65 protein-coding genes (1 of these 65 only partly in view) are annotated in these 53,410 nt (G+C 70.9%); 53 read left to right on the plus strand and 12 right to left on the minus strand.

Annotation, left to right across the window (positions count from 1 at the left end):
* Positions 1-90: 90 nt before the first annotated feature.
* Positions 91-2,220 (minus strand): PIG-L family deacetylase, encoded by a 2,130-nt coding sequence (locus tag ABZ956_RS13585; protein ID WP_361891673.1) that lies wholly within the window; start codon positions 2,218-2,220, stop codon positions 91-93.
* A gap of 578 nt (positions 2,221-2,798) precedes the next feature.
* Between ABZ956_RS13585 and rpsJ the strand changes: the two genes are divergently transcribed.
* The 31 genes from rpsJ (at position 2,799) to truA (ending at position 19,953) form a co-directional block, all read left to right on the plus strand.
* The gene (gene rpsJ, locus ABZ956_RS13590; RefSeq protein WP_003948644.1) at positions 2,799-3,107 is read left to right on the plus strand and encodes a 30S ribosomal protein S10; all 309 of its coding nucleotides are present in this window, start codon (positions 2,799-2,801) and stop codon (positions 3,105-3,107) included.
* Between the two features lie 13 nt (positions 3,108-3,120).
* Positions 3,121-3,765 carry a 50S ribosomal protein L3 gene (gene rplC, locus ABZ956_RS13595; RefSeq protein ID WP_360909202.1) on the plus strand — a complete coding sequence of 215 codons (645 nt, stop codon included), beginning with the start codon at positions 3,121-3,123 and terminating at the stop codon, positions 3,763-3,765.
* Positions 3,766-3,772: 7 nt separating this feature from the next.
* The gene (gene rplD, locus ABZ956_RS13600; RefSeq protein ID WP_361891675.1) at positions 3,773-4,423 is read left to right on the plus strand and encodes a 50S ribosomal protein L4; all 651 of its coding nucleotides are present in this window, start codon (positions 3,773-3,775) and stop codon (positions 4,421-4,423) included.
* Positions 4,423-4,746 (plus strand): 50S ribosomal protein L23, encoded by a 324-nt coding sequence (gene rplW / locus ABZ956_RS13605; protein ID WP_361891678.1) that lies wholly within the window; start codon positions 4,423-4,425, stop codon positions 4,744-4,746. Before rplD ends, rplW begins: the two co-directional genes overlap by 1 nt.
* A 41-nt stretch (positions 4,747-4,787) precedes the next feature.
* A complete protein-coding gene (rplB, locus tag ABZ956_RS13610; RefSeq protein WP_184350341.1) occupies positions 4,788-5,624 on the plus strand; it encodes a 50S ribosomal protein L2 in 837 nt (278 codons plus the stop codon).
* Positions 5,625-5,636: 12 nt separating this feature from the next.
* Complete coding sequence (gene rpsS, locus ABZ956_RS13615) at positions 5,637-5,918, plus strand: 30S ribosomal protein S19 (protein WP_004950443.1); 282 nt, start codon at positions 5,637-5,639, stop codon at positions 5,916-5,918.
* Between the two features lie 43 nt (positions 5,919-5,961).
* Positions 5,962-6,309 carry a 50S ribosomal protein L22 gene (rplV, locus tag ABZ956_RS13620; RefSeq protein WP_031012097.1) on the plus strand — a complete coding sequence of 116 codons (348 nt, stop codon included), beginning with the start codon at positions 5,962-5,964 and terminating at the stop codon, positions 6,307-6,309.
* On the plus strand, positions 6,309-7,127 hold the full coding sequence (gene rpsC, locus ABZ956_RS13625; RefSeq protein WP_361891682.1) for a 30S ribosomal protein S3: 819 nt from the start codon (positions 6,309-6,311) through the stop codon (positions 7,125-7,127). The genes rplV and rpsC overlap by 1 nt, the downstream gene beginning before the upstream one ends.
* A 5-nt stretch (positions 7,128-7,132) precedes the next feature.
* Positions 7,133-7,552, plus strand: a complete 420-nt coding sequence (gene rplP / locus ABZ956_RS13630; protein ID WP_030368409.1) for a 50S ribosomal protein L16 — start codon at positions 7,133-7,135, stop codon at positions 7,550-7,552.
* A complete protein-coding gene (rpmC, locus tag ABZ956_RS13635) occupies positions 7,552-7,776 on the plus strand; it encodes a 50S ribosomal protein L29 (RefSeq protein WP_030368408.1) in 225 nt (74 codons plus the stop codon). The genes rplP and rpmC overlap by 1 nt, the downstream gene beginning before the upstream one ends.
* Positions 7,776-8,057, plus strand: a complete 282-nt coding sequence (gene rpsQ, locus ABZ956_RS13640; protein WP_019888756.1) for a 30S ribosomal protein S17 — start codon at positions 7,776-7,778, stop codon at positions 8,055-8,057. Before rpmC ends, rpsQ begins: the two co-directional genes overlap by 1 nt.
* A 101-nt stretch (positions 8,058-8,158) precedes the next feature.
* Entirely contained in the window at positions 8,159-8,527 is a 369-nt protein-coding gene (gene rplN / locus ABZ956_RS13645) for a 50S ribosomal protein L14 (RefSeq protein WP_087927567.1), read from the plus strand.
* A gap of 3 nt (positions 8,528-8,530) precedes the next feature.
* Positions 8,531-8,854, plus strand: a complete 324-nt coding sequence (gene rplX, locus ABZ956_RS13650) for a 50S ribosomal protein L24 (protein WP_030368405.1) — start codon at positions 8,531-8,533, stop codon at positions 8,852-8,854.
* Positions 8,854-9,414: a 50S ribosomal protein L5 gene (gene rplE, locus ABZ956_RS13655; protein WP_086567288.1), complete on the plus strand. Its 561-nt coding sequence runs from the start codon at positions 8,854-8,856 to the stop codon at positions 9,412-9,414. Before rplX ends, rplE begins: the two co-directional genes overlap by 1 nt.
* 5 nt (positions 9,415-9,419) lie before the next feature.
* Positions 9,420-9,605: a type Z 30S ribosomal protein S14 gene (locus tag ABZ956_RS13660; protein WP_071964550.1), complete on the plus strand. Its 186-nt coding sequence runs from the start codon at positions 9,420-9,422 to the stop codon at positions 9,603-9,605.
* Between the two features lie 209 nt (positions 9,606-9,814).
* Positions 9,815-10,213 (plus strand): 30S ribosomal protein S8, encoded by a 399-nt coding sequence (rpsH, locus tag ABZ956_RS13665; protein WP_071964540.1) that lies wholly within the window; start codon positions 9,815-9,817, stop codon positions 10,211-10,213.
* Positions 10,214-10,234: 21 nt separating this feature from the next.
* Positions 10,235-10,774 (plus strand): 50S ribosomal protein L6, encoded by a 540-nt coding sequence (gene rplF, locus ABZ956_RS13670; RefSeq protein WP_361891690.1) that lies wholly within the window; start codon positions 10,235-10,237, stop codon positions 10,772-10,774.
* Between the two features lie 3 nt (positions 10,775-10,777).
* Positions 10,778-11,161: a 50S ribosomal protein L18 gene (rplR, locus tag ABZ956_RS13675; protein ID WP_361891693.1), complete on the plus strand. Its 384-nt coding sequence runs from the start codon at positions 10,778-10,780 to the stop codon at positions 11,159-11,161.
* Positions 11,162-11,207: 46 nt separating this feature from the next.
* On the plus strand, positions 11,208-11,810 hold the full coding sequence (gene rpsE, locus ABZ956_RS13680; protein WP_361891695.1) for a 30S ribosomal protein S5: 603 nt from the start codon (positions 11,208-11,210) through the stop codon (positions 11,808-11,810).
* The gene (rpmD, locus tag ABZ956_RS13685) at positions 11,810-11,992 is read left to right on the plus strand and encodes a 50S ribosomal protein L30 (protein ID WP_361891697.1); all 183 of its coding nucleotides are present in this window, start codon (positions 11,810-11,812) and stop codon (positions 11,990-11,992) included. Before rpsE ends, rpmD begins: the two co-directional genes overlap by 1 nt.
* A 1-nt stretch (position 11,993) precedes the next feature.
* Positions 11,994-12,449, plus strand: a complete 456-nt coding sequence (gene rplO / locus ABZ956_RS13690; RefSeq protein WP_071964536.1) for a 50S ribosomal protein L15 — start codon at positions 11,994-11,996, stop codon at positions 12,447-12,449.
* 214 nt (positions 12,450-12,663) lie between these two features.
* The gene (secY, locus tag ABZ956_RS13695; protein ID WP_361891700.1) at positions 12,664-13,977 is read left to right on the plus strand and encodes a preprotein translocase subunit SecY; all 1,314 of its coding nucleotides are present in this window, start codon (positions 12,664-12,666) and stop codon (positions 13,975-13,977) included.
* Positions 13,977-14,627, plus strand: coding sequence for an adenylate kinase (locus ABZ956_RS13700; RefSeq protein WP_361891702.1), 651 nt, complete (start codon positions 13,977-13,979; stop codon positions 14,625-14,627). Before secY ends, ABZ956_RS13700 begins: the two co-directional genes overlap by 1 nt.
* Before the next feature lie 220 nt (positions 14,628-14,847).
* Positions 14,848-15,684 carry a type I methionyl aminopeptidase gene (gene map, locus ABZ956_RS13705; protein ID WP_361891705.1) on the plus strand — a complete coding sequence of 279 codons (837 nt, stop codon included), beginning with the start codon at positions 14,848-14,850 and terminating at the stop codon, positions 15,682-15,684.
* Between the two features lie 140 nt (positions 15,685-15,824).
* Positions 15,825-16,046 (plus strand): translation initiation factor IF-1, encoded by a 222-nt coding sequence (infA, locus tag ABZ956_RS13710; RefSeq protein WP_003956442.1) that lies wholly within the window; start codon positions 15,825-15,827, stop codon positions 16,044-16,046.
* Between the two features lie 59 nt (positions 16,047-16,105).
* Complete coding sequence (rpmJ, locus tag ABZ956_RS13715) at positions 16,106-16,219, plus strand: 50S ribosomal protein L36 (RefSeq protein WP_003956441.1); 114 nt, start codon at positions 16,106-16,108, stop codon at positions 16,217-16,219.
* Between the two features lie 192 nt (positions 16,220-16,411).
* Entirely contained in the window at positions 16,412-16,792 is a 381-nt protein-coding gene (gene rpsM, locus ABZ956_RS13720) for a 30S ribosomal protein S13 (RefSeq protein ID WP_030368393.1), read from the plus strand.
* Positions 16,793-16,860: 68 nt separating this feature from the next.
* Positions 16,861-17,265 carry a 30S ribosomal protein S11 gene (rpsK, locus tag ABZ956_RS13725; RefSeq protein WP_003948617.1) on the plus strand — a complete coding sequence of 135 codons (405 nt, stop codon included), beginning with the start codon at positions 16,861-16,863 and terminating at the stop codon, positions 17,263-17,265.
* A gap of 123 nt (positions 17,266-17,388) precedes the next feature.
* Positions 17,389-18,411 (plus strand): DNA-directed RNA polymerase subunit alpha, encoded by a 1,023-nt coding sequence (locus ABZ956_RS13730; RefSeq protein WP_004946635.1) that lies wholly within the window; start codon positions 17,389-17,391, stop codon positions 18,409-18,411.
* 144 nt (positions 18,412-18,555) lie between these two features.
* Positions 18,556-19,020: a 50S ribosomal protein L17 gene (rplQ, locus tag ABZ956_RS13735; protein ID WP_030368392.1), complete on the plus strand. Its 465-nt coding sequence runs from the start codon at positions 18,556-18,558 to the stop codon at positions 19,018-19,020.
* A gap of 78 nt (positions 19,021-19,098) precedes the next feature.
* Complete coding sequence (truA, locus tag ABZ956_RS13740) at positions 19,099-19,953, plus strand: tRNA pseudouridine(38-40) synthase TruA (RefSeq protein WP_361891709.1); 855 nt, start codon at positions 19,099-19,101, stop codon at positions 19,951-19,953.
* 58 nt (positions 19,954-20,011) lie between these two features.
* On the opposite strand, the gene ABZ956_RS13745 is transcribed toward truA, so the two are convergent.
* Entirely contained in the window at positions 20,012-22,126 is a 2,115-nt protein-coding gene (locus tag ABZ956_RS13745; protein WP_361891711.1) for a glycosyltransferase family 4 protein, read from the minus strand.
* Positions 22,127-22,354: 228 nt separating this feature from the next.
* Between ABZ956_RS13745 and ABZ956_RS13750 the strand changes: the two genes are divergently transcribed.
* Positions 22,355-23,209, plus strand: a complete 855-nt coding sequence (locus ABZ956_RS13750; RefSeq protein ID WP_361891714.1) for a hypothetical protein — start codon at positions 22,355-22,357, stop codon at positions 23,207-23,209.
* 25 nt (positions 23,210-23,234) lie between these two features.
* Here the strand turns inward: ABZ956_RS13750 and ABZ956_RS13755 are convergent, their stop codons facing one another.
* Entirely contained in the window at positions 23,235-24,146 is a 912-nt protein-coding gene (locus tag ABZ956_RS13755; protein WP_361891717.1) for a hypothetical protein, read from the minus strand.
* 182 nt (positions 24,147-24,328) lie between these two features.
* Here ABZ956_RS13755 and ABZ956_RS13760 point away from each other — a divergent pair, with 182 nt between their 5' ends.
* The 4 genes from ABZ956_RS13760 (at position 24,329) to glmM (ending at position 28,677) form a co-directional block, all read left to right on the plus strand.
* Positions 24,329-25,948 carry an ATP-binding cassette domain-containing protein gene (locus ABZ956_RS13760; RefSeq protein WP_361891720.1) on the plus strand — a complete coding sequence of 540 codons (1,620 nt, stop codon included), beginning with the start codon at positions 24,329-24,331 and terminating at the stop codon, positions 25,946-25,948.
* A gap of 237 nt (positions 25,949-26,185) precedes the next feature.
* Positions 26,186-26,632: a 50S ribosomal protein L13 gene (rplM, locus tag ABZ956_RS13765; protein ID WP_071964527.1), complete on the plus strand. Its 447-nt coding sequence runs from the start codon at positions 26,186-26,188 to the stop codon at positions 26,630-26,632.
* 39 nt (positions 26,633-26,671) lie between these two features.
* On the plus strand, positions 26,672-27,178 hold the full coding sequence (rpsI, locus tag ABZ956_RS13770; RefSeq protein ID WP_361891723.1) for a 30S ribosomal protein S9: 507 nt from the start codon (positions 26,672-26,674) through the stop codon (positions 27,176-27,178).
* A 140-nt stretch (positions 27,179-27,318) separates the two neighbouring features.
* Positions 27,319-28,677, plus strand: coding sequence for a phosphoglucosamine mutase (gene glmM, locus ABZ956_RS13775; RefSeq protein WP_361891726.1), 1,359 nt, complete (start codon positions 27,319-27,321; stop codon positions 28,675-28,677).
* Here the strand turns inward: glmM and ABZ956_RS13780 are convergent.
* Positions 28,674-29,621 carry a DUF389 domain-containing protein gene (locus tag ABZ956_RS13780; protein WP_361891729.1) on the minus strand — a complete coding sequence of 316 codons (948 nt, stop codon included), beginning with the start codon at positions 29,619-29,621 and terminating at the stop codon, positions 28,674-28,676. The two genes, glmM and ABZ956_RS13780, sit on opposite strands and share 4 nt — an antisense overlap.
* Before the next feature lie 14 nt (positions 29,622-29,635).
* Entirely contained in the window at positions 29,636-30,628 is a 993-nt protein-coding gene (gene coaA, locus ABZ956_RS13785; protein WP_361891732.1) for a type I pantothenate kinase, read from the minus strand.
* Between the two features lie 175 nt (positions 30,629-30,803).
* Between coaA and ABZ956_RS13790 the strand changes: the two genes are divergently transcribed.
* The 5 genes from ABZ956_RS13790 (at position 30,804) to ABZ956_RS13810 (ending at position 37,309) form a co-directional block, all read left to right on the plus strand.
* The gene (locus ABZ956_RS13790; protein ID WP_361891735.1) at positions 30,804-31,082 is read left to right on the plus strand and encodes a hypothetical protein; all 279 of its coding nucleotides are present in this window, start codon (positions 30,804-30,806) and stop codon (positions 31,080-31,082) included.
* Between the two features lie 24 nt (positions 31,083-31,106).
* A complete protein-coding gene (gene glmS / locus ABZ956_RS13795; RefSeq protein WP_361891738.1) occupies positions 31,107-32,960 on the plus strand; it encodes a glutamine--fructose-6-phosphate transaminase (isomerizing) in 1,854 nt (617 codons plus the stop codon).
* On the plus strand, positions 32,957-33,325 hold the full coding sequence (locus ABZ956_RS13800; protein ID WP_361891741.1) for a holo-ACP synthase: 369 nt from the start codon (positions 32,957-32,959) through the stop codon (positions 33,323-33,325). The genes glmS and ABZ956_RS13800 overlap by 4 nt, the downstream gene beginning before the upstream one ends.
* Positions 33,326-33,403: 78 nt before the next feature.
* Positions 33,404-34,624: a pyridoxal-phosphate dependent enzyme gene (locus ABZ956_RS13805; RefSeq protein ID WP_361891744.1), complete on the plus strand. Its 1,221-nt coding sequence runs from the start codon at positions 33,404-33,406 to the stop codon at positions 34,622-34,624.
* 141 nt (positions 34,625-34,765) lie between these two features.
* The gene (locus ABZ956_RS13810) at positions 34,766-37,309 is read left to right on the plus strand and encodes an NACHT domain-containing protein (RefSeq protein WP_361891747.1); all 2,544 of its coding nucleotides are present in this window, start codon (positions 34,766-34,768) and stop codon (positions 37,307-37,309) included.
* Between the two features lie 15 nt (positions 37,310-37,324).
* Here the strand turns inward: ABZ956_RS13810 and ABZ956_RS13815 are convergent, their stop codons facing one another.
* A complete protein-coding gene (locus ABZ956_RS13815) occupies positions 37,325-38,767 on the minus strand; it encodes an NAD(P)H-hydrate dehydratase (RefSeq protein ID WP_361891750.1) in 1,443 nt (480 codons plus the stop codon).
* A 90-nt stretch (positions 38,768-38,857) separates the two neighbouring features.
* Between ABZ956_RS13815 and alr the strand changes: the two genes are divergently transcribed.
* From alr to ABZ956_RS13835, 4 genes are all read left to right on the plus strand, one after another.
* Entirely contained in the window at positions 38,858-40,033 is a 1,176-nt protein-coding gene (gene alr / locus ABZ956_RS13820; protein WP_361891753.1) for an alanine racemase, read from the plus strand.
* Position 40,034: 1 nt separating this feature from the next.
* Complete coding sequence (locus tag ABZ956_RS13825) at positions 40,035-41,306, plus strand: alpha/beta hydrolase (RefSeq protein WP_361891756.1); 1,272 nt, start codon at positions 40,035-40,037, stop codon at positions 41,304-41,306.
* Between the two features lie 43 nt (positions 41,307-41,349).
* The gene (gene tsaE / locus ABZ956_RS13830) at positions 41,350-41,883 is read left to right on the plus strand and encodes a tRNA (adenosine(37)-N6)-threonylcarbamoyltransferase complex ATPase subunit type 1 TsaE (protein ID WP_361891759.1); all 534 of its coding nucleotides are present in this window, start codon (positions 41,350-41,352) and stop codon (positions 41,881-41,883) included.
* A 170-nt stretch (positions 41,884-42,053) separates the two neighbouring features.
* Positions 42,054-42,260: a hypothetical protein gene (locus ABZ956_RS13835; protein WP_361891762.1), complete on the plus strand. Its 207-nt coding sequence runs from the start codon at positions 42,054-42,056 to the stop codon at positions 42,258-42,260.
* An 84-nt stretch (positions 42,261-42,344) separates the two neighbouring features.
* Here ABZ956_RS13835 and ABZ956_RS13840 read toward each other — a convergent pair whose 3' ends face one another.
* On the minus strand, positions 42,345-42,941 hold the full coding sequence (locus ABZ956_RS13840; protein ID WP_361891765.1) for a hypothetical protein: 597 nt from the start codon (positions 42,939-42,941) through the stop codon (positions 42,345-42,347).
* Positions 42,942-43,183: 242 nt separating this feature from the next.
* On the opposite strand from ABZ956_RS13840, the gene tsaB reads away from it, so the two are divergent.
* The 4 genes from tsaB to ABZ956_RS13860 all read left to right on the plus strand — a co-directional run bounded on the left by tsaB (position 43,184) and on the right by ABZ956_RS13860 (position 45,808).
* Positions 43,184-43,852, plus strand: coding sequence for a tRNA (adenosine(37)-N6)-threonylcarbamoyltransferase complex dimerization subunit type 1 TsaB (gene tsaB / locus ABZ956_RS13845; protein WP_361891767.1), 669 nt, complete (start codon positions 43,184-43,186; stop codon positions 43,850-43,852).
* 32 nt (positions 43,853-43,884) lie between these two features.
* Positions 43,885-44,382, plus strand: coding sequence for a ribosomal protein S18-alanine N-acetyltransferase (gene rimI, locus ABZ956_RS13850; RefSeq protein ID WP_361892444.1), 498 nt, complete (start codon positions 43,885-43,887; stop codon positions 44,380-44,382).
* Entirely contained in the window at positions 44,366-45,496 is a 1,131-nt protein-coding gene (tsaD, locus tag ABZ956_RS13855) for a tRNA (adenosine(37)-N6)-threonylcarbamoyltransferase complex transferase subunit TsaD (protein WP_361891770.1), read from the plus strand. Before rimI ends, tsaD begins: the two co-directional genes overlap by 17 nt.
* A gap of 96 nt (positions 45,497-45,592) precedes the next feature.
* Positions 45,593-45,808, plus strand: a complete 216-nt coding sequence (locus tag ABZ956_RS13860) for a hypothetical protein (RefSeq protein WP_361891773.1) — start codon at positions 45,593-45,595, stop codon at positions 45,806-45,808.
* Here the strand turns inward: ABZ956_RS13860 and ABZ956_RS13865 are convergent.
* Positions 45,797-46,429, minus strand: a complete 633-nt coding sequence (locus tag ABZ956_RS13865; RefSeq protein WP_361891776.1) for a Uma2 family endonuclease — start codon at positions 46,427-46,429, stop codon at positions 45,797-45,799. The genes ABZ956_RS13860 and ABZ956_RS13865 overlap by 12 nt on opposite strands.
* Before the next feature lie 251 nt (positions 46,430-46,680).
* On the opposite strand from ABZ956_RS13865, the gene ABZ956_RS13870 reads away from it, so the two are divergent.
* Positions 46,681-46,869 carry a DUF397 domain-containing protein gene (locus tag ABZ956_RS13870; RefSeq protein ID WP_361891779.1) on the plus strand — a complete coding sequence of 63 codons (189 nt, stop codon included), beginning with the start codon at positions 46,681-46,683 and terminating at the stop codon, positions 46,867-46,869.
* 215 nt (positions 46,870-47,084) lie between these two features.
* Positions 47,085-47,951 (plus strand): hypothetical protein, encoded by an 867-nt coding sequence (locus tag ABZ956_RS13875; protein WP_361891782.1) that lies wholly within the window; start codon positions 47,085-47,087, stop codon positions 47,949-47,951.
* Between the two features lie 10 nt (positions 47,952-47,961).
* On the opposite strand, the gene ABZ956_RS13880 is transcribed toward ABZ956_RS13875, so the two are convergent.
* Genes ABZ956_RS13880 through ABZ956_RS13890 form a run of 3 tightly spaced genes read right to left on the minus strand, consistent with a single transcriptional unit; the run spans position 47,962 to position 50,267 of the window.
* Positions 47,962-48,405, minus strand: a complete 444-nt coding sequence (locus ABZ956_RS13880) for a hypothetical protein (protein ID WP_361891785.1) — start codon at positions 48,403-48,405, stop codon at positions 47,962-47,964.
* A gap of 17 nt (positions 48,406-48,422) precedes the next feature.
* Positions 48,423-49,979 carry an AarF/UbiB family protein gene (locus ABZ956_RS13885; protein ID WP_361891787.1) on the minus strand — a complete coding sequence of 519 codons (1,557 nt, stop codon included), beginning with the start codon at positions 49,977-49,979 and terminating at the stop codon, positions 48,423-48,425.
* Positions 49,980-49,991: 12 nt separating this feature from the next.
* Positions 49,992-50,267 (minus strand): hypothetical protein, encoded by a 276-nt coding sequence (locus ABZ956_RS13890; protein WP_361891790.1) that lies wholly within the window; start codon positions 50,265-50,267, stop codon positions 49,992-49,994.
* A 200-nt stretch (positions 50,268-50,467) separates the two neighbouring features.
* On the opposite strand from ABZ956_RS13890, the gene ABZ956_RS13895 reads away from it, so the two are divergent.
* Positions 50,468-51,685, plus strand: coding sequence for a polyprenyl synthetase family protein (locus ABZ956_RS13895; RefSeq protein WP_361891793.1), 1,218 nt, complete (start codon positions 50,468-50,470; stop codon positions 51,683-51,685).
* Between the two features lie 130 nt (positions 51,686-51,815).
* Positions 51,816-52,313, plus strand: coding sequence for a hypothetical protein (locus ABZ956_RS13900; RefSeq protein WP_361891796.1), 498 nt, complete (start codon positions 51,816-51,818; stop codon positions 52,311-52,313).
* Between the two features lie 82 nt (positions 52,314-52,395).
* Here ABZ956_RS13900 and ABZ956_RS13905 read toward each other — a convergent pair whose 3' ends face one another.
* A protein-coding gene (locus tag ABZ956_RS13905) for a methyltransferase domain-containing protein (RefSeq protein WP_361891799.1) crosses the window boundary here: on the minus strand, positions 52,396-53,410 show its 3' portion. 188 nt of this gene lie beyond the right edge of the window; only the last 1,015 of its 1,203 coding nucleotides appear in the window; its start codon lies beyond the right edge, outside the window; the stop codon is at positions 52,396-52,398.

Here is a 53,410-nt window from a genome sequence, read left to right on the forward strand (position 1 = left end):
GGAGCGGGCCGCCAGACCCACGGCGTCGCGTCCGGGCTCAGGCTCCCGAGCCGGGAGCGGGCCGCCAGACCCACGGCGTCGCGTCCGGGCTCAGGCTCCCGAGCCGGGAGCGGGCCGCCAGACCCACGGCGTCGCGTCCGGGCTCAGGCCCACGGCGCACAGCCGGTGGCTCGCGTCCGTGACCAGCGTCGAGGTGCCCACCGTCGCGATGTCGCGGGGCGGGCGGACGGGGGAGTCGCCGGACTCGGCGTCGATCAGCTGTATCGCGCCGTTCATGCCGCGGCCCAGCACCATCAGCGAGTCCCTGCCGCCGCGCCGGGGCAGGGTGGCGGCGGCGAGCGCGCCGTAGCCGGGGAAGCCGCGCAGGCCGGAGCCGGCGGTCTGCTCGGCGCCCGCGCCGTCCTGCGCCAGCCGGTAGGCGGTCGGCTCGGCGGTGGCCGGGGTGCGGTAGACGACGGTCAGCGCCCCGTCCTGGCCCAGGGCCGCGCCGACCTGGTCGCCGCCGGGGCCCGGCAGGCCCCTGAGCGGCATGTGGCGCACCGGCCCGCCGGGGGCCTCCTGGCTCCAGTGGTGCACGGTGTCGCGGCCGGCGCCGAAGACGTGGACGCGCTGCTGCCTGTCCAGGGCGACGGTGAGGCCCTCCTGGATCTCCTGGCCGTGCAGGCTCTGCCACTTCCCCCAGGTGCCGTCGGCCTCCCGCACCCGGCTGGAGAGGCCCTTGCCGGCGTTGCGGACGAAGAGGTGGACGCGGCCGTCGGGGGTGGCGACGGCGGCGGGCATGCCCACGCGGCGGCCCCGCTCGGTCTTGCGCTCGGGGTTGCCCAGGCCCGCCCAGCCCTTGAAGGGGCCGCCGGGGGCGCGCTGCTCCAGGACGACGATCTCGCGGCTGTTGGCGCGGCCCTGGCCCTCCAGCGCGGAGAAGCGCAGCGCGAACAGCAGCCTGCGGCCCTTGGCGTCCCTGACGGCCGCCAGGGAGGGCGCCAGGGGGCCGCCGCCCAGGTTCTGCGGCGGGCCCCAGCGGCCGCTGCCGGCGGACGTCTCCTGCCAGCGCACGGCCTGCAGGCCGAGCACGCCGTAGGCCTCCAGGCGGCCCGCGCGGTCGCTGTCGGCGACGGGCAGGGCGCCGGGGTAGCGGTAGTGGGTGGAGCGGATCCAGCCCTTGCGGTTCTTCAGGGGGCGCTCGCCGCCCTGCCCGTAGTCGCCGCAGCCGGTGGTGTTGCCGCAGTTCCAGGCGGGGTCGCCGCCGTAGGCCGAGACGAGGCGGTGCTTGTCCTCGACGACCTTGGAGGGGAGGTTGTGCGGCCAGCGCTGGTTGTAGTAGCCGCGGAAGGCGTTCACGGCGAAGCGCGGCGGGTGGCCCTCGCGCCGGGTGGCGTCCGCGACCCACTGGGCGAGCGCCTTCCAGGTGAACAGCGCGGTGGGGGTGTGGTCGCGGTGGTCCGAGCACGCCCCGTAGTCGTTGTCCTTGGGGTGCGTGGCGTCGTGGACCTGGTAGTCGGGGTCGGGGTCCATGGTGTGCACCACGGTCGGCCGGAACTTCGCCATGATCGTGGCCAGGACGTCGACCACGGTCTTGTGCCGGTAGGTGCTCACGGCCGTGCAGGGGGAGTCCGCGGCGACCAGGCTCTGCATCATCGCGTAGGGGCGCTCCCACAGCTGGGGCAGCCGGGTGTTGCCCGCCGTGGAGAGCATGGCGATGTTGAGGAAGATCAGCCGGGCCCGGCGCCGGCCGTTGGTGAGCTCGTTGGTCTCGGCCTGGACTCCACCCGGAAGGTCCATGACCGACTTCTTCCATGGGGTGAACTTGTCGCGGCCGATCATCTCGGCGTAGGCCTGGCGCAGGCCCTGGTGGCGGGCGGAGGAGTAGGCCGCCTTGTCGGGCCTGGGCGGGGGCATGCCCGGGATCCAGTTCTGCCCCACCGCCTCGCCGGCGGTGACGTAGACGGAGACGACGGGGACGCCGGAGGAGACCAGGTGCTGGGCGTCGGGGTTCATGAAGAACAGGTCGTCGTCGGGGTGCGCCATGATCTGCAGCAGCAGGGGGTTGCCGGCGGTGGTGAAGGACTGCGCGGCGCCGGGGTCGACGGAGCTTATGGCCTCGGGGGATGATGTGACCCGGCCCGAGCCGCCGCTGCATCCGGTGGCGGTGACCGCCGTGGTGGCGGCGATACCGGCGAGTACCGCCCGGCGTGACATGCCCCTGCGCTGTGAGATGTTCAACTAAGAGACTCCTCCCGTCGTGCAGCGCGCAGTCCCCGGCTGCCCCAGCGTGATAAGGGACGGCTGGGGCTCCTCGGGGGTTGCCCTAGCCCTGACAAAGCATGCTGGGGAGTGATACGGCCGTGACGCCAGGCCGTTCGCGACCATAGTGTCCCGTATGTCGGCGGGGTGGTTTGACAAGTGGGCCGGTCGGGGTACCGTCTTCGGCCGCGATTGGCGCCTCTTCGGGACCGTATGGCACACTGTTCAGGTTGCTCGGTTGAGTGCCGATGCTGCGCGCCTCCCGCCGGGAGGACTGGAAGCGAGTCCCGCAGTACTCGTCGTCCCTCATCAGGGGCGGAAGTACGGGAATCTTCCGGGAAGTGTCAGCGGGGCCCCAGCCAGGCGCTCGGTGGGTGTCTTTCCCCCACGAACCCCTTGAGCAGGGAATTTCCTTGGGAAATTTTGCTGGAAGGGGCGCGACACGCCCGACCGCGTGGGTCGGAGGTGGAGCGGAGAACGGCAGTGTTCCGGGAAGTTTCCGGTACGCGGCTCACCGAGTCCCAGAGCGTTACGAGAGACAGGACTACGAAGTAGCCATGGCGGGACAGAAGATCCGCATCCGGCTCAAGGCCTACGACCACGAGGTCATCGACTCCTCGGCGAAGAAGATCGTCGAGACGGTGACGCGCACTGGTGCGTCGGTCGCGGGCCCGGTGCCGCTGCCCACTGAGAAGAACGTGTACTGCGTCATCAAGTCGCCGCACAAGTACAAGGACTCGCGCGAGCACTTCGAGATGCGCACGCACAAGCGCCTCATCGACATCCTCGACCCCACGCCGAAGACGGTTGACTCGCTCATGCGTCTCGACCTGCCGGCTGGCGTCGACATCGAGATCAAGCTCTGAGGTGACGCGCGAGATGGCTAAGAACATTAAGGGCGTCCTGGGCGAGAAGCTCGGCATGACCCAGGTCTGGGACGAGAACAACCGGGTTGTCCCGGTGACCGTCGTCAAGGCCGGGCCCTGCGTCGTCACCCAGGTCCGCACCAACGACATCGACGGCTACGAGTCGGTCCAGATCGCCTTCGGCGAGATCGACCCGCGCAAGGTGAACAAGCCCCTCAAGGGCCACTTCGCCAAGGCCGACGTCACCCCGCGCCGCCACCTGGTGGAGCTGCGTACCGCTGACGCCAGCGAGTACACGCTCGGCCAGGAGATCACCGCTGCCGTGTTCGAGTCGGGCGTCAAGGTTGACGTCACCGGCAAGAGCAAGGGCAAGGGCTTCGCCGGTGTCATGAAGCGTCACAACTTCCGTGGCCTCGGCGCCGGGCACGGCACCCAGCGCAAGCACCGCTCCCCCGGTTCCATCGGTGGCTGCGCCACCCCGGGCCGTGTGTTCAAGGGCCTCCGCATGGCGGGCCGCATGGGCAACGAGCGGGTCACCACCCAGAACCTGACCGTCCACGCCGTTGACGCGGAGAAGGGCCTGCTCCTGATCAAGGGCGCGGTTCCTGGTCCGAACGGCGGCCTCGTCCTGGTCCGTACCGCGGCCAAGGGGGCCTGAGGTAACGATGAGCACCATTGACATCCTTTCGCCGGCAGGCGACAAGGCCGGGACCGTCGAGCTCCCCTCGGAGATCTTCGACGCGAAGGTCAGCATTCCGCTGATCCACCAGGTCGTCGTCGCCCAGCTGGCCGCTGCCCGTCAGGGCACGCACAAGACCAAGACCCGTGGCGAGGTCCGCGGCGGTGGCAAGAAGCCTTACCGCCAGAAGGGCACCGGTCGCGCCCGTCAGGGTTCGACCCGCGCGCCGCAGTTCGCCGGTGGTGGCGTCGTGCACGGTCCCGTGCCGCGTGACTACTCGCAGCGGACCCCGAAGAAGATGAAGGTCGCCGCTCTGCGTGGCGCCCTCTCCGACCGGGCCCGCCACAGCCGTATCCACGTCGTCTCCGGCGTGGTCGACGGCGCGGTGTCCACCAAGGCCGCCAAGAACCTGCTCGGCAAGATCTCGGAGCGCAAGAACGTGCTCCTGGTCGCCGACCGGTCCGACGAGGCCGCGTGGCTGTCCGCCCGTAACCTGCCCCAGGTGCACATCCTGGAGCCGGGCCAGCTGAACACGTACGACGTGCTCGTCTCGGACGACGTGGTCTTCACCCAGGCCGCCTTCGAGTCCTTCGTGTCTGGCCCCAAGGCCATTGAGACCGAAGGGAGCGAGGCCTGATGACTGAGGCTGTCGTCACCAGCAAGACCTTCACGGACCCGCGCGACCTTCTGGTCAAGCCGGTTGTCTCGGAGAAGAGCTACGCGCTGCTGGACGAGAACAAGTACACGTTCATCGTCGACCCGCGCGCCAACAAGACCCAGATCAAGCAGGCCGTCGAGGCGGTCTTCTCGGTCAAGGTCACCGGGGTCAACACGATCAACCGTCAGGGCAAGCGCAAGCGCACCCGCACCGGTTTCGGCAAGCGCGCCAACACCAAGCGCGCCATCGTGACCCTCGCCGAGGGCGACCGTATCGACATCTTCGGCGGCCCGGTCTCCTAACCAGGAGTCCGAGTCGTCCGGAATCGGACGAGGACTGAGAAATGGGTATCCGCAAGTACAAGCCGACGACCCCGGGCCGTCGTGGCTCCAGCGTCGCCGACTTCGTCGAGATCACGCGGTCCACGCCGGAGAAGTCGCTGGTCCGCCCGCTGCACAGCAAGGGTGGCCGTAACAACACCGGTCGCGTGACCGTCCGCCACCAGGGTGGCGGCCACAAGCGCGCCTACCGCGTGATCGACTTCCGTCGTCACGACAAGGACGGCGTGCCGGCCAAGGTCGCTCACATCGAGTACGACCCGAACCGCACCGCGCGCATCGCGCTCCTGCACTACGCAGACGGCGAGAAGCGCTACATCATCGCCCCGGCGAAGCTGGGCCAGGGCGACCTGGTCGAGAACGGCCCCACGGCCGACATCAAGCCGGGCAACAACCTCCCGCTGCGCAACATCCCGGTCGGTACCACGATCCACGCGATCGAGCTCCGTCCCGGTGGTGGCGCCAAGTTCGCCCGCTCCGCCGGTTCGTCCGTGCAGCTGCTGGCGAAGGAGGGCGCTTACGCCCACCTGCGCATGCCGTCCGGCGAGGTCCGCCTGGTCGACGTCCGCTGCCGCGCCACCGTTGGCGAGGTCGGCAACGCCGAGCAGTCGAACATCAACTGGGGCAAGGCCGGCCGTATGCGCTGGAAGGGCGTTCGCCCGACCGTCCGCGGTGTCGCGATGAACCCGGTTGACCACCCGCACGGTGGTGGTGAGGGCAAGACCTCCGGTGGTCGCCACCCGGTCTCCCCGTGGGGTCAGAAGGAGGGTCGTACTCGTTCTCCCAAGAAGGCGAGCAACAAGTACATCGTCCGCCGCCGCAAGACGAACAAGAAGCGCTAGGAGCGGGTTTAGATGCCGCGTAGTCTCAAGAAGGGACCCTTCGTCGACGGACACCTCATCAAGAAGGTGGACGCTCAGAACGAGGCTGGTACCAAGAACGTCATCAAGACCTGGTCCCGTCGCTCCATGATCGTGCCGGCCATGCTCGGCCACACGCTCGCGGTGCACAACGGCAAGACGCACGTCCCGGTGTTCGTCACCGAGTCGATGGTCGGCCACAAGCTCGGCGAGTTCTCGCCGACCCGCACCTTCCGCGGCCACGTCAAGGACGACCGCAAGTCGAAGCGCCGCTAAAGGCGGGGTGTGAACGACTATGACTGACACCGAAGGGACAACCATGGAAGCCAGGGCCCAGGCGCGGTACATCCGCGTCACGCCCATGAAGGCCCGCCGCGTGGTGGACCTCATCCGTGGCATGGATGCCACGGAGGCTCAGGCGGTCCTGCGTTTCGCCCCGCAGGCCGCGAGCGTGCCGGTGGGCAAGGTGCTGGACAGCGCCATTGCCAACGCCGCGCACAACTACGACCACACGGACGCTTCGTCGCTGTACATCAGCGAGGCGTTCGTGGACGAGGGCCCGACCCTGAAGCGGTTCCGTCCGCGTGCCCAGGGCCGTGCCTACCGGATCCGCAAGCGGACCAGCCACATCACCGTGGTCGTCAGCAGCAAGGAAGGAACCCGGTAATGGGCCAGAAGGTTAACCCGCACGGGTTCCGGCTCGGCATCACCACCGACTTCAAGTCGCGTTGGTACGCCGACAAGCTGTACAAGGACTACGTCAAGGAAGACGTCGCCATTCGTCGCATGATGACGAAGGGCATGGAGCGCGCCGGTATCTCGAAGGTTGAGATCGAGCGCACCCGCGACCGCGTCCGCGTTGACATCCACACCGCCCGCCCGGGCATCGTCATCGGTCGCCGTGGCGCCGAGGCCGACCGCATCCGTGGCGAGCTGGAGAAGCTGACCGGCAAGCAGGTCCAGCTGAACATCCTCGAGGTCAAGAACCCCGAGGTCGACGCTCAGCTGGTGGCCCAGGCCGTCGCCGAGCAGCTGTCCTCCCGCGTCTCCTTCCGTCGCGCCATGCGTAAGAGCATGCAGTCGACGATGAAGGCCGGCGCCAAGGGCATCAAGATCCAGTGTGGTGGCCGTCTCGGCGGCGCCGAGATGTCCCGCTCGGAGTTCTACCGCGAGGGCCGTGTGCCCCTGCACACGCTCCGCGCGAACGTCGACTACGGCTTCTTCGAGGCCAAGACCACCTTCGGCCGCATCGGCGTGAAGGTCTGGATCTACAAGGGCGACGTCAAGAACATCGCCGAGGTCCGCGCCGAGAACGCCGCGGCGCGTGCGGGCAACCGCCCGTCCCGTGGCGCCGGCGACCGCCCGGCCCGTGGTGGCCGTGGTGGCGAGCGTGGCGGCCGCGGCCGCAAGCCGCAGCAGGCTGCCGAGGCCCCCAAGGCCGAGGCCACCACTGCTCCGGCTGAGTCCACCGGAACGGAGGCCTGACCGACATGCTGATCCCTCGCAGGGTCAAGCACCGCAAGCAGCACCACCCCAAGCGGAACGGCATGGCCAAGGGTGGCACTGAGCTCGCCTTCGGTGAGTACGGCATCCAGGCCCTGACCCCGGCCTACGTGACGAACCGGCAGATCGAGTCCGCTCGTATCGCCATGACCCGTCACATCAAGCGTGGCGGCAAGGTGTGGATCAACATCTACCCGGACCGTCCGCTGACGAAGAAGCCGGCCGAGACCCGCATGGGTTCCGGTAAGGGTTCTCCGGAGTGGTGGATCGCGAACGTCAAGCCCGGTCGGGTGATGTTCGAGCTGTCCTTCCCGAACGAAAAGGTCGCTAAGGAGGCGCTCACCCGCGCCGCCCACAAGCTTCCGATGAAGTGCCGCATTGTTCGGCGCGAGGCAGGTGAGTCGTGATGGCCGCTGGTATCAAGGCGACCGAGCTGCGTGAGCTGAACGACGAGGACCTCGTCGCGAAGCTCCGTGAGGCCAAGGAAGAGCTGTTCAACCTCCGCTTCCAGGCGGCGACCGGGCAGCTCGAGAACCACGGTCGGCTCAAGTCCGTCCGTAAGGACATCGCCCGGATCTACACCCTGATGCGCGAGCGTGAGCTGGGCATCGAGACGGTGGAGAGCGCCTGATGAGCGAGAAGAATGTGACTGAGACGAACGAGCGCGGCTTCCGCAAGACCCGTGAGGGTCTCGTCGTCAGCGACAAGATGGACAAGACCGTCGTCGTCGCTGTCGAGGACCGCGTCAAGCACGCGCTGTACGGCAAGGTCATCCGCCGTACCAACAAGCTCAAGGCGCACGACGAGCAGAACGCTGCCGGTGTCGGCGACCGCGTCCTCCTGATGGAGACCCGGCCGCTGTCCGCCACCAAGCGCTGGCGCGTCGTCGAGATCCTCGAGAAGGCCAAGTAATTCCTGAGGGCAGTTAGCCCTTAGGCAAGTTCCGCCAGGCTCGGTGAGGGGCTTCGCAAGGAGCCCCTCACCGGGAACCGGCAGACGATCAGGAGATAGACGTGATCCAGCAGGAGTCGCGACTTCGCGTCGCCGACAACACTGGTGCCAAGGAGATCCTTTGCATCCGTGTTCTCGGTGGCTCGGGTCGCCGCTACGCGGGCATCGGTGACGTCATCGTCGCCACCGTCAAGGACGCGATCCCCGGTGGCAACGTGAAGAAGGGTGACGTCGTCAAGGCGGTCATCGTTCGCACCGTCAAGGAGCGCCGCCGTCCGGACGGCTCGTACATCCGCTTCGACGAGAACGCGGCCGTCATCCTCAAGAACGACGGTGACCCCCGCGGCACCCGTATCTTCGGCCCCGTGGGCCGAGAGCTGCGCGAGAAGAAGTTCATGAAGATCGTCTCGCTCGCGCCGGAGGTGCTGTAACCGATGAAGATCAAGAAGGGCGACCTGGTTCAGGTCATCACCGGTAAGGACAAGGGCAAGCAGGGCAAGGTCATCGTGGCCATGCCCAGCGAGAACCGCGTCCTCGTCGAGGGTGTCAACCGGGTCAAGAAGCACACCAAGGCCGGCCAGACCGCTCGTGGTTCGCAGACCGGCGGCATCGTCACGACCGAGGCCCCCATCCACGTGAGCAACGTTCAGCTCGTCGTGGAGAAGGACGGCAAGAAGGTCGTCACGCGTGTCGGTTACCGCTTCGACGAGAACGGCAACAAGATCCGCGTTGCCAAGCGCACCGGTGAGGACATCTGATGACTGCCACCACCAACGCGCCGCGTCTCAAGCTGCGCTACCGCGAAGAGATCGTCGGCAAGCTGCGTGAGGAGTTCTCCTACGAGAACATCATGCAGGTTCCCGGCCTGACCAAGATCGTGGTCAACATGGGTGTGGGCGACGCCGCCCGCGACTCCAAGCTGATCGAGGGCGCCATCCGCGACCTCACCACGATCACCGGCCAGAAGCCCGCCGTCACCAAGGCTCGCAAGTCCATCGCGCAGTTCAAGCTGCGTGAGGGCCAGCCGATCGGCGCCCACGTCACCCTCCGTGGTGACCGCATGTGGGAGTTCCTGGACCGCACCCTGTCGCTCGCGCTCCCGCGCATCCGCGACTTCCGTGGTCTGTCCCCGAAGCAGTTCGACGGTCGGGGCAACTACACCTTCGGTCTCACGGAGCAGGTCATGTTCCACGAGATCGACCAGGACAAGATCGACCGCGTCCGGGGTATGGACATCACCGTGGTCACCACGGCGACCAACGACGACGAGGGCCGCGCCCTCCTCCGTCACCTCGGCTTCCCCTTCAAGGAGGCGTGACCGAGATGGCGAAGAAGTCTCTGATCGCGAAGGCCGCGCGCAAGCCCAAGTTCGCGGTTCGTGCGTACACCCGTTGCAACCGCTGCGGCCGTCCGCACTCCGTGTACCGCAAGTTCGGCCTCTGCCGCGTGTGCCTTCGTGAGATGGCTCACCGTGGCGAGCTGCCGGGCGTGACCAAGAGCTCCTGGTAACAACCCACTTGGGTTGACCAGGACTCTCGGTAAGCATCAAGGACGGTGGGGCCCGGTCCTTCACTCGCGTAGAGTTGAAGGGTTGGGCGCCCGCCGCCCATGACCGTCTTACTACGCCGTAGGTCCCCGCGCCGCACCCGCTCCGACTCAGTTCGGGGAGAGGGATGGCGCAGATAGGAAACCCCGGCGAGAGAGGCCGAAGGCCAAACATGACCATGACCGATCCGATCGCAGACATGCTGACCCGTCTGCGGAACGCGAACTCGGCTTACCACGACTCCGTGGCGATGCCCCACAGCAAGATCAAGGCGCACATCGCCGAGATCCTGCAGCAGGAGGGCTACATCGCCGGCTGGAAGGTCGAGGACGCCGAGGTCGGCAAGAAGCTCGTCGTCGACCTCAAGTTCGGCCCGAACCGTGAGCGCTCCATCGCGGGCATCAAGCGGATCTCGAAGCCGGGCCTCCGGGTCTACGCAAAGTCCACCAACCTGCCGAAGGTCCTCGGCGGCCTGGGCGTGGCGATCATCTCCACGTCCCACGGTCTCCTGACCGGCCAGCAGGCCAGCAAGAAGGGCGTGGGTGGGGAAGTCCTCGCCTACGTCTGGTAATCGGGAACGGAGGAAAAGCTAATGTCGCGTATTGGCAAGCTGCCCATCCAGGTTCCCGCTGGTGTGGACGTCACCATCGATGGCCGCACGGTTTCGGTGAAGGGTCCCAAGGGCACCCTGAGCCACACCGTTGCCGCTCCCATCGAGATCGCCAAGGGCGAGGACGGCGTTCTGAACGTCACCCGTCCCAACGACGAGCGTCAGAACAAGGCCCTGCACGGCCTGTCCCGCACGCTGGTGGCGAACATGATCACCGGCGTGACCCAGGGCTACAGCAAGGCTCTTGAGATCAGCGGTGTCGGTTACCGCGTCCAGGCGAAGGGCTCCAACCTGGAGTTCGCCCTGGGCTACAGCCACCCGATCCTGATCGAGGCCCCCGAGGGCATCACCTTCAAGGTCGAGTCGCCCACCAAGCTCAGCGTCGAGGGCATCGACAAGCAGAAGGTCGGCGAGGTTGCCGCCAACATCCGCAAGCTTCGCAAGCCCGACCCCTACAAGGCCAAGGGCGTGAAGTACGCGGGTGAGGTCATCCGCCGCAAGGTCGGAAAGGCTGGTAAGTAAGCCATGGCATACGGTGTGAAGATCGCCAAGGGTGACGCCTACAAGCGCGCCGCCAAGCAGCGCCGCCACATCCGCATCCGCAAGAACATGTCGGGTACGGCCGAGCGCCCGCGTCTCGTCGTGACGCGCTCCAACCGTGGCATCACCGCTCAGGTCATCGACGACCTCAAGGGTCACACCCTGGCGTCGGCGTCGCACCTGGACGCGTCCATCCGCGGTGCCGAGGGCGACAAGAGCGCCCAGGCCACGAAGGTGGGCGCCCTGGTCGCCGAGCGTGCCAAGGCCGCCGGCGTCGAGGCCGTCGTGTTCGACCGCGGTGGCAACCAGTACGCCGGGCGCATCGCCGCTCTGGCGGACGCCGCCCGCGAAGCCGGGCTGAAGTTCTAAGCCCCGGTTCCGGAGCTAGCGGACGTAACAGAGAGAGGTAAATCCAATGGCTGGACCCCAGCGCCGCGGAAGCGGTGCCGGTGGCGGCGAGCGGCGGGACCGGAAGGGCCGTGACGGTGGCGCTGCCGCCGAGAAGACCGCGTACGTTGAGCGCGTAGTCGCGATCAACCGCGTCGCCAAGGTTGTCAAGGGTGGTCGCCGCTTCAGCTTCACCGCGCTGGTCGTGGTGGGCGACGGTGACGGCACGGTCGGTGTCGGTTACGGCAAGGCCAAGGAAGTTCCGGCTGCCATCGCCAAGGGCGTGGAAGAGGCCAAGAAGAACTTCTTCAAGGTCCCCCGTATCCAGGGCACCATCCCCCACCCGATCCAGGGCGAGAAGGCGGCCGGTGTCGTCCTGCTCAAGCCCGCCACCCCCGGTACCGGTGTTATCGCCGGTGGCCCGGTGCGTGCGGTGCTCGAGTGCGCCGGCGTCCACGACATCCTGTCGAAGTCGCTCGGTTCGTCGAACCCGATCAACATCGTGCACGCCACGGTGACCGCGCTTCAGGGCCTTCAGCGCCCCGAGGAGATCGCGGCCCGTCGTGGCCTGCCGCTCGAGGACGTTGCTCCCGCCGCTCTGCTGCGGGCGCGTGCAGGGGCGGGTGCGTAATGGCTCGCCTCAAGGTCACGCAGGTCAAGTCCTACATCGGCAGCAAGCAGAACCACCGCGACACCCTGCGTTCGCTTGGTCTCAAGCGCATGAACGACACGGTTGTCAAGGAGGACCGTCCCGAGATCCGCGGCATGGTGCACACCGTCCGCCACCTCGTGACGGTTGAGGAGGTCGACTGACATGGCGGAGAACAACCCGCTGAAGGTCCACAACCTCCGTCCTGCCCCCGGCGCCAAGACCGCCAAGACCCGTGTGGGTCGTGGTGAGGCGTCCAAGGGTAAGACCGCAGGTCGTGGTACCAAGGGCACCAAGGCCCGTTACCAGGTTCCGGAGCGCTTCGAGGGTGGGCAGATGCCCCTCCACATGCGTCTCCCGAAGCTCAAGGGCTTCAAGAACCCCGCCCACAAGCAGTTCCAGGTCGTGAACCTGGACAAGCTGGCCGCGCTCTACCCGCAGGGTGGCGAGGTCACGGTGGCCGACCTGGTCGCCAAGGGTGCCGTTCGCAAGAACGAGCTCGTCAAGGTCCTTGGCCAGGGCGAGATCTCCGTGGCGCTGCAGGTGACGGTCGACGCCGTCTCCAGCTCCGCCCAGGAGAAGATTGCCGCCGCCGGCGGCACCGTCACCGAGCTCATCTGAGTTCGTTGATCTGACAACCGGGGATGTCCCAAAAGGGGCATCCCCGGTTGGTCGTTCCAAGGGGGGCACGGTCGCCGGTAAGGTGGCGTGCACTGTTAACCTCCGCACGGCCCCTGTCCGTGCGGATTTTGACTGATACGTAACTCGTAAGGTTCTGTCGATCCTTCAAGACCGTCACCTCTCACGCAGCCACGTGGGAGGCGCAGGAGGCACCGTGCTCACCGCGTTCGCCCGGGCGTTCAAAACGCCCGACCTGCGCAAGAAGCTGCTGTTCACGCTGGGCATCATGGTCCTCTTCCGGCTCGGGGCGCATGTGCCCGTGCCGGGCGTCGACTATCAGAACGTCCAGACGTGCATGGACCAGGCCAAGAGCGGGATGGGCCTTTTCGGCCTCGTGAACATGTTCAGCGGTGGTGCGCTGCTGCAGATCACGATCTTCGCGCTGGGGATCATGCCGTACATCACGGCGAGCATCATCCTCCAGCTGCTCACCGTCGTCATTCCGCGACTTGAGGCCCTCAAGAAGGAGGGCCAGTCCGGACAGACCAAGATCACGCAGTACACGCGCTATCTGACCGTCGCCCTCGCGGTGCTCCAGGGCACCGGTCTCGTGGCCACCGCGCGCAGCGGTGCGCTCTTCGGGAACTGCACGGTCGGAAACCAGATCGTTCCCAACCAGTCGATCTTCACCACGGTCGTCATGGTCATCACCATGACCGCGGGTACCGCGCTGATCATGTGGCTCGGTGAGCTCATCACCGACCGCGGCATCGGCAACGGCATGTCGATCCTGATGTTCACCTCCATCGCCGCCGGCTTCCCGAGCGCCCTGTGGGCGATCAAGATGCAGGGCAAGCTGATGGACGGCTGGCTCGAGTTCGGCCTGGTGATCCTCTGCGGTCTGGCCATGGTCGCGCTGGTCGTCTTCGTGGAGCAGGCCCAGCGCCGCATTCCCGTGCAGTACGCGAAGCGCATGATCGGCCGTCGTTCCTACGGCGGCACGTCCACGTACATCCCGCTGAAGGTGAACCAGGCCGGTGTGATCCCGGTCATCTTCGCCTCGTCGCTGCTCTACATCCCGGCGCTGCTCGTGCAGTTCACCGGCTCCAAGGCGGACTGGGCGAACTGGGTCCAGGCCAATCTGGTCAAGGGCGACCACCCGATCTACATGGTCACGTACTTCCTGCTGATCGTTTTCTTCGCCTTCTTCTACGTCGCCATCTCCTTCAACCCCGAAGAAGTTGCCGACAACATGAAGAAGTATGGTGGGTTCATTCCGGGCATCCGGGCCGGTCGTCCCACCGCGGAGTACCTGAGCTACGTGCTGAACCGCATCACGTGGCCTGGCTCGCTCTACCTGGGCCTGATCGCCCTGGTGCCCACCGTGGCACTGGTCACACTCAACGCAAACCAGAACTTCCCGTTCGGGGGAACCAGCATCCTGATCATCGTGGGTGTCGGTCTGGAGACTGTGAAGCAGATCGAGAGCCAGCTTCAGCAGCGCAACTACGAAGGGTTCCTCCGCTGATGCGAATCGTCCTCGTCGGCCCTCCCGGCGCCGGCAAGGGTACGCAGGCCGCGTACCTCGCCAAGAACCTCGGGATCCCGCACATCTCGACGGGTGACCTTTTCCGGGCGAACATCAGCCAGGGCACGCCGCTCGGCCAGAAGGCCCAGGAGTACATGCGCGCCGGCCAGCTGGTGCCGGACGAGGTCACCATCGGGATGGCCAAGGACCGCATGCAGGCGCCGGACGCCGCCGGCGGCTTCCTGCTCGACGGGTTCCCGCGCAACCTGGCCCAGGCCGAGGCCCTCGACGAGATCCTCAAGGGCGACGGCCTGACGCTGGACGCCGTCCTGGACCTCGAGGTGCCCGAGGACGAGGTCGTCAAGCGGATCGCCGGTCGCCGGATCTGCCGCAAGGACAGCAGCCACGTCTTCCACGCGATCTACAACCCGCCGGCCGCGGAGGGTGTCTGCGACACCTGCGGCGGCGAGCTGTACCAGCGCGAGGACGACAGCGAGGAGACCGTCCGCAAGCGGCTCGAGGTCTACCACAGCGAGACCGAGCCGATCATCGACTACTACAAGGCCCAGGGCCTCGTGGTGACGATCTCCGCCCTCGGCAAGGTCGCCGAGGTCACCCAGCGGGCCATGGCCGCGCTGGAGCGCGACTGAGACCCCTCGTACGGGTCGGATACGGCCGCGATGCCCTCCCGGGCGTCGCGGCCGTATTGTGTATGGGGCTGCCGCGCCCTCGCGCTGTGTGACGCTCCGGCTCCGCCGGGCGTCGCCGTCGTCCCGGACGTGCGGCACGCCCAGGCGGCCCCGGCCGCCGAAAGCCGCGGCCGAGCCGCGGAGAAGCCCAGTCGTCGGTTCAGGAAAGGCGTCAGCCGCAATGGTCGAGATCAAGACCCCGGAGCAGATCGCGAAGATGCGCGAGGCGGGGCTTGTCGTCGCCGCCATCCACGCGGCCACCCGGGAAGCCGCGGTGCCGGGCGCCACGACCAAGGACCTGGACATGGTCGCCCGCAAGGTCCTGGCCGAGCACGGGGCCAAGTCGAACTTCCTCGGGTACGGCGGTTTCCCCGCCACGATCTGCACCTCGGTGAACGAGGTCGTCGTCCACGGCATCCCGGACACCCGGACCGTCCTCAAGGACGGCGACATCATCTCCATCGACGCCGGCGCCATCGTCGACGGCTGGCACGGTGACGCGGCCTTCACGGCCTTCGTGGGCACCGGTCACGCTCCGGAGCTCGTGGAGCTCTCCCGGGTGACCGAGGAGTCCATGTGGGCCGGCATCGCGGCCGTGAAGAACGGCAACCGCCTGGTGGACATCTCCAAGGCCATCGAGGGCTACATCCGCCGCCAGCCCCGCCCGGCGAGCGGCAAGTACGGGATCATCGAGGACTACGGCGGCCACGGCATCGGCTCCGAGATGCACATGGACCCGCACCTGCTGAACTACGTCTCGCGCAAGCGCGGCAAGGGCCCCAAGCTGGTGCCGGGCTTCTGCATCGCGATCGAGCCCATGGTGAGCCTGGGCACCGCGAAGACGCACGTCCTGGAGGACGACTGGACGGTCCTCACGGACGACAAGAGCTGGTCCTCCCACTGGGAGCACTCCGTCGCCCTGACGGAGCAGGGCCCGCTGGTGCTCACCGCGGTCGACGGAGGCCGCGCCAAGCTGGCGGAGTACGGCGTCACGGCGGCGCCCGACCCGCTGGCGTAAGGATCTTCTCGGCAGGGCAAGCACCCTGGATTAGGCTTTCCGGTTGCCCTGACGTAGACTGATGCGTCGGCTCTCGTGTATCCGCATGCCTGCGTGCATATGGGGGAGTCGATCAAGGTAGCCGATTCGAAAGGCGAAGCGTGGCCAAGAAGCAAGGTGCCATCGAGATCGAGGGCACCGTGATCGAGTCTCTGCCGAACGCGATGTTCAAGGTGGAGCTCCAGAACGGTCACAAGGTCCTCGCGCACATCAGCGGCAAGATGCGCATGCACTACATCCGCATCCTTCCTGATGACCGGGTCGTCGTGGAGCTGTCTCCGTACGACCTGACGCGTGGCCGGATCGTCTACCGCTACAAGTAGATCTTGTCGACGCCCCACGCACGTGGGGCGGCGGCACTGACCCGGAGAACCTCACACCCATGAAGGTCAAGCCGAGCGTCAAGAAGATCTGCGACAAGTGCAAGGTGATCCGCCGCCACGGCCGGGTCATGGTCATCTGCGACAACCTGCGCCACAAGCAGCGCCAGGGCTGACGCAGAACCTGCACTCCGCAGTTTCTTCGCGCGACGCATAGCAATACGTACATACGCAGGGCCCGTCCAGCCCAGGCTGGCGACACCTCCGGCGGGGGCCGGGGACCCGGACGTACCGCTCTTCCAACAGGAAGCGCCGGCGGTCGGGAGTGGCACTGCGGAAGACCCCCGAGAATCAACTGGAGCCATTGAATGGCACGCGTTTCCGGTGTTGACATCCCGCGCGACAAGCGCGTGGAGGTTGCACTCACCTACGTCTTCGGTATCGGCCGCACCCAGTCGCAGGCGACTCTCGCCGCCACCGGTGTGAACCCGAACACCCGCGTTCGTGACCTTCCCGAAGAGGACCTGGTCAAGATCCGCGAGTACGTGGACGCCAACCTCAAGACCGAGGGTGACCTCCGTCGCGAGATCCAGGCCGACATCCGCCGCAAGGTCGAGATCGGCTGCTACCAGGGTCTGCGTCACCGTCGTGGCCTGCCCGTCCACGGTCAGCGCACCAGCACGAACGCCCGTACCCGCAAGGGCCCGCGTCGCGCCATCGCCGGCAAGAAGAAGCCGGGCAAGAAGTAGTCCGCAGCGGACGCTCACCAGCGGTCTTCGCTGTAGGACCGACCACCTCCCTCCATCAGGAGTAAGACATGCCCCCCAAGGGTCGTCAGGGCGCTGCCAAGAAGGTGCGCCGCAAGGAAAAGAAGAACGTCGCTCACGGCCACGCGCACATCAAGAGCACGTTCAACAACACCATCGTTTCGATCACCGACCCCACGGGCAACGTGATCTCCTGGGCCTCCGCCGGCCACGTCGGCTTCAAGGGCTCGCGCAAGTCCACCCCCTTCGCCGCGCAGATGGCCGCCGAGTCGGCCGCCCGCCGCGCGCAGGAGCACGGCATGCGCAAGGTTGACGTCTTCGTCAAGGGTCCGGGTTCCGGTCGTGAGACCGCGATCCGTTCGCTGCAGGCGACCGGCCTCGAGGTCGGCTCCATCCAGGACGTCACCCCCACCCCGCACAACGGCTGCCGTCCGCCGAAGCGCCGCCGCGTCTGACGCACGGCCGCTGCCTTGAGAGTGTGGGCGGTACGGCTTCCCTCGCGGGGGCCGTGCCGCCCGTACCCTTGTAGTACCTCAGGACATCAAATAGTGGGTGTCCATGACTGAAGGATTCATCGCATGCTGATCGCTCAGCGCCCCTCGCTGACCGAAGAGGTCGTCGACGAGTTCCGCTCGCGGTTCGTGATCGAGCCGCTCGAGCCGGGCTTCGGCTACACCCTCGGCAACTCCCTGCGTCGTACGCTCCTCTCCTCGATCCCGGGTGCGGCGGTCACGTCCATCCGCATCGACGGTGTCCTGCACGAGTTCACCACCGTGCCGGGCGTCAAGGAGGACGTCACCGACCTCATCCTCAACATCAAGCAGCTGGTCGTCTCCTCGGAGCACGACGAGCCGGTCGTGATGTACCTGCGCAAGCAGGGTCCGGGTCTGGTCACCGCCGCCGACATCGCCCCGCCGGCCGGCGTCGAGGTGCACAACCCCGACCTGGTCCTGGCGACCCTGAACGCCAAGGGCAAGCTGGAGATGGAGCTGACCGTCGAGCGCGGTCGCGGCTACGTCTCCGCCGTGCAGAACAAGCAGGTGGGCCAGGAGATCGGCCGTATCCCGGTCGACTCCATCTACTCGCCGGTTCTCAAGGTCACCTACAAGGTCGAGGCGACCCGAGTCGAGCAGCGCACCGACTTCGACAAGCTGATCGTCGACGTCGAGACCAAGCAGGCCATGCGCCCGCGCGACGCCATGGCGTCCGCCGGTAAGACCCTGGTCGAGCTGTTCGGTCTGGCCCGCGAGCTCAACATCGACGCCGAGGGTATCGACATGGGCCCGTCCCCGACGGACGCCGCCCTGGCCGCCGACCTGGCGCTGCCGATCGAGGAGCTCGAGCTCACCGTTCGGTCCTACAACTGCCTCAAGCGCGAGGGCATCCACTCCGTGGGTGAGCTCGTCGCCCGCTCCGAGGCCGACCTGCTCGACATCCGCAACTTCGGTGCGAAGTCGATCGACGAGGTCAAGGCGAAGCTGGCCGGCATGGGCCTGGCCCTCAAGGACAGCCCGCCCGGATTCGACCCGACCGCCGCCGCGGATGCCTTTGGCGCCGACGATGACGCGGATGCGGGTTTTGTCGAGACCGAGCAGTACTGACGGTCTTCGGCTGCGGGTCCGCTTCGGCTGATCGCGCAGTTCCCCGCGCCCCTTACGGGGCGCGGGTCTCCGACGGGCGACCGCCCGCTCGGATACTGACTCCGGTACCTGATACGGCCGGGGCAGACACCTAGGAGAAACACCATGCCGCGTCCCACCAAGGGTGCCCGTCTGGGCGGCGGTGCCGCGCACGAGAAGCTGATGCTGGCGAACCTCGCCAAGTCGCTCTTCGAGCACGGCCGCATCACCACGACCGAGGCCAAGGCCCGCCGCCTGCGTCCGGTCGCCGAGCGTCTGATCACCAAGGCGAAGAAGGGCGACATCCACAACCGTCGCCAGGTGCTGCAGACGATCACGGACAAGGGCATCGTCCACGTGCTCTTCACCGAGATCGCTCCGCGCTTCGCCGAGCGTCCGGGTGGCTACACCCGCATCACCAAGATCGGTAACCGCCGTGGCGACAACGCGCCCATGGCCGTGATCGAGCTGGTCGAGGGCGAGATCGCCAAGAAGGCGACCGTCGCCGAGGCCGAGGCCGCCACCAAGCGTGCGGTCAAGGAGTCCGAGGCCGCCGCCGAGGCTCCGGCCGAGGAGTCGAAGGACGCCTGACAACGCTGATGCGTGTCAGTGACGGGCCCGCCCCTTTCCGGGGGCGGGCCCGTCCCGCATTTCTGAGAGGAACACTCGGTGAGTGACGAGGTGGCACCCGGTTTCGTCCGGGTGCGGCTGGACCTGTCGTACGACGGCAAGGACTTCTCCGGCTGGGCCAAGCAGCGCGAGGGCCAGCGCACGGTCCAGGGCGAGCTCGAGGACGCGATCCGGACCGTGACCCGGTCCAAGGAGACGTACGAGCTGACGGTCGCCGGCCGTACGGACGCCGGGGTGCACGCGCGCGGCCAGGTCGCCCATGTCGATCTTCCGGCCGAGGTTTGGGCCGAACACGAGGACAAACTGTTGCGCCGGCTCGCCGGGCGGCTGTCGCACGACGTCCGCGTGTGGCGCGCGGCCGAGGCGCCGGCCGGTTTCAACGCGCGCTTCTCGGCGATATGGCGGCGCTACGCCTACCGTGTCGTCGACCACCCCGGGGGCGTGGACCCGCTGTTGCGCGGTCATGTCCTCTGGCATGACTGGCCGTTGGACGTCGACGCGATGAACGCGGCGGCGCGGAAGCTGGTCGGTGAGCACGACTTCGCCGCGTACTGCAAGAAGCGCGAGGGCGCGACGACGATCCGTACGCTGCAGCAGCTGAGCTGGGAGCGGGACGCGTCCGGCGTCATCACCGCCACCGTGCGGGCGGACGCCTTCTGCCACAACATGGTGCGTTCGCTGGTGGGCGCGATGCTGTTCGTCGGCGACGGGCACCGGCCGGTGGACTGGCCGGGCAAGGTGCTGGCGGCGGGTGTGCGGGACTCGGCGGTGCACGTGGTGCGGCCGCACGGGCTGACGCTGGAGGAGGTCGGCTATCCGGCGGACTCCGAGCTGGCCGCGCGGAACCTGGCGGCGCGCAACAAGCGGACGCTGCCGGGGGCGGGTTGCTGCTGACCTCATCTCCTGGGCGCCGAACGGGCCGGATCTTCCGGCCCGTTCGGCGTTTTCCCCGTCAGGAGCCTTCGGGTGCCGCCAAGTTGACCGCCAGGTCGCTGTTCACCGTGAAATACGGGCGGACGCCCGCGACCGTCGGGTAGAGGTCGGTCTTGTTGCGGTCGACGATGTCGCCGATGAGCCGGCCGACGCGGATCGGCGTGGCGCCGGGCGCGGTGCGCAGGGCCAGGTCCCACGTCGTGGCCCCGTCGCCGGCGCGGGCCGCGCGCAGGCGCTCGTACGGAACGGTGAAGCGGAAGGACGTGGCGTCCACGGCCTCCACATCCACGGTCACCTCGGAGGCGCTCTCCCCGCGCGGGGTGCCGAGGACGACCGGTTCGGCACCGGCGGCGAACTCCGCGCCGTACAGGGTGCCTTCGACGGTGAACGCGTCGCCGGCCGCCCGCACGGAACGGGCCTCGGCGTGGGCGTCGCGGTGCCAGGCCCGCAGCGCGAGGTAGCCGTCCACGGTCGGGTAGGGCACCCACCAGGTGAACGGGGCTCCCGGCAGCGGCTCCAGGTCCACCAGGCCGCGGCCCTCGGCGAGATGGGAGACCACCCGGCGGCGGGCCTTGTCGTCGGCCCGCACGACGTGCAGGTCCCAACGGCCTTCGCCCAGGCGCAGTTCGGCGCGCTTGAGGACGGCCGTGTACGGGCCGCCGCCGTCGGCGGGGGCGCGCAGGGGAACCTCGACGGGCTTGCCCTCCTTGCGGCGGGTGACGGTCAGGGACAGCTTCTCGCCGCTGAGGCCCTTGCTCTCCAGGGCGACGAGGATGTCGCCGCCTGCGTCGACGCGGCAGGAGGCGACCGGGCGCAGCGGCTTGCGGACGACGATGTCCTTGAGGACCTTCTTCACCGGCGGCGCGGCCGGCTTGGCCACCCGGCGGCGCAGCGGCCGGATGATCCTGCCGACCGTGCGGCGCAGCCGCTTGGCCAGGGGCAGGGGTCGCGGCGCGGTCGCGGGTGCGCTCGTGGGTTTGGTCGCCGTGGCGCGGGGGCCGCCGAGGCTGTCGATGAGCTCGAGATAGGCGTCGGCGATGCGCTCGGGGGCGTAACGCTGTGCGGAGGCGCGGGCGGCGGCGCCCATGGCGCGGCGCAGGTCCTCGTCCTCGATGAGCTTGAGCAGGCCCTTGGCGATGGCGTCGCTGTCGCCGACGGGGACGAGCAGGCCGTCCTCGCCGTCGGTGATGATCTCGCCGGGGCCGTGCGGGCAGTCGGTGGCGACCACGGGGACGCCGCAGCCCATGGCCTCGACGATGGTCATGCCGAAGGACTCCTCGCGGGAGGTCACGGCGGCGATCGAGCCCTTGGCCCACTCGGTCTCGATGGGGGAGTGGGCGCCCATGAGCGTGACGGCCTCGTTGAGGCCGAGGGTGTCGATCTGGGTGCGCAGCTTGGCCAGTTCGGGGCCGCGGCCGTAGATGCGCAGCTTCCAGTCGGGGTGGCCGGCCGCGACGGTCTCCCACGCCTTGACCAGCAGGTCGTAGCGCTTGACGGGGATGAGCCGGCCCGCGGCGACGACCAGCTTGGCGCTGCCGTCGGAGGGTTCGACCTCGGACGGGGGGCAGCCGTTGGGCAGGCAGACGATCGTGGTCTTGACGTCGGGGAAGCGTTCCCGGTGGGTGGCGGCGTCCGCTTCGGAGACCGTGGTGTGCGCGTCGAGGTGCGGGATGGCCGCGTCCTGGTAGGCGCGGATGGTCGGCTCGTGGGTGCCGTAGATCCGGTGCTCCTGGCCGATGCGCAGGTAGCGGTCCTGGCCGAACTCGGCGAGGTACATCACCAGGCCCGGCCGGGTGGCGACGACGACGTCGGCGTCGGTCTGCGCGAGGTGTTCGGCGACCCGCTGGTCGGTGAGCGCGCTGAAGTGGGCGCCCTTCGCCTCCACGGGCGGCACGTACTGGCTGTCCTGGGTGAGCAGCGGGTGGTCGCGGTCGGCGCCCTTCTCGGGGCGCCGGTCGATGAGGTTGACCAGCTTCACCTTGGGGTGCAGGGGGAGCCGGGGCTTCTCGCCGCTTCTGATGGTGGACACGATCTCCACGTCGTGCCGGGCGGCGAGGGCGCTCGCGACATTGAACGTGGAGCGGATGGTGCCGCCGATGCCGTAGGCGTTCTGCAAAAGGAAAGAGATCTTCATGGCGGTGTGTGCGCGACGCGCCGGGGGCGTCGCGTCCGTCCTTCCCCCTGGCCTGGGTGGTGTCCGGGTCTTCCCTTGCTGATCGGCCCGGCGGTTCCGCGTGATCCGAACCGCCGGTTGAGACCGTTGGGAGGGATTTCAGTTGCCTGCGCAGCCTACATTGTGGCTTGGGTCACGTCGCAAGAAGGTGTGGAGGTACCGCTCGGTGGGCGCTGGGAGGCGGGAAGCGTGAGGGCGAAGGTGGTGGGCGTGGTGTTCTCCGCGGTCGCGGTGCTGGGGTCCGTGGCGGGCTGCGGGTCCGGTGGCGCGGGCGCCGGTGGGGGCGGCAGGGAGGGCGGGCCGGGGGAGGGCAAGGACGAGAGCCGGCGGGTGCGGGCGCTCGGCCACGACCAGCTGCGCCATGTGGAGCTGGGGGCGAGGGAGGTGCCGGGCTTCGTGGTGGAGAAGGGCTCGCGGGCCACGGCCGGGCACGGTCTGCCCAGCACCGACAGCGAGGCATGCCGGCCCCTGGTGGTGGCGATGGGTTCGCAGCCGCAGCCGGCGCCCGTGGGCTCGGTGGTCGACACCTTCGCCGCCACCACGGAGCAGGGTTTCCAGGGGCTGCTGGGGACGATCCGGGTCTCGGCGTACGCGGGCGACGGCGCGCAGAGCACGCTGCGGGCGCTGCGGGCGGCGGCGCGGGAGTGTGCGGGGGGCTTCCGGATGAAGACGGGCGAGGGCCAGCCGCAGCGGTTCGAGGAGGTGCGTACGCTCCCGGCGCCGGGGCTGGGGGACGAGGCGATGGCGTACCGCCTGGTGAACGCGGCGGAGAAGGCGCCGAGCCTGGTGACAGTCGTACGGACCGGCTCGGCGTTGTCGATGTTCTTCGCGACGCATCTGTCCGACCCGGGAGCGGTGGAGATCCCGGAGCGGTTGATGGCGGCGCAGGTCGCGAAGGTGGAGCGGCTCCAGCGGGCGGAGCGCCCGCCGACCGCGCCCCCGCCCCCGCACGCGGGCCCCGCCCCCGGCCCCGACGAGGACGGGGAGGACGGCGAGGACGGCGAGGACGGTGCCGACAGCGAGGAGGCGGAGAGCGCGGAGTAGTCCGGGAGGGGCGGGTCCCTGTCAGTCAGTCCTTGGGGGACGCCGAGGCGGACGGCTTGGCCGAGGGCTTGGCCGATGCCTTGCCGGAGGGCTTGGGCGAGGCCGCGGCCGTGGCCTGGGCGTTCGCGCGGTACATGATGCGGCGGAAGGTGTAGCCCGCGACGTCGCGGCCGGCCTGCAGGGCCTTGGTGTCGTCGGAGTGGACGGGGCTGCCGTTGGTGTAGCCGGCCACGGTGAAGTAGGTGTAGCGGCCCTCGGCGTTCGTGGTCAGCCGGCAGGCGGTGGCGCGGCAGAAGGTGGGACCGTCGTCACCGGACAGAGCGGTGACGTTGCCGGTGGCCTGCGCTTTCGCCTTGTCGGCGGCGGCCTTGTCGGCGAAGACGGCGACGCCGACGGTGACGGCGACGCCCTCCCGCTCGTACGTGGCGCGCATCAGCTTCTTGCAGCCGTTGCCGGCGAGGACCTGGCCGAGGCCGCCCTGGGTGGCGGAGGCGCAGTCGGTGGTGGTGTCGGTGGCGACCCGCTTGTAGGTGCGCTTGTCCAGCACCGGCTTGGAGTGCGGGAAGAGCGTCTTGGTGGACAGGGGCGCCTTGTCCTTCTCCTCGGTGGAGATGAACTCGCGGGGGTTGGGCGGGACCACCTGGGAGAAGCTCGGCTCGGCGGCGCCGGCCGAGGCGCTGGGCAGCTTCTCGGCGGCGGGCAGCGTCTTGCCGCCCTTGCCCGAGGTCATGACGGCGGTGGCGACGATCGCGGCGACCGCGCCGGTGGCCAGCGTCCCGCCACCGATCAGCAGCCACTTGCGGCGGCGGCCGCGGGCTTCGGCGTCCTCGGCGAGGCGCCCCCAGTCCGGGGTGCCGCCCTGGGCGGGCATCCCGGGTATCTGCTGCTGCTGCCAGGCCGGTGCCGGTGCCGCGCCCGGGGGCAGCTGCGGAGGCACCTGAGGCGCGTGGGGCGCCTGCGGTGGCTGAGATGTGTGTGGCGCCTGGGGCGGCGGCGGCCCCCACGGCGGCGTGGACGGCTGATCCCCCGGGGCCCCGTGCGGCCCTCCCTGCCCAAAGCTCATGGCGTGCATCGTAAACCGGTTGGGTGACCGCGCCGGGAGCGGCGAGAATTCACCGCATGGGACACGTCGAAGCGGCACATCTGGAGTACTTCCTCCCCGACGGGAGGGCATTGCTCGGCGATGTGTCCTTCCGGGTCGGGGAAGGGGCGGCGGTCGCCCTGGTCGGCGCCAACGGCGCGGGCAAGACCACGCTGCTGCGACTGATCGCGGGGGAGCTGCAGCCGCACGGCGGATCCGTCACCGTGACGGGCGGGCTCGGCGTGATGCCGCAGTTCGTGGGGTCCGTACGGGACGACCGTACGGTGCGCGACCTGCTGCTCTCGGTCGCCCAGCCGCGCATCCGGCAGGCCGCCGCGGCCGTCGACGCGGCCGAGCACGCGATCATGACCGTGGACGACGAGGCCGCGCAGATGGCCTACGCCCAGGCCCTGTCCGACTGGGCCGAGGCGCGGGGCTACGAGGCGGAGACGGTGTGGGACATGTGCACCATGGCCGCGCTCGGCGTCCCCTACGAGCAGGCCCAGTGGCGCCAGGTGCGCACCCTCTCCGGCGGCGAGCAGAAGCGCCTGGTCCTGGAGTCGCTGCTGCGCGGCACGGACGAGGTGCTGCTGCTGGACGAGCCGGACAACTACCTCGACGTCCCCGGCAAGCGCTGGCTGGAGGAGAAGCTGCGCGAGACGAAGAAGACCGTCCTCTTCGTCTCGCACGACCGGGAGCTGCTGGCCCGCTCCGCCGAGAAGATCATCAGCGTCGAGCCCGGGCCCGCGGGCAGCGACGTATGGGTGCACGGCGGCGGCTTCGGCACGTACCACGAGGCCCGCAAGGAGCGCTTCGCCCGCTTCGAGGAGCTGCGCCGGCGCTGGGACGAGAAGCACGCCCAGCTGAAGAAGCTGGTGATCAGCCTCCGGCAGGCCGCCGCGGTCAGCCACGAGATGGCCTCCCGCTACGCCGCGGCCCAGACCCGGCTGCGCAAGTTCGAGGAGGCGGGCCCGCCGCCGGAGCCGCCGCGCGAGCAGGACATCCGGATGCGGCTGCGCGGCGGCCGGACCGGGGTCAGGGCGCTGACCTGCGAGGGGCTGGAGCTCACGGGTCTGATGAAGCCGTTCGACCTGGAGGTCTTCTACGGCGAGCGGGTCGCGGTGCTGGGCAGCAACGGCTCGGGCAAGTCCCACTTCCTGCGGCTGCTGGCGGGGGAGGACATCTCCCACACCGGTGCCTGGAAGCTGGGCGCGCGGGTCGTGCCCGGCCACTTCGCGCAGACCCACGCCCACCCGGAGCTGGTGGGCCGCACGCTGGTCGACATCCTGTGGACCGAGCACGCCCGGGACCGGGGCGGCGCGATGTCCGTGCTGCGCCGCTACGAACTGGAGAAGCAGGGCGACCAGCCCTTCGAGAAGCTCTCGGGCGGCCAGCAGGCGCGCTTCCAGATCCTGCTGCTGGAGCTGGCGGGCACCACGGCTCTGCTGTTGGACGAGCCGACGGACAACCTGGATCTGGAGAGCGCGGAGGCTCTTCAGGAGGGGCTGGAGGCGTATGAGGGGACGGTGCTGGCGGTGACGCATGATCGCTGGTTCGCGCGTGCTTTTGATCGTTTCGTCGTGTTCGGTGCGGACGGGCGGGTCCGGGAGGTGCCGGAGCCGGTGTGGGACGAGGCACGGGTGGCCCGTCAGCGCTAGGGCGTGGCGTCCGATCGGACCATGTTTTGACCCGGCAGGTGGGCGCCCGGTACTCTACGAGTTCGTTATGCGTATTGGCTTGGTCGTTCTCACGCGAGGGGCCCTTACGCTTGTCCACCGGGCTGATTGCCGGCGGTCGGCACGCGGGTTGCGTCCCCGTTGTGCGGCCATGGCTGTGTGATCGTCCCGTGTGGACCGTGTCAGGACCCACTCACTGAAGAAGCGAAGGCTACGACCGTGCGTACGTACAGCCCCAAGCCCGGCGATGTCACGCGCCAGTGGCACATCATCGACGCGCAGGACGTCGTCCTGGGCCGTCTGGCCTCTCAGGCTGCCTCCCTGCTGCGCGGCAAGCACAAGCCCGTGTACGCCCCGCACATGGACATGGGTGACTTCGTCGTCATCATCAACGCCGACAAGGTGCACCTCTCCGGCAACAAGAAGACCCAGAAGATGGCGTACCGCCACTCTGGCTTCCCGGGTGGTCTGCGCTCCGTCCGTTACGACGAGCTGCTCGACAAGAACCCCGAGAAGGCCGTCGAGAAGGCGATCAAGGGCATGCTGCCCAAGAACTCCCTCGGCCGTCAGATGCTCTCGAAGCTGAAGGTCTACTCGGGCGACCAGCACCCGCACGCCGCCCAGCAGCCGGTGCCGTTCGAGATCACCCAGGTCAAGCAGGGCTAAGTCCCGGCCACCGCCGAACCAGAAAGTCTGAGGAGAATCGTGGCTGAGACCACCGCCGAGATGCCGCTCGACGAGGGCGTCGAGGAGTACACCACCGAGTCCGAGGTTGTCGAGTCGGAGTACACCTCCGAGTCGCTCGCCTCCCGCTTCGGCGACCCGCAGCCGGCCGCCGGCCTGGGCCGTCGCAAGAACGCCATTGCCCGCGTCCGGATCGTTCCGGGCTCCGGCAAGTGGAAGATCAACGGTCGCACCCTTGAGGACTACTTCCCCAACAAGGTGCACCAGCAGGAAGTCAACGAGCCCTTCAAGGTGCTCGAGCTCGACGACCGCTACGACGTCATCGCCCGCATCTCGGGTGGCGGCGTCTCCGGCCAGGCCGGCGCCCTGCGCCTCGGTGTGGCCCGCGCGCTGAACGAGGCGGACGTGGACAACAACCGCGGCCCGCTGAAGAAGGCCGGCTTCCTGAGCCGCGACGACCGTGCGGTCGAGCGCAAGAAGGCCGGTCTGAAGAAGGCCCGCAAGGCTCCGCAGTACAGCAAGCGCTAATCACGCGGCTTGTTGCACTGCCCGAACGCCCCGGCGGCACGATCCGTGCCGCCGGGGCGTTCGGCCATTACCGGTCAGGACTTGGTACGAATGTTCGGGGCCCGCGCCTGGGCCCCGCCCCGCTTTTTCGGAGGACACCTGTGGGACGACTCTTCGGTACGGACGGTGTGCGCGGCGTCGCCAACGCGGATCTGACGGCGGAGCTCGCGCTCGGCCTGTCGGTCGCCGCGGCGCATGTGCTCGCCGAGGCGGGTACGTTCGAGGGCCATCGCCCGGTGGCGGTGGTGGGCCGCGACCCGCGTGCGTCCGGTGAGTTCCTGGAGGCCGCCGTGGTGGCCGGGCTGGCCAGCGCCGGCGTGGACGTCCTGCGGGTCGGCGTGCTGCCGACGCCGGCCGTCGCCTATCTGACGGGCGCCCTCGGCGCGGACCTCGGCGTGATGCTCTCCGCCAGCCACAACGCCATGCCCGACAACGGCATCAAGTTCTTCGCCCGCGGTGGCCACAAGCTCGCCGACGAGCTCGAGGACCGCATCGAGCGGACCTACCGGGCCCACGCCTCCGGCGAGCCCTGGGACCGGCCCACCGGCGCCGGCGTCGGCCGGGTCCGCGACTACGACCAGGGCTTCGACAACTACGTCGCCCACCTGATCGGCGTGCTGCCCAACCGCCTCGACGGCCTCAAGGTCGTCATCGACGGCGCCCACGGTGCCGCCTCCCGCGTCTCCCCCGAGGCCTTCTCGCGCGCCGGCGCCGAGGTCGTCACCATCGGCACCGAGCCCGACGGCCTCAACATCAACCACGAGTGCGGCTCCACCCACCTGGACAAGCTGCGCACCGCCGTCGTCGAGCACGGCGCCGACCTGGGCGTGGCCCACGACGGCGACGCCGACCGCTGCCTGGCCGTGGACGCCAAGGGCAACGAGATCGACGGCGACCAGATCCTCGCCGTCCTGGCGCTCGCCATGCGCGAGGCGGACTCGCTGCGCAAGAACACCGTCGTCGCCACCGTGATGTCCAACCTGGGCTTCAAGCTGGCGATGGAGCGCGAGGGCGTCCAGCTCGTCCAGACCGCGGTCGGCGACCGCTACGTCCTGGAGGAGATGAAGGCCAACGGCTTCGCCCTGGGCGGCGAGCAGTCCGGCCACGTCATCGTCCTGGACCACGCCACGACCGGCGACGGCACCCTGACCGGCCTGATGCTGGCCGCGCGCGTCGCCGCCACGGGCCGCTCGCTGGCCGACCTGGCCGCCGTCATGGAGCGCCTGCCGCAGGTCCTCATCAACGTCCGCGACGTCGACAAGTCCCGCGTGGGCTCCTCGCAGGAGCTGGCCGCCGCCGTCAACGCCGCCGAGGCCGAGCTGGGCTCCACGGGCCGGGTGCTGCTGCGCTCGTCCGGCACCGAGCCGCTGGTGCGCGTCATGGTGGAGGCCGCCGACATCGAGCAGGCCCGCGCGGTGGCGCAGCGCCTGGCGGACGTCGTGAAGTCGGCGCTGGGCTAAGCGCCCGCCTCCTGCGCCGTGCGCTCGCGCTGCCTCGCCCAGAACCACTTCTGGGCGAGCAGCGTGAGCGTGCCGGCGAGGATGATCCCCAGCAGGTTCAGTGCCAGCTGTACGGCCGAGCCGCGGGTCTCCGACCAGTTGCCGTAGGACAGCGCCACGGCGGCGTTCGCGGCGGCCGGCACCGTCGTCACCGAGATCGCCACGCCGATCAGCGCGCCCGACTTCGACGAGGTCAGGGAGAGGATGCCGGCGACGCCCGCCAGGAACGCCACGATGAAGGAGAAGGCGTCCGGCTGCCAGATGAAGGCGGTCTGCGGGCGGGGCGCGAGGAACTTCGCCTCGTGGAAGAGGCCCAGCCAGTCCATCAGGACGCTGAAGCCGCCGGTGAGGGCCATCGCCACCGGGAAGCCGACCAGCAGCGCCATCAGGGACCGCCAGGCCAGCCGGGGCGAGCGCCGCACGATCGCCGTGCACAGCCCGGCCAGCGGGCCGAACTCCGGGCCCACCGCCATCGCGCCCACGATCAGGATCGCGCTGTCGATGATCACGCCGCACGCGGCGAGCATCGTGGCGACCGTCAGGAACGCCAGGAACGTGACGGTCAGCGTCGACTCCTCGTGCGTCTCCCCGACCAGCGACTGCCAGACGATCGCGTCGGCGCCCTCGCCCGGCGCCTCCTCCTTGGCGGTGTCCGCGCGCCGCGAGAGCATCAGGTCCACGTCCTCGACCGCGAGCGACCCCCATTCCGGCAGGCCCGCCTTCCCCAGCCGCTCCAGCAGCCCGTCGGCGGCCTCGCGGGCCACGTCGCACAGCACCAGGTCGCCCTCCGGGCTGCGCGCGGCACCGGGGAGCACGGCGAGGTGGGCGGTGCCGACGGTCCGTTCGACGAGGGCGACGATCTCGTCGGTCCGGTCGGCCGGAGTGATCATCCGTAGATGCAGCATGGGTGTCCCGGTGGTCAGAGCTTGCGCAGCGAGAGCCGCTGGACCTTGTGGTCGGGGCCCTTGCGCAGGATCAGGTTGGAGCGGCCGCGGGTGGGCGCCACGTTCTGCAGGAGGTTCGGCTTGTTGATGGTGCGCCAGTTGCGGCGGGCGTAGTCCAGCGCCTCCTCCTCCGAGACCTGGGTGTACTGGCGGAAGTAGGAGTCGGGGTCGTGGAAGGCCGTGGCGCGCAGCTTCTTGAACCGCTCGTAGTACCAGCGCTCGATGTCCTCGGCGCGCGCGTCGACGTAGACGCTGAAGTCGAAGAAGTCGGCGAGCCCGACGCGGGTGCGGCCGTCCTGGCCGGGCTGGGCGGGCTGCAGGACGTTGAGGCCCTCGATGATCAGGATGTCCGGGCGGTGCACGGTCAGCCGCTCGCCGGGCACGATGTCGTAGATGAGGTGGGAGTAGACGGGGGCGGAGACCTCGTCCTTGCCGGCCTTCACGTCCGCGACGAAGCGGGTGAGGGCACGCCGGTCGTACGACTCGGGGAAACCTTTCCGCGACATCAGGCCGCGGCGCTGCAGCTCGGCGTTGGGCAGCAGGAAGCCGTCCGTGGTGACCAGCTCGACGCGCGGGTGCTCGGGCCAGCGGGCCAGCAGGGCCTGCAGCAGCCGGGCCGTGGTGGACTTGCCCACCGCGACGCTGCCGGCGACCCCTATGACGAAGGGCGTGCCGCGCTGGGCCCCCTTCTCGCCGAGCGTCTCGCCGAGGAAGGTGTTGAGCGTGCCGCGCAGGCTGCCGGTCGCGCCCACGTAGAGGTTGAGCAGCCGGGACAGCGGCAGATAGATGTCGCGGACCTCGTCGAGGTCGATGACGTCGCCGAGCCCGCGCAGCCGCTCGACCTCCTCGGCGGTCAGCGGCAGGGGAGTGTTCTCGCGCAGGGCGCTCCACTCCGCGCGGGTCAGGTCCACGAACGGGGACGAGTCTGCGCGGCGTCGTTGCTGCGAGGGCTCCATGGTGGTCGGCACGGGCCCATTGTGCGCGCGGGAGGGGCGCGGGGATGACCGCGGGGTGCCGTTCGGGCCGTGACCTAAGGGAGCCGGGGGGTCCCAGGGAGTGAAGTTCTCTCGCAGGGTCTGTACCTACTCGCGAGTCAGTACTACGTTCCTGCCCCCGGTCCGCACGACGCGAGGGGCCTGATCCATGTTCGTTTTCCTTCTGGTGCTCCGGCTCGCCAAAAGGCGCGTACGCCGCCTCGTGCGCCGGAGCGGCCCGGCCGCCCCTGCCGTCCCGGCCGGCCCCGTCGATTTCGCCGGGCAGGTCCACGGTGACCTCGCCGCCGAGCTGCCGGACGAGGACCTGGGGCAGGACCTCGACGACTGCCTCGACCGCTACGTCCTGGGCAGCAAACCGCGCTGCGAGGAGGTCGAGTACCTGGAGCTGGTCCAGGAGGCCATCGACCGGATCGAGCGCGGGCGTTGACCCCAGGGCCGTACGCTGCACCCCATGTGCGGAATCGTTGGCTATGTGGGAGGGCAGTGCGCCCTCGACGTCGTATTGGCAGGGCTGCGGCGGCTGGAGTACCGCGGCTATGACTCGGCCGGGGTGGCGGTCCTGGCCGACGGCGGGCTCGCCGCCGCGAAGAAGGCGGGCAAGCTCGCCAACCTGGAGAAGGAGCTGGCCGACCGCCCGCTGCCGTCCGGCCACACCGGCATCGGTCACACCCGCTGGGCCACCCACGGCGGCCCCACGGACGCCAACGCCCACCCCCACCTGGACAACCCCGGCCGCGTCGCCGTCGTCCACAACGGCATCATCGAGAACTTCGCCGAGCTGCGGGCCGAGCTCGCCGGCCGCGGCCACGCCCTGGGCTCGGAGACCGACACCGAGGTCGTCGCCCACCTGCTGTCGGAGTCCTTCTCCTCCTGCGGTGACCTGGCCGAGTCCATGCGGCAGGTCTGCCGCCGCCTGGAGGGCGCCTTCACGCTCGTGGCCGTGCACGCGGACGAGCCGGACGTCGTCGTCGGCGCCCGCCGCAACTCCCCGCTCGTGGTGGGGGTCGGCGACGGCGAGTACTTCCTCGCCTCGGACGTCGCCGCGTTCATCGCCCACACCCGGGAGGCCATCGAGCTCGGCCAGGACCAGGTCGTGGAGCTGCGGCGCGACGGCGTCACGGTGACGGGCTTCGACGGCGCCCCGGCGGACGGTGACGTGCGCGCGTACCACGTCGACTGGGACGCCTCGGCCGCCGAGAAGGGCGGCTACGACTACTTCATGCTCAAGGAGATCGCCGAGCAGCCCAAGGCGGTCGCCGACACCCTCCTCGGCCGCATCGACGGCGCGGGCTCGCTGACCCTGGACGAGGTGCGGATCCCCGCGTCCGTGCTGCGCGAGGTCGACAAGGTCGTCATCGTGGCGTGCGGCACCGCCTTCCACGCCGGGATGATCGCCAAGTACGCCATCGAGCACTGGACCCGCATCCCCTGCGAGACCGAGCTGGCCAGCGAGTTCCGCTACCGCGACCCGATCCTCGACCAGCGCACCCTCGTCGTCGCCATCAGCCAGTCCGGCGAGACGATGGACACCCTCATGGCCCTGCGGCACGCCCGCGAGCAGGGCGCGAAGGTGCTGGCCATCTGCAACACCAACGGCTCGACGATCCCGCGCGAGTCGGACGCCGTGCTGTACACGCACGCCGGGCCCGAGGTCGCGGTCGCCTCCACCAAGGCCTTCCTGACCCAGCTCGTGGCCTGCTATCTGGTGGCCCTCTACCTGGGCCAGGTGCGGGGCACCAAGTGGGGCGACGAGGTCCGCAGCGTCGTGCGCGAGCTGTCGGAGATCGCCGGCGAGGTGGAGGAGGTGCTGGAGACCATGGAGCCCGTCCGGGAGCTGGCCCGCTCCCTCGCCGACAAGAACACCGTCCTCTTCCTCGGCCGGCACGTCGGCTACCCCGTGGCCCTGGAGGGCGCCCTCAAGCTCAAGGAGCTGGCGTACATGCACGCCGAGGGCTTCGCGGCAGGCGAGCTCAAGCACGGCCCGATCGCCCTGATCGAGGAGGACCTGCCGGTCGTCGTGGTCGTCCCCTCGCCGCGCGGCCGCTCGGTCCTGCACGACAAGATCGTCTCCAACATCCAGGAGATCAGGGCGCGCGGGGCGCGCACGATCGTCATCGCCGAACGGGACGACGAGGCGGTACGCCCCTACGCGGACCACCTCATCGAGATCCCACCCACCCCGGTGCTGCTCCAGCCGCTGGTCGCCACCGTGCCGCTGCAGGTCTTCGCCTGCGAGCTCGCCACGGCCCGGGGCAACGAGGTCGACCAGCCGCGCAACCTGGCGAAGTCGGTGACGGTCGAATGATCGTAGGAGTGGGGATCGACGTCGCGGAGATCGACCGCTTCGACGCCGCGCTGCGGCGCACCCCGGGCATGGCGCAGCGGCTGTTCGTGGACCGCGAGCTGCACCTGCCCGGCGGGGAGCGGCGCGGCGTCGCCTCCCTGGCCGCCCGCTTCGCCGCCAAGGAGGCCCTGGCCAAGGCGCTGGGGGCGCCCCCCGGGCTGCTGTGGACGGATGCCGAGGTCGTGACGGAGGGCAGCGGGCAGCCGCGGCTCGTGGTCACGGGGACGGTGGCGGCGCGGGCCGAGGCGCTGGGCGTGACCTCGTGGCACATCTCGCTGAGCCATGACGCGGGCGTGGCGTCGGCGGTGGTGATCGCGGAGAAGTAGGGTCATCGGAGGAGTGAACGGCCGCGGGAATCGGGGCCGTTCACCATTTGAGCGACTCTCGTGCCTAAACTCCTGATCATGACGGCAGGAGACTCCCTGGCCACCGGCCAGCGATCATTGGGTGACCCGTCCCTCGGCTATCCGCTGTGGCCGCCGCTCGTACGGGGGTGCCCGCGCACCGCCACGGACGAGCTGGTGTACCCGGTCGAGGTGGACTACGCCTACGACCGGGTGAGCCCGGAGCTGTTCGCCCCCGGCGCCGGGAAGCGGAGCGCCGGTCTGGAGCGGTGGGCGCCGCTGCTGCCGCCGCTGACCGCGCCGGGGCTGGGGGAGGGCCACACGCCGCTGGTCGACATCGGCGGCGGGGTCCATGTGAAGGACGAGTCCCGCAACCCCACCTGGAGCCACAAGGACCGGCTCAACCGCTGCACGGTCAGCGCCGCCGTCAGGATGGGCGCGCCCGGCATCGTGGTGTCCTCCTCCGGCAACCACGGCGCGTCCGCGGCGGCCTTCGCCGCGCGGGCCGGGCTGCACTGCGTCGTCCTCGCCTCGGCCGGTATGCCCGCGGCCGTGGACGCGTTCCTGAACGCCTACGGGGCGGTCGTCCTGCCCGTGCCGGAGGAGGCCCGCTGGCCGCTGATGCGCCAGCTCGTCGACCGCATCGGCCTGCACCCCGTCAGCAACCTCGCCGTCACCCACACCGGTCACGCCTTCGGACCCGAGGGCTACAAGACCATCGCCTACGAGATCTTCACCGAACTCGGCGTGCCCGCCGCCGTGTTCGTGCCCTCCGGCTACGGCGAGTGCCTCTTCGGCATCTGGAAGGGCTTCGCCGAGCTGCGGCGGCTCGGGCTCACCGACCGCGTCCCGCGGATGTTCGGCTGCGAGCCCGCGGCCGGCGGCCCGCTCGCCGCCGCCGTGGCGGGCGGGCTGCCGGCGGCCCGGGTGAGCGGCGGGCCCACCGACGCGTACGCCATCAGCTGCACGGTCGGCGGCTACCGCGGCGTCCTGGCCGTCCGGGAGAGCGGCGGCCGGGCCCTGCTCGTGAGCGACGAGGAGATGCGGGCCGCCCAGACCGAACTGGCCCGGCAGGGCATCTGGGCCGAACTCTCCGGCGCGGCGGGCCTCGCGGGACTGCGCGCCCGTGCCGGGGCCGACGCCTTCGACGGGCCCGTGGTGTGCGTCTCCACCTCCAGCGGCTTCAAGGACCGGGCCGTCGGCACGAAGCCCTCCGAGGTCATGGAGCCGACCTGGGACGAGGCGTACCGGCGGCTGCGGGCCGCGGGCGTGGGCGCGTGAGGACGGCTGCCAGTAGGGAGTGACGTCGACTCTCCAGTGCCCGAACCCCCTGACCCCACGACCGCGCTGGCGTATCGTCAGGGGCCCTTGGAGGCGAAGAGGGAGAGGTCTGTGCACCCGGCGAGGGAACGCATTGCGGCGGTGTTCGGACGGCGCCAGGGGAGCGGCTATCTGCTGGCGCCCGACGTGGTGTTGACCGCCGCACACGTGGTGGGGGACTGCGCCACGCCCTCGGTGATCGTGCCGGGCGGCACCGGCAGGATCCGCTGCCGGGTGGCGTGGGCGCGGGACGACAACCGGCGCTGCGACGCCGCGCTGCTCGTCGCCGAGCGCGCCCTGGTCACCGACGAGACGGCCCAGGCGTTCGAGCCGCTCGTGTGGGGGCGCGCCTACGACTTGCGGGTGTGGCCGAACGCCCAGGCCGTCGGCTATCCGCACGCCCAGCGCGACGCGCACGGTGAACTCGACACCGAGCAGGTCATCGGCACCCTCAAGCCGGGCAGCAACCTGCTCAGCGGCCGGCATGTGCTCGACAGCGAGTTCGGCGCCCCCGGGCCGGCCGAGGGCGGGGGCTCGCCGTGGGCGGGGATGTCCGGGGCCGCCGTGTTCGTGGACGGGCTGCTCGCCGGGGTGGTCTGCGCGGACCCGGGCGGCTGGCGGCACGGCCGGCTGACCGTGACGCCGTCGGCGACCTTGTGGTCGGAGTTCAGCTTCCTCAGCGAATGCCTGATGGCCGGGCACAAGCCCGAGTCGCGTTCGCTGGCCTCGCCCCGGCAGCTCGAGATCGAGGCGTTCGAACGCCGGTTGCGCGACTACATCGTCGAGAAGTCCGGCGAGCTGACCATCATCGGCCTGACCCTCTCCGACGGCGAGGGCGAGACCTGGCCGCTCGACGCCGCCTACCTCAGCCTCGAGCTGACCACCGGGGCACGCGCCGCCGAGGGCCGCGGGGGCGCCGCCGCCCGCGAGGTGCCCTCGGCCCGCCGGGCGGAGGAGGCCCTGGCCGGGCACCGGCGGGTGCTGCTGCGGGGCGCCGCCGGCTCGGGCAAGACCACGCTGCTGCAGTGGCTGGCGACGATGACCGCCCGCGGTGACCTGCCCCCGGAGCTGGGCCACTTGAGCGGCTGCGTGCCGCTGACCCTGCCGTTGCGGACCCTCATCCGCAGGGGCGAGCTCCCGCGGCCGGAGGAGTTCCTCGCCGCGGCCGCCGGGCCGCTGGCCGGGGTGCCCGCCGCCCGCGGGTGGGTGACGGACCGGCTCAACCAGGGCACGGCGCTGCTGCTGATCGACGGCGTCGACGAGGTCCCCGAGGCCGACCGCCGGCGCACCCTGACGTGGGTCAAGGACCTGCTGGCCGCCTACCCCGACGCGCGGTACGTCATCACCACCCGGCCCTCCGCGGTCCGCGAGGGCTGGCTCTCGGACGCCGGCTTCACCGAGCTGGACCTGCTGCCGATGAGCCGCGCCGACGTCCTGGCGTTCATCGACCGCTGGCACACGGCGGCCGGCCAGGCCGACGACGAGCGGCTGCGGGCCTTCCGCGAGTCCCTGAGCGCGGCCGTCGTCGCCAAGCCCGACCTCGGCCGGCTGGCCACCAATCCCTTGATGTGCGCCCTGATCTGCGCCCTGAACCGCTCCCGGCGCGGCTATCTGCCGCACGGCCGCATGGAGCTCTACCGCGCGGCGCTGGACCTGCTGCTGATCCGGCGCGACCGCGAGCGGGAGATCGTGGTCGGCCTGGAGGGCCCGGAGCTCGAGCAGGCCCAGACGGCCCTGTTACAGAAGATCGCCTACTGGCTGATCCGCAACGGCCGCTCGGAGATCGAGTGGCACCGGGCCGTCGAGATCCTCGACCGGGCCCTGCCCGCCATGCCGGCCGTCGCCGCCAAGGGCAGTGCCGAGGACATCCTGCGGCACCTCGTCGTCCGCAGCGGACTGCTGCGCCGGCCGACGAGCGGGACGCTGGACTTCATCCACCGCACCTTCCAGGACTATCTGGGCGCCCAGGCGGCGGTCGACGACTGGGACTTCGACCTGCTGGTCAACAACGCCCACGACGACCAGTGGGAGGACGTGCTGCGCATGGCCGTGGGCCACGCCCCGCCGCGCGCCCGCGCCGAACTGCTGCGCAAGCTGCTGGAGCGCGGGGAGCGCGAGGACGGCAACCGCCACCGCCTGCACCTGCTGGCCGCGGCCTGCCTGGAGCAGGCCACCGAGGTCGACCCGGAGGTCCGTACGCGGGTCGAGAAGGCGGCGGCCGAGCTGGTGCCGCCGCGCGACACGGAGTCGGCCAAGGCGCTCGCCGAGGCGGGGAAGATCGTGCTGGACCTGCTCCCGGGGCCCGAAGGGCTGACGGACGAGGTGGCCCACGCCGTCGTCGTGGCCGCCACGGCCGTGGCCGACGACCGGGCCATCCCCCTGCTGGCCCGGTACGCCACGCACCCCTCGCGCCAGGTGCGGGCCCAGCTGGCGTGGGCGTGGGACCGCTTCGACACCGACCACTACGCGGACGCGGTGATCGGCAAGCTCGTGTACGAGGACGGGCTGGCGTTCGTGGCCAAGAGCAGCGCCCACGAGAGGGCCCTGCGGCGGCTGGGCGGCAGGCCGGAGGTGTGGCTGCGGGGGGACCGGGGGGACGAGAAGGCCGAGAGGGACGAGAAAAACGAGAAAGAGGGGCGCGTGTGACGCGCCCGCGGCCCCTCACCGCTCGCAGACGTCCTGCCACACCCCCCGGAGCTCCCCGGCCACGTCCAGGGCGGTGATCGGGGCGGCCCCCAGCCGCCGGGCCGCGAGACCGTGCAGGTAGGCCCCCGCGGAGGCCGCGTCCCGTGCCGTCAGGCCCGCCGCCAGCAGGGCGCCCGTCAGCCCCGACAGCACGTCGCCGCTGCCGGCCGTGGCCAGCCACGGTGTGCCCGTCGGGTTGATCCGCACCGCGCGGTCGCCGCAGGCCACCAGCGTCGTCGAGCCCTTCAGCAGGGCCGTGACCCCGAACCGCCCGGCCAGGGCCCGTACGGCCGCCAGGCGGGCCGACTCGACCTCCTCGCGGCTTCGGCCCAGCAGCGCGGCGGCCTCGCCCGCGTGCGGGGTCAGGAGCGTCGGGGCCCTCCGGGCGCGTACCGCCTGCGGGTCGAGCAGCCGCAGGCCGTCCGCGTCGACGAGCACCGGCACGTCCGAGGCCAGGACGTCCACGAGCGCCCGCCGCGCCTCCGCCCCGTCGCCCAGGCCCGGGCCGACCACCCAGGACTGCACCCGGCCCGCCTTCGAGGGCGGCCCGGCGGAGACCAGGGTCTCCGGGAAGCGGCCGATCACCGCCTCCGCCGCCGGCCCGGCGTAGCGCACCGCGCCCGCGCCCCCGCTCAGGGCGCCCGCCACCGCGAGCACCGCCGCGCCCGGATAGCGGGCCGAGCCGGCGACGATGCCGACCACGCCCCGGCGGTACTTGTCGCTCTCGGCGGCCGGGCGCGGCAGCAGGGCGGCCACGTCCGCGTGTTGGAGGGCCGCCACGTCCGGTTCCTCGGGCAGCCGGGGCCCGAGGCCGATGTCGACCAGGCGCAGCGCCCCGGCGTGCTCGCGTGCCGGGTCGATGAGCAGCCCGGCCTTGTACGTGCCGAAGGTGACCGTGGCGTCGGCGCGCACCGCCGCGCCGCGCACCTCGCCCGAGTCCGCGTCGATGCCGCTGGGCAGGTCCACGGCGACGACCGGTGCCCCGGCCTCCGCCGCGACCCGGACCAGCGCCTCGGCCTCGGGCCGCAGGCCGCCCTTGCCGCCGATGCCGACGATGCCGTCGACCACGAGGTGCGCCCGCCGCACCGCGGGCTCTGCTTCGGGGCCGTCGACGACGCGCCCGCCGGCGCCGCGCAGCGCGGCCAGCCCGCCGGGGTGCGCGCGCCCGGGGGCCAGCAGGACGGCCGTCACCCCGGCCCCGCGCCGGGCCAGGCGGGCGCCGGCGTACAGCGCGTCGCCGCCGTTGTCGCCGCTGCCGACCAGCAGCACCACGCGCGCGCCGTAGACGCGCCCCAGCAGGTCCGCGCACGCCGCGGCCAGTCCGGCCGCTGCCCGCTGCATCAGCGCGCCCTCGGGCAACTCGGCCATGAGCGCCCGTTCGGCGGCCCGTACGGTCTCCACGCTGTACCCAGTCCTCATGGGCCCAGCCTTCCCCACCACGCGCACGGCCGACACCCCTGTCAGCCCCGCACGAGTCCCGTGCCCCCGGGGCCTGAGACACTGGCGGGGATGAGTGAGACACCGATGCGCGCCCGAGCCGTGGTCGACCTGGCCGCCCTGCGGGCCAACGTACGCGCTCTGCGGGCCCGCGCCCCCCGGGCGCAGCTGATGGCCGTGGTGAAGGCCAACGCGTACGGGCACGGGGCGGTGCCCTGCGCGAGAGCGGCCCGGCAGGCCGGAGCGGAGTGGGTCGGTACGGCCACTCCGCAGGAGGCGCTGGCGCTGCGTGCCGCGGGCGACACGGGCCGGCTGATGTGCTGGTTGTGGACGCCGGGCGACCCGTGGCGCGAGGCCGTCGAGGCCGGCATCGACATTTCCGTCAGCGGGCTGTGGGCCCTGGAAGAGGTGACGGAGGCCGTACGGGCCGCCGGTCGCCCCGCCCGCGTCCAGCTGAAGATCGACACCGGCCTGGGCCGCAACGGCTGCCAGCCCGGCGACTGGGAGAAGCTGGTCGCGGCCGCCCACGACGCGGAGCGGGCCGGGCTGGTCAAGGTCACCGGCGTGTGGTCGCACTTCGCGTGCGCCGACGAGCCCGGTCATCCGTCGATCGCGGCGCAGACCGAGGTCTTCCGGGACGCCGTGTCGTACGCCGAGCGTCAGGGGCTGACCCCCGAGGTCCGGCACATCGCCAACTCCCCGGCCACCCTCACCCTGCCCTCGACCCACCTCGACCTGGTGCGCACGGGGGTGGCGATGTACGGCATCTCGCCCAGCCCCGAGGTCGGCACCCCCGAGGACTTCGGGCTCAGGCCCGTCATGACGCTGTCCGCGTCCCTCGCCTCGGTCAAGCGCGTGCCGGGCGGTCATGGGGTCTCTTACGGCCATCTCTACACGACCCCCGGCGAGACCACCCTCGCGCTCGTCCCCGTCGGCTACGCGGACGGCATCCCGCGGGCCGCCTCCGGCACCGGCCCGGTGCTGGTCGGCGGCAAGTGGCGCACGGTGGCGGGCCGGGTCGCGATGGACCAGTTCGTCGTCGACCTGGGCGGCGACACGGCGCGGGTCGGTGACGAAGCGGTGCTTTTCGGCCCCGGGGACCGGGGCGAACCGACCGCCGAGGACTGGGCGCGGGCGACCGGAACCATCGCCTACGAAGTCGTCACGCGCATCTCCGCACGCGTACCCCGCGTCTATGTCGGAGAGATCCGGGAAGAGGACACCGAGAGCGACGACACGGGGGCGTGAGATGAGCGAGGGCGGCGACAGTACGGGCGCGAGGGCGGCGGGGGCCGCCGGGGCCACGGCGGCCGCGGGGGCCACCGCGGTCGCGGGAGCCACGGCCGCGGCGAGCGCCTGGCGGCGCGGAGCGGGTGCGGCGGGCGTGGCGGGCGCCGCCGTGGGGATCGTCGCCGCCGGAGCCGCGGTCGGGGTCGCCGTGGAGCGGCTGACGGTCGGGCGCGGCATGCGCCGCAAGGCCCGGCTCGCCCTGGACGCGTCCGGCCCGTACGGGACGCTGCGCGGCACGCCCGGCATCGCGATCGCCGAGGACGGCACCGAGCTTTATTACGAGGTGGACGAGCCGGCCGAACCCGAGCAGCCCGGGAACGGCCGTTCGCGGCTCTTCGGGCGCCGGCCCGCGCCGGCCGTCACCGTCGTCTTCAGCCACGGCTACTGCCTCAACCAGGACTCCTGGCACTTCCAGCGCGCCGCCCTGCGCGGCAGCGTGCGCACCGTCTTCTGGGACCAGCGCAGCCACGGCCGGTCCGGGCGGGCGAAGAGCGGCTCCGAGGCGGTCAGCATCGACCTGCTGGGCCGCGATCTGAAGGCCGTCATCGACGCCGCCGCCCCCGAGGGGCCGCTGGTGCTGGTGGGGCACTCGATGGGCGGCATGACGACCATGGCCCTGGCCGCCCAGTTCCCGGAGCTGATCGCCGAGCGGGTCGTCGGCGCGGCCTTCCTCTCGACGTCCTCGGGCAAGCTCTCCGAGGCCACCTACGGGCTCCCGGCCGCCGGCATGACCCTGGTGCGCCGGGCGATCTTTCCGGGCGCGTTCAAGCTGATGGCGACGCAGACCGAGCTCGTCGAGAGGGGGCGGCGGGCGACCGCGGACCTCTTCGCGGGGATCATCCGGCGCTATTCGTTCGGGTCCAAGGACGTGGACCCGGCCGTCGCCCGGTTCGCCGAGCGGCTGCTGGAGGGGACGTCGGTGGACGTGGTCGCCGCCTTCTACCCGGCGTTCGACGGGCATGACAAGGCGGCGGCGCTGGCCGCCTTCGGCCATGTCCCGGTGCTGGTCCTCACGGGCGAGAAGGACCTCGTCATCCCGAGCGGGCACAGCGAGGTGATCGCCGCGGCCCTGCCGGACGCCGAGCTGGTCGTCGTCCCCGGCGCGGGCCACATGGTGATGCTGGAGCAGCCGGCGACGGTCGGCACGCACCTGGCCGCCCTGCTGGCGGCGGCCGGCGTGGGCGAGGTCCGGCAGCGCGGCCGCGCCGCCGGGGCGCAACCGGGCGGCTGAGCCCCGCCCCGCCAGGTGGGCCCGCCACGTACCATCGACGGATATGAACGTCCCGCACGACACCTCCACGGCCCCGGCGGCCCCGGCCGCGCAGCTCACCGTCAAGTCCGCCGAGGACATGCGCGAGTTGGGCCGCAGGCTGGCCGGGCTGCTGCGCCCCGGCGACCTGGTCCTGCTCTCGGGTGAGCTGGGCGCCGGCAAGACGACGATGACCCGGGGGCTGGGCGAGGGCCTCGGCGTCCGTGGCGCCGTGACCTCCCCGACCTTCGTCATCGCCCGGGTGCACCCGCCGCTGGGCGACGGCCCCGCCCTGGTCCACGTCGACGCCTACCGGCTCTCCGGCGGGCTGGACGAGATGGAGGACCTGGACCTCGACGTCTCGCTGCCCGAGTCCGTGATCGTCGTGGAGTGGGGCGACGGCAAGGTCGAGGAGCTGTCGGAGGACCGGCTGCGGGTCGTCATCGAGCGGGCCGTCGGCCTGGACGCCCCGGCCGACGAGGCCGACGACGTCCGCAGCGTCACCGTGACGGGCGTCGGCGAGCGCTGGGCGGGCGTCGACCTCACCGTGCTGGGCTGAGCGGGACGGGCCGGCCGGGCCGCGAGGCCCCACCCGGCCCCCGGTGTATTCCGACAAGCCGTCGGCAAGATGTTGCGCGCGCGGCTCCGGGCGTGGTCACATGGAGAACGGAGAGCCGGTTAGGGCTGCCTAACTTCTCCGCCTGGCCCGAGCTGCCCCAGGAGGCATTCATGTCGGCCCGAGAGACCGCTGCCCCCATGGCGAACCGCTTCGAGGAGCGGGCCCCGTCGATGCGCGACCTCCTCGCGTCCTGCGCCGCGGCCGACGCCGTCTCCACACCGCCGAAGGCGCCCGCGCCCGGCCCCGCCGCCGCGGCGCCCGAAGACGGCCCGGAGACCGGCGAGCGGGATCAGAGGGACCGGAGAGAAGCGGCCTGAGACGGGCCTGGGACGGGCCCGCGAAGGGGACCGCGTCCGCCGTTAGCCCGGAAGGGTGACACGGAGCGGCCCGTCGGCCGTGCGCTACGGAACGACGACGACCTTCGTGTGGTTCACCGCGAACTCCCACATCGCCTGACCGTCCGCCGGCGTCTCGCGGATGCCGCCGGTCTTCGCCCCCGGCGACGGCTTCGGCGAGGAACCGTCGACGGCCGCGCTGAAGCCGAAGACGACCCCGGCCGCGTTCCGGTGGAAGACCACCACGTGCTCGATCGGGATCCCGTCCGTGCCGGTGACGTTCGGCGACCGCGAGGTCACCGCGTACGTCCCCGGCGCCGGGTGCACGGCGCTGGGCGCCACCTCGTAGGTCCGGGTGGCCTTCTCGTCGGAGCCGACCAGCCACACCCGCTTCTGCGCCAGCGCGTAGACGACCCGCAGGCCCGAGCCCGAGTTCGCCGGGACGGGGTTCGCGGCGGCCTGGTCCTGGCCGCCCTCCGCCTTGCCCTTGCCCGAGTCGCCCGCGCCCTGGTCCTTCGCCTTGCCGGACGCGTCCTTGCCCGCCGCGTGCGCGCTCGCGGGGCGGTCGGGCGCGGCCTCCGCCTGGACGGCCAGGAAGCCGACCCCGGCCAGTGCCGCCGCGGTGAGCGCGGCCACGACGACCCCCGAGCTGCTGCGTGCCACGCTGCGCACCCTTTCGTCCTGCGTACGGCTTGTCCCGCGTACGGCTTCGTTCCGGCGTACGGCCGCGTCCTGCTCCTGGCGGTACCCGCCGGATTCCCGCCGGTCACAGGCACCACTCATACGGCTCAGAGGGCTCGTACGGCTTTGCGGCTGACCGTAGCACCCGGCCGCGCCCCCGCCGCGCCCCCGCCGGTGGCCGATGCGCGCACCGGACGCCCCACGGCGCGCCGTAGGCTTGTCATGTGCTGCTGCTCGCTCTGGATACCGCCACCCCCGCTGTCACCGTCGCCCTCTACGACGGCGAGTCCGTCGTCGCCGAGTCGAGTCAGGTGGACGCCCGCCGGCACGGGGAGCTGCTCCTGCCCGCCGTGGACCGGGTGCTCGGTGAGGCGGGCCGCAAGCTGGACGCCCTGACCGGCATCGTCGTGGGCGTCGGCCCCGGCCCCTACACCGGCCTGCGCGTCGGCATCGTCACGGCCGCCACCTTCGGCGCCGCGCTGGGCGTCCCCGTCCACAGCCTGTGCACGCTCGACGGCATCGCCTACGCGGCCGGGCAGGCGGGCCTGGAGGGCGAGTTCGTCGTGGCGACGGACGCCCGCCGCAAGGAGGTCTACTGGGCCCGGTACGCCGACGCCCGCACCCGCGCCACCGAGCCCGCCGTGGACCGCCCGGCCGAGCTCGCCGAGCGCGTCGCCGGCCTCACGGCCGTCGGCGCCGGCGCGGTCCTCTACCCGGACGCCTTCACCGGCGTACGGGACGATCTGCCGCAGCACCAGTCGGCGGGCGCGCTGGCGGCCCTGGCCGCCGAGAAGCTGCGCACCGGCGGGGAGTTCCTGCCGGGGCAGCCGCTGTACCTGCGCCGCCCGGACGCCCAGGTGCCGGCCAACTACAAGGTGGTCACACCGCAGTGAGCGAGCCGACCGCGACCGTCCGCATCCGCGAGATGCGCTGGTGGGACATCGCACCGGTGCTGGAGCTGGAGCGTGAGCTCTTCCCGCACGACGCGTGGTCCAAGGGCCTCTTCTGGTCCGAGCTGGCCCACGCCCGGGGCGCCAACGCCAACCGGCGCTACGTGGTGGCGGAGGACCTGCCGGCCGCCGGGGCGGCGCCGCGCATCATCGGCTACGCCGGGCTCGCGGCCATCGACGGCACCGGCGACGTACAGACCATCGCCGTGGACCGGGACCACTGGAGCACGGGCCTGGGCGCCCGGCTGCTGGCCGAACTGCTGACGACCGCGACCGCCTTCGAGTGCCACGAGGTGCTGCTCGAGGTGCGCGTCGACAACACCCGCGCCCAGCGCCTGTACGAGCGCTTCGGCTTCGAGCCCGTAGGCGTCCGCCGCGGCTACTACCAGCCCGGCAACATCGACGCGCTCGTGATGCGCCTGACCGATCCGAACTCCGCAGTGCAAGGAATGACCCATGGCTCGCAAGGCTGACGAACCCCTCGTCCTCGGCATCGAAACCTCGTGCGACGAGACGGGCGTCGGCATCGTCCGGGGCCACACGCTCCTCGCCGACGCGGTCGCCTCCAGCGTCGACGAGCACGCCCGCTTCGGCGGCGTGGTCCCCGAGGTCGCGAGCCGGGCCCACCTGGAAGCCATGGTCCCCACCATCCAGCGCGCCCTGAAGGAAGCGGGCGTCACCGCGTCCGACCTCGACGGCATCGCCGTCACGGCCGGCCCCGGCCTCGCCGGCGCCCTGCTCGTGGGCGTCTCGGCGGCCAAGGCGTACGCCTACGCGCTGGGCAAGCCGCTCTACGGCGTGAACCACCTGGCCTCCCACATCTGCGTCGACCAGCTGGAACACGGCGCCCTCCCGGAGCCCACGATGGCCCTGCTGGTCAGCGGCGGCCACTCCTCCCTCCTCCTCGCCCCCGACATCACCGCGGACGTCCGCCCGCTCGGCTCCACCATCGACGACGCGGCAGGCGAGGCCTTCGACAAGATCGCCCGCGTCCTCCAGCTCGGCTTCCCCGGCGGCCCGGTCATCGACCGCTACGCCCGCGAGGGCGACCCCCACGCCATCCGCTTCCCCCGCGGCCTGACCGGCCCCCGCGACCCCATATACGACTTCTCCTTCTCCGGCCTCAAGACCGCCGTGGCCCGCTGGATCGAGGCCAAGCGCGCGGCCGGCGAGAACGTCCCCGTGGCGGACGTGGCCGCCTCCTTCCAGGAGGCGGTGGTGGACGTACTGACCCGCAAGGCCGTCCGCGCCTGCAAGGACCACGGCGTCGACCACCTGATGATCGGCGGCGGAGTAGCGGCCAACACCCGCCTGCGCGCCATGGCCGAACGCCGCTGCGAGGACGCGGGCATCACCCTGCGCGTGCCGCGCCCGAAGCTCTGCACGGACAACGGCGCGATGGTGGCGGCCCTGGGCGCGGAGATGGTGGCCCGCGGACGCGCGTCGTCGTCGTGGGACCTGTCGGCGGACTCGTCCCTGCCGGTGACGGAGACGCATGTGCCGGGGCATGACCATGGGCATTCCCATGACCATGACCACGATCACGACCACTTCCACGAGTTGAGCAAGGACAACCTGTACTCGTAGGGCGAGCGGTCAAGGCTCGCCCGGCAGTCGTTCGATCAGGTGATCGGACGCCTGTTGGGGCTGGGTACGGTGAGCGTACGGAACAGAATTCCGTCCATGGGAGAACTTACGGCTGCCGCGCAGCCGCGCATCACCATGGCTGAGTTGCGGCAAGCCGTCACGAAGGTCGTGCCGGATTCGCTGGAAGCCTATAGCCAGGAACTGGCCGAGGTGGCCGACGAGATTCTCCGGCTCCGGGACTTCGGTCCTCTGAACCGCTTCGTTGCGAGCTGGCAAGCCAAGGTGATGGAGCAGGCGGGGTCAGGGGAGTAGCGCAGACGTGTCCAGGGGCGGGTAGGGGTCGGGAAGAGGTAGCTTCTCGCCCGGCGTGGCGGTCGACGTCGTGCGGTAGAAGCTCTTCCTGGACTCGTCCGGGTCGGCAACCGGGTTCGTGTGGACGTAGACCCGGTTCTCCTCACGATTGACGAGCACATAGACCGGGACCCCCGCAGCGGCGTAACTGCGGTACTTGGGGCCGGTGTCCGTCTCGTGATTGCTGGACGTCACCTCCCCGACGAGGGCGAGCAGATCCATCGGGTACCAGCCCTTGTGAACCTTGCGGTAGGCCTCGTCGAGTTCGGTGGGCTTACGGCGCAGAACGTAGAAGTCGGGGATGGCGAGGGACTGGGTCTCGTCCTTGCCCTCCGTGTCGACGCCGGTGCGGAACCCCATCCCCATCCCGGCCAGCCGGATTCCGGCGCAGCGCAGCTGGTGATAGAGGTCGCCGGTGACGTCGCCGTGCTCGAAGTCAGGCTGCGGTGGCACAACCACCATCCCCTCGAAGTACTCGGGTCGAATCGGCGCCTCTGACGCCTCCTCGATCGCGATCAGTAGATCGATGGGGTCCTGCTCGTGCGGCTTGTTCACCGGCTCGGTGATGGGATCGGCGGCCATCGCTGTCCTCCCTTGTCGCTCATGCCAGGCTACGCCTGGGCTGGGTGCCCCACCGGCATCGTCGGCGGAATGGCGGTACGGATAAGTGCGATCACGCGATTGTTCACCCGTTCGGGGCGTGGGCTCTGTGTGCGATCTGCGGCACCTGAACGTTCCCAGGTGGCTACATTGTGTAGCGAAATGCCCAGCCATCGAGTGGCCCTCAGTTCATATGAGTCCGCGCGTTTCATTACGAATCTGTTGGAGAAGCTGTGAGCGGCACGTTCACGTGGTTCAAGTCCAGCTACAGCAACAACATGGGCGACAACTGCATCGAGGTGCGCTCCGGGCCCCGGGAGGTGCGGGTCCGGGACTCGAAGCGAATATCCGGGCCGGAACTGGCCTTCCCAGCGCCCTCGTGGGCGACATTCGTGGCGGCCCTCGGCGAGGCCGGGGCTTGAGCTCCGGGCTCCGAGCGCTCTTTGTAAGGAATGGGCGGTGGGTTCAACCCACCCACCCTCCCCAACCGCGCGTATACCACGCGCAGTTCACTTTCCGTGATCCGGTTGCGACGTACCGTCGCGATCCTCTAGCGTCCGGAACGACAAACGACCCCGGTCGGTGTTAGCAGCACCAAGCCGGGGTCTGACCACCAAGATCGAAAGCAGTCGATCTCATGGCTGACGCCAACCCTAGCGCCGCCGCGCGCGCCCCGCACGCCTACCCGATGGCCAAGCGCGGCTACGGCAAGAAGAGCGCACCGGACCAATCACCGCGCACCGCCACGGACTTCGCGCACCTGCCGCCCCGCGAGGCGCAGGTCGCCGCGTTCGTCGACCGCCTGCCCGAGGGCGCGGCCATGGACGCGAAAACGCTGGCGGCCCAGCTCCCCGCCTACGGCCAGGCCGCTTGCCGTACCGCGCTGCGGCGGCTGTCGGAGACCGGTCACCTGCGCCGGGTGAAGGAACACCTCAAGGGTGACGACGGGGCCTATCACTGGGTGACGCGCTCGTACTTCTCGCGCACCGCGCGGGACGACGCCTGGTGGACGTCCGTCCTCACGGGCGAGACGCCCCTGCCGGAGGCCCCGGCGCCCCGCTCGCGGGCGTACGAGGCGCTGGCCGCCGCCGGACGCACCGACCCGCGCATGACGCTGTCGCACGCCGACTGCGTCGCCCTCGAACCGCTGGCAGCGGCATGGCTGGAGCGCGGCGCGAGTGAGGCCCACGTCGTGCGGGACCTCACGGCGGGGCTGCCGTCGCAGGTGCACCATCCGGCGGCGCTGGCCCGGCGTCGACTCGTCGACAAGCTGCCTCCGGAGCGTCAGCCGGAAGCACCGCGACCGCGAACCCTCCTGCTGCTGGAGTGCACCGTCTGTGCCACCCCCGGCCGCCCGGAGGCGCTCCCCGGCGGCCTCTGCCGCGACTGCCGGGGCGAACCACGCGCGGCCGCTGCACCGGGAGCCCTCTCACCCGAGGAGGTCCACGCGAAGGCGGCCCTCCTGCGGGTGATCAACCGGGCAGTACCGCGGGTGGGGGTGTGAGGTTGCCGGGTCACCAGCCGACCGGTGCCGCTTTGCCCGCGGTGTCGGTAACCGCTTTACCGGCGCCGGTGGCCGTCTTGCCGACGGTGTCGGCTGCCTTGCCGGCGGTATCCGCGGCCTTGCCGCCAGTGTCAGCGGTCTTCCCGCCGGTGTCAGCGGCCTTACCGACCGTGTCAGCGGCTTTGCTGCCGGTCTCCGCAGCCTTGCCGCCGGTGTCGGCCGCTTTGGCCGACGCGTCGGAGGCCGTCTTGGCCGATGCGTCGGCGGCCGCCTTGCCCGCCCCCGCCCCCGTCCCCGCGGCGCCCGCCGCCGACGCGGCGGCCAGCAGCGGTTGGAGTCGCTGAAGGGTGACGACGAGCCTGCCGGTGACCTCGTTGAGCTGCCGCAGCACCTCGACCAGGCCGGCCGGACCGCCCGCCGTTCCGGTCCCGGCCAGGGCGGCCAGCAGCGCCAACTGTTCCCCTTGCTCTCCTACCATGGGGCTCGGTCCTTCCGTAGTGTTGTCCATGGCACCGGATTTCCCGGCCCATCGCGGCCCCGGCGCGCACGGCGGTGGAGGCCCCACAGCGCCAGCGCACCCGCGGCCAGCAGCGCGTGCTGGTGCGAGCAAGAGGGCCGCCCATGCGACGGCGGCGTGCCGCCCCCCGGCACCGCGGCCCCGCGCAGCTGCTCTCCGGCCATGCTGTAGGCCAGCAGCGCTTCCAGCGCCCGGCGGGCCGTCTGCTGTGGAGAGATCGTCTCCCGCAGGACGTGCAGGACGATGCCGTGCACCTCGGACTCGAACAGGTCGGGGAACGTCAGGTGGGGGGCCAGCAGTCGCACGCTGCCCTCCAGGTTGACCAGGGACTTCCCGATCAGGGACACGGTCGGGGCGGAGGCGATCCCGCGTCGGGCGGCCTTCTCCAGGACGGAGCTGAACGCGACCCCGAAGTTCATCTCGGCCATCGAGGACGAGGCCAGCTTGGGCACCAGGGCGGCCATGTCGGCGGTGAAACCGGGGACGTTCGACCATGGGGTGGTGCGCCCCAGCTCCGTCCACACCCGCGCCAGGCCGTGGCCGTCGTTCTGGCCGACGGCCATCAGCAGGAGCAGCATGCGCATGCTGGTCCGTTGGTCGACACGACCCACCATGCCCCAGTCCAGCAGGGTCGCCGGGGCGTCCGGGCCGACGAAGACGTTTCCGGGGTGGGGGTCGGCGTGGTAGAAGCGGTCGACGAAGTAGCCCCGGCCCATGAACGCCGTCAGGTCGCGGGCGATGGTCTCGCGCCGCTGCTCGTCCAGCGTCGCGCGGTCGATCCGCGCGACCGAGCCGCCGGGGGCGAGTGACTGCACCAGGACCCCGGGGGCGGCCGCGATGACCCGCGGGATGTCCAGTTGGGGGAAGCGGCCGATCGAGGCGCGGGCCCGTTCCATGTTGGCGGCCTCCTTGGTGAAGTCCAGCTCCGCCTCCATCGCGTCGAAGACGTTGGCGAGGATGGACTCCACATCGACCACCGCGTTGAAGCGCGGCGCGCCACGCGCCGTGAGCCAGGCGGCGCGGCGCAGCAGTGCCATGTCGGCGTGGGTGGTCCGCCGGACGCCGGGGCGCTGGAGCTTGATGACGCCCGGGGCGCCGCCGCGCAGGGTGACCCGGTGCACCTGTGCGAGCGAGGCGGCGCCGAGCGGGCGGTCCGTGTCGACGTCGTCGAACATCCGCCGCCAGTCGGGGCCGAGGTTCTCCTCCAGGACGGGCGCGAAGGCGGCGAAGGGCTGAGCCGGTACCCGGTCGTTGAGCTTCTGGAATTCGGCGCGCATGTGCGCCGGCACCATGTCCGGCCGGGTCGCGAGGACTTGACCCAGCTTCACGTAGAGGGGTCCGAGCCGCTCCAGTGCTCTTCGTGCGGCCTGGGCCCGGCGGGTGGCGCGCCCGGACGCGAGAGCGTCGTCGTGGGCACGGCCGGGCCGGGTCCGCCGCCATGTCTCGTCCTGGCCGACGAGTTCGCCCAGCACCCTGGCCACGGTGAGCAGCCGACCGCCGACCAGCCCCACCGCGCGGCCGCCCTATGCCTTCTCGCCGGAAGCGTCCGGCCTGTCTGCGCCGCCGGCGGCCGCCTGAGGCGGCTGGACGGTCTTCAGCTCCTCGGCCAGTCTGCCGAGCAGTTCGCTGACGGCACCCAACTGCCCTGGGAGACCGGCCAGGGCGGAGGCGGCGAGGAGCCGGCCCGCCGCTCCGGTGAGGCCGTCGGCCCCGTCGTGGCCCAGGATGTCGTCCAACGCCTTCTTGTAATCGTCCGCCACATTGTCAATGAATTCCTCGACAACGTTGCGTTTTCCCATCAGGAGGCGTTCCTTTCCCGGTTCCGGTCAGGGGCAGAACTTATCGGCACGGGCCGCGGCGCACAAACCGCACACACTAATGCGATGAGCGGCAAATCCCTTGTCGCGGCGCGGGCGGGCGCACGCGGCAATTCGCCTCATTATTGGTCGTCATTCGCTAGGTTTACCGACGCCATTTCCCATACGGAGGGAGTGATCTCATGGCCGATGACTTTTCCCCGCTGCCCGCCTCCCGGGTCCTCGCCGCGACGACGGCGGGAGCCGCGACGACGGCAGAAGCCGCGCGGCTTTCCGCTCCTCGCGCGCAGGGCGACGCCCAGGTCGCGCGGACGGCATCGGTGCTGCACGAGGGGATCACCCGGCTCTGCCCCGCCGCGCCGGAAGCATCCCTCAGCGTGGAACTCATGGGACGGGAGGGGTGCGCCGTACTCGACCCCGGCGGGTCCGTCCACCGCGACCGGCGGCTCCACGCGGCTCTGGTGGCCCCGGTGCGCCACCTGCTGGACGCCGGCGGCAAACGCTGGCGCGCCCATCTGATGGCCCGGGTGCTGGATCTGTTCGGCGTCGGCGGCCGCCGCTATGCCGAACTCATCGCCGCCTGCGAGGTGGGGCACGCCGGCTCGCTGATGGTGGACGACGTCGAGGACGCCTCGCCCCTGCGGCGCGGCAGTCCCGCGGCGCACACCGTCTTCGGCGAGGCCACGGCCATCAACGCGGGAACCGCCGCCTACTTCAGCTTCGACCGCGCCATCCGCCACACCTTCCCCGAGGACGCGGAGCTCCGGCTGGCCGTGTACGAGACGTACCTGGCCAATCTGCGCGCCACTCACGCGGGCCAAGCCCTGGACATCCAGGGCCATCAGGAGGAACTGGAGCTGGCGCTGACCACCTCGGACAGCGAGCCCCTGCTGCGGATACTCGCGCTCACCCACCGCCTGAAGACCGGCGCCCAGGTCCGGGCGGTGTGCGAGATCGGTGCCCTCGCCGGCCGGGCGACGGCCGAACAGCGAGCGGTCCTGGGGGAGTTCGGCGAGGCGCTCGGGCTCGCCTATCAGATCACCGACGACGTCGGCGACCTGCGGGGCGTCACGCACCGGGACCGGGTCACCAAGCGCGCGGCCGAGGACCTCCGCAACGCCAAGGTCACCTTTCCCCTGGCCCACTCCGTCACGCTGCTGCCCCGGGCCGAGGCGGCCACCCTGTGGCGCTCCCTGCGCGCGGGGCCCGACGAGCGGACCGTGGAGCGGGCCGTACGGACGATCGAGGACTGCGGGGCCGTCGCCGCGTGCGAGAAGGAAGCGGCCCGGCTGCTGGACGAGGCGTGGGCCGCGGCGCGGCCCTGTCTTCCCGACTCCCCCCACACCGCCGCCCTCGCCGACGCGGCCGCGGCCGTCGTCCGCCGAACGTGGAACACGTGAATTGCCGTGCCCCCTCACCCGACATCCTCCGCCCGCGGCGGGCGGCCGCCCCCGTTCCCTCCCCGCCGCTCCTCCGCACCCAGGCCGTTCCCCCGCCGCTGATCCGCGTTAGACGCAAGGAGAATTCCCCATGACGGACACCATGACGGACACCTTCCGCACCCTGCTCGGCAACATCGCCGATGACGCGAAGAAGGCCCTGGACGACATCCTCGACCGCCCCTCGGCCGGCGGCCACGGCACGGACCTGCTCACCCGGCACCTGCGCCTGCAGGCCGTGGCCAACCTCCCCGCCGACGCGCTCCAGACCCTCGGCAAGCTCGCCGCGCTGGAGTCCCTTGGCGAGCAGGGCGCCCGGAAGATCCTGCGGGGCGACACCGCGCTGAGCACGCTCACCGGCCTTTCCGGGGCGGCGGCGCCCGTCGCCGGTCTGACGGACCCGCTGGCCGCGGCCACCGGTGCCGCCGGCGGCGCCGCGGACCTCGCGACGGCCCTGGCCTCCCTTCCCGGTCAGGTCGCCCAGCTCCAGGAGAACGTCGCCCAGCTCGCCAAGGCCCTGGAGGCCCTCCAGAACCTCGGCGGGACCCTCGGTCAGGCGACCGGCACGGGCAACAAGAAGTCCTCCTGATCCCGGCCGGCCCCGGGCACGGACTGGACGGACCGGACGGACCGGACGGACTCGGCCGGGTGCGCGCCGGAGGCCGGGAAGCTCACGGGGTTCGCCCGCCGGCCGGCTGTCCCAGCAGCATCGTCGGCGCGCCCGCCACGCGCGTCAGCACGATGACGCAGGAGTTCGGCCCGCCGAGCTTGAGCTTCTTGCGGAGGTCCTCCGGTTCGACGGCCGAGCCGCGCTTCTTGATGACGGCCACCCCGATGCCGCGCTCGCGCACGAGCGCCTTCAGCCGCTTCAGGTTGAACGGCAGCACGTCCGTGATCTCGTACGCCGCCGCGTAGGCCGTCGCGCGCAGCTCGTCGCCCGTCACGTAGGCGATCGTCTCGTCGATCAGCCCGGCATCGCCGCCCAGATCGTCCGCGACGTCCGCCACCAGGTGCGCGCGGATGACGGCGCCGTCCGGCTCGTACAGATAGCGCCCCACCGGCCGTACCGCCGGATCCGGCAGCCCGCGCCCCACCAGGGACGCGCCGCCCGGCAGCAGCGTCGCGCGCCGCGCGCCCGGCTGCGTGCCGAACCAGAGCACGGCCTCCTTCACATCGCCACCGTCGGAGATCCACTCGGCCTCCGCGTCCTCGGGGATCGCCTCGTGCGGCACGCCCGGGGCGATCTTGAGCGCCGCGCGGGGCGCCGTACGGGCCGCTTCCACCGCCCAGGACAGGGGCGGGGAGTACGCCTCCGGGTCGAAGATCCGGCCCCGGCCGCCGCGCCGCGCCGGGTCGACGAAGACCGCGTCGTACGTCGATGTGTCGACGTCCGCGACATCGGCGCAGCGCACCTCGATCAGGTCCGACAGGCCCAGCGCGGCCGCGTTGGCGCGGGCGACCTCGCAGGTCAGCGGGTCGCGGTCGACGGCCAGCACCGAGATGCCGGCCCGGGCCAGGGCGATCGCGTCGCCGCCGTTGCCGCAGCAGAGGTCGGCGAGGCTGCGTACGCCGAGGGCCTCGAAGCGCCGGGCGCGGTGGAGTGCGACAGAGGCGCGCGTGGCCTGCTCCACGCCGTTCGGCGTGAAGAACATCCGGTACGCGTCCTCCGCGCCGAACTTCGCGACC

The sequence above is a fragment of the Streptomyces sp. NPDC046261 genome (genome assembly GCF_040646235.1).
GTDB lineage: Bacteria > Actinomycetota > Actinomycetes > Streptomycetales > Streptomycetaceae > Streptomyces.

What these genes read in the sequence shown, in the direction of transcription:
- ABZ956_RS13780 (WP_361891729.1), bottom strand. Translation starts at nt 29,621, where the DNA reads ATGCTGCATCTACGGATGATCACTCCGGCCGACCGGACCGACGAGATC.
- rpmD (WP_361891697.1), top strand. Translation starts at nt 11,810, where the DNA reads ATGGCTCGCCTCAAGGTCACGCAGGTCAAGTCCTACATCGGCAGCAAG.
- rpsC (WP_361891682.1), top strand. Translation starts at nt 6,309, where the DNA reads ATGGGCCAGAAGGTTAACCCGCACGGGTTCCGGCTCGGCATCACCACC.
- rpsH (WP_071964540.1), top strand. Translation starts at nt 9,815, where the DNA reads ATGACCATGACCGATCCGATCGCAGACATGCTGACCCGTCTGCGGAAC.
- ABZ956_RS13730 (WP_004946635.1), top strand. Translation starts at nt 17,389, where the DNA reads ATGCTGATCGCTCAGCGCCCCTCGCTGACCGAAGAGGTCGTCGACGAG.
- rplC (WP_360909202.1), top strand. Translation starts at nt 3,121, where the DNA reads ATGGCTAAGAACATTAAGGGCGTCCTGGGCGAGAAGCTCGGCATGACC.
- ABZ956_RS13760 (WP_361891720.1), top strand. Translation starts at nt 24,329, where the DNA reads ATGGGACACGTCGAAGCGGCACATCTGGAGTACTTCCTCCCCGACGGG.
- rplP (WP_030368409.1), top strand. Translation starts at nt 7,133, where the DNA reads ATGCTGATCCCTCGCAGGGTCAAGCACCGCAAGCAGCACCACCCCAAG.
- ABZ956_RS13815 (WP_361891750.1), bottom strand. Translation starts at nt 38,767, where the DNA reads ATGAGGACTGGGTACAGCGTGGAGACCGTACGGGCCGCCGAACGGGCG.
- rpsS (WP_004950443.1), top strand. Translation starts at nt 5,637, where the DNA reads ATGCCGCGTAGTCTCAAGAAGGGACCCTTCGTCGACGGACACCTCATC.
- ABZ956_RS13860 (WP_361891773.1), top strand. Translation starts at nt 45,593, where the DNA reads ATGGGAGAACTTACGGCTGCCGCGCAGCCGCGCATCACCATGGCTGAG.
- rpsQ (WP_019888756.1), top strand. Translation starts at nt 7,776, where the DNA reads ATGAGCGAGAAGAATGTGACTGAGACGAACGAGCGCGGCTTCCGCAAG.
- map (WP_361891705.1), top strand. Translation starts at nt 14,848, where the DNA reads ATGGTCGAGATCAAGACCCCGGAGCAGATCGCGAAGATGCGCGAGGCG.
- ABZ956_RS13800 (WP_361891741.1), top strand. Translation starts at nt 32,957, where the DNA reads ATGATCGTAGGAGTGGGGATCGACGTCGCGGAGATCGACCGCTTCGAC.
- glmS (WP_361891738.1), top strand. Translation starts at nt 31,107, where the DNA reads ATGTGCGGAATCGTTGGCTATGTGGGAGGGCAGTGCGCCCTCGACGTC.
- ABZ956_RS13745 (WP_361891711.1), bottom strand. Translation starts at nt 22,126, where the DNA reads ATGAAGATCTCTTTCCTTTTGCAGAACGCCTACGGCATCGGCGGCACC.
- rplW (WP_361891678.1), top strand. Translation starts at nt 4,423, where the DNA reads ATGACTGAGGCTGTCGTCACCAGCAAGACCTTCACGGACCCGCGCGAC.
- rpsE (WP_361891695.1), top strand. Translation starts at nt 11,208, where the DNA reads ATGGCTGGACCCCAGCGCCGCGGAAGCGGTGCCGGTGGCGGCGAGCGG.
- ABZ956_RS13900 (WP_361891796.1), top strand. Translation starts at nt 51,816, where the DNA reads ATGACGGACACCATGACGGACACCTTCCGCACCCTGCTCGGCAACATC.
- ABZ956_RS13825 (WP_361891756.1), top strand. Translation starts at nt 40,035, where the DNA reads ATGAGCGAGGGCGGCGACAGTACGGGCGCGAGGGCGGCGGGGGCCGCC.
- rimI (WP_361892444.1), top strand. Translation starts at nt 43,885, where the DNA reads ATGCGCTGGTGGGACATCGCACCGGTGCTGGAGCTGGAGCGTGAGCTC.
- rplQ (WP_030368392.1), top strand. Translation starts at nt 18,556, where the DNA reads ATGCCGCGTCCCACCAAGGGTGCCCGTCTGGGCGGCGGTGCCGCGCAC.
- ABZ956_RS13805 (WP_361891744.1), top strand. Translation starts at nt 33,404, where the DNA reads ATGACGGCAGGAGACTCCCTGGCCACCGGCCAGCGATCATTGGGTGAC.
- ABZ956_RS13835 (WP_361891762.1), top strand. Translation starts at nt 42,054, where the DNA reads ATGTCGGCCCGAGAGACCGCTGCCCCCATGGCGAACCGCTTCGAGGAG.
- ABZ956_RS13865 (WP_361891776.1), bottom strand. Translation starts at nt 46,429, where the DNA reads ATGGCCGCCGATCCCATCACCGAGCCGGTGAACAAGCCGCACGAGCAG.
- rplF (WP_361891690.1), top strand. Translation starts at nt 10,235, where the DNA reads ATGTCGCGTATTGGCAAGCTGCCCATCCAGGTTCCCGCTGGTGTGGAC.
- ABZ956_RS13700 (WP_361891702.1), top strand. Translation starts at nt 13,977, where the DNA reads ATGCGAATCGTCCTCGTCGGCCCTCCCGGCGCCGGCAAGGGTACGCAG.
- ABZ956_RS13895 (WP_361891793.1), top strand. Translation starts at nt 50,468, where the DNA reads ATGGCCGATGACTTTTCCCCGCTGCCCGCCTCCCGGGTCCTCGCCGCG.
- rpsM (WP_030368393.1), top strand. Translation starts at nt 16,412, where the DNA reads ATGGCACGCGTTTCCGGTGTTGACATCCCGCGCGACAAGCGCGTGGAG.
- rplV (WP_031012097.1), top strand. Translation starts at nt 5,962, where the DNA reads ATGGAAGCCAGGGCCCAGGCGCGGTACATCCGCGTCACGCCCATGAAG.
- rplE (WP_086567288.1), top strand. Translation starts at nt 8,854, where the DNA reads ATGACTGCCACCACCAACGCGCCGCGTCTCAAGCTGCGCTACCGCGAA.
- ABZ956_RS13875 (WP_361891782.1), top strand. Translation starts at nt 47,085, where the DNA reads ATGGCTGACGCCAACCCTAGCGCCGCCGCGCGCGCCCCGCACGCCTAC.
- alr (WP_361891753.1), top strand. Translation starts at nt 38,858, where the DNA reads ATGAGTGAGACACCGATGCGCGCCCGAGCCGTGGTCGACCTGGCCGCC.
- tsaE (WP_361891759.1), top strand. Translation starts at nt 41,350, where the DNA reads ATGAACGTCCCGCACGACACCTCCACGGCCCCGGCGGCCCCGGCCGCG.
- rplO (WP_071964536.1), top strand. Translation starts at nt 11,994, where the DNA reads ATGGCGGAGAACAACCCGCTGAAGGTCCACAACCTCCGTCCTGCCCCC.
- rplD (WP_361891675.1), top strand. Translation starts at nt 3,773, where the DNA reads ATGAGCACCATTGACATCCTTTCGCCGGCAGGCGACAAGGCCGGGACC.
- rplR (WP_361891693.1), top strand. Translation starts at nt 10,778, where the DNA reads ATGGCATACGGTGTGAAGATCGCCAAGGGTGACGCCTACAAGCGCGCC.
- rplX (WP_030368405.1), top strand. Translation starts at nt 8,531, where the DNA reads ATGAAGATCAAGAAGGGCGACCTGGTTCAGGTCATCACCGGTAAGGAC.
- tsaD (WP_361891770.1), top strand. Translation starts at nt 44,366, where the DNA reads ATGGCTCGCAAGGCTGACGAACCCCTCGTCCTCGGCATCGAAACCTCG.
- rpsK (WP_003948617.1), top strand. Translation starts at nt 16,861, where the DNA reads ATGCCCCCCAAGGGTCGTCAGGGCGCTGCCAAGAAGGTGCGCCGCAAG.
- ABZ956_RS13890 (WP_361891790.1), bottom strand. Translation starts at nt 50,267, where the DNA reads ATGGGAAAACGCAACGTTGTCGAGGAATTCATTGACAATGTGGCGGAC.
- rpmC (WP_030368408.1), top strand. Translation starts at nt 7,552, where the DNA reads ATGGCCGCTGGTATCAAGGCGACCGAGCTGCGTGAGCTGAACGACGAG.
- ABZ956_RS13660 (WP_071964550.1), top strand. Translation starts at nt 9,420, where the DNA reads ATGGCGAAGAAGTCTCTGATCGCGAAGGCCGCGCGCAAGCCCAAGTTC.
- rplB (WP_184350341.1), top strand. Translation starts at nt 4,788, where the DNA reads ATGGGTATCCGCAAGTACAAGCCGACGACCCCGGGCCGTCGTGGCTCC.
- rpsJ (WP_003948644.1), top strand. Translation starts at nt 2,799, where the DNA reads ATGGCGGGACAGAAGATCCGCATCCGGCTCAAGGCCTACGACCACGAG.
- ABZ956_RS13790 (WP_361891735.1), top strand. Translation starts at nt 30,804, where the DNA reads ATGTTCGTTTTCCTTCTGGTGCTCCGGCTCGCCAAAAGGCGCGTACGC.
- rpmJ (WP_003956441.1), top strand. Translation starts at nt 16,106, where the DNA reads ATGAAGGTCAAGCCGAGCGTCAAGAAGATCTGCGACAAGTGCAAGGTG.